54 protein-coding genes (1 of these 54 running past the window's edge) are annotated in these 57,671 nt (G+C 36.2%); 39 read left to right on the top strand and 15 right to left on the bottom strand.

What is annotated here, in order from left to right:
- The 5 genes from J3U57_RS09555 to galU form a co-directional block, all read left to right on the top strand.
- Nucleotides 1-161: the 3' end of a RidA family protein gene (locus J3U57_RS09555; RefSeq protein ID WP_065634104.1), read on the top strand. It extends 226 nt beyond the left edge of the window; the window shows 161 of its 387 coding nt (coding positions 227-387); the start codon falls outside the window, past its left edge; the stop codon is at nucleotides 159-161.
- 254 nt (nucleotides 162-415) lie between these two features.
- Complete coding sequence (locus tag J3U57_RS09550) at nucleotides 416-1,609, top strand: aromatic amino acid transaminase (RefSeq protein WP_267344542.1); 1,194 nt, start codon at nucleotides 416-418, stop codon at nucleotides 1,607-1,609.
- Nucleotides 1,610-1,636: 27 nt separating this feature from the next.
- The gene (locus J3U57_RS09545) at nucleotides 1,637-1,786 is read left to right on the top strand and encodes an entericidin A/B family lipoprotein (protein ID WP_081297505.1); all 150 of its coding nucleotides are present in this window, start codon (nucleotides 1,637-1,639) and stop codon (nucleotides 1,784-1,786) included.
- 69 nt (nucleotides 1,787-1,855) lie between these two features.
- Nucleotides 1,856-2,359: a hypothetical protein gene (locus J3U57_RS09540; protein WP_267334152.1), complete on the top strand. Its 504-nt coding sequence runs from the start codon at nucleotides 1,856-1,858 to the stop codon at nucleotides 2,357-2,359.
- A 509-nt stretch (nucleotides 2,360-2,868) separates the two neighbouring features.
- Complete coding sequence (gene galU / locus J3U57_RS09535) at nucleotides 2,869-3,783, top strand: UTP--glucose-1-phosphate uridylyltransferase GalU (protein WP_065634107.1); 915 nt, start codon at nucleotides 2,869-2,871, stop codon at nucleotides 3,781-3,783.
- Nucleotides 3,784-3,995: 212 nt separating this feature from the next.
- Here galU and J3U57_RS09530 read toward each other — a convergent pair whose 3' ends face one another.
- The 5 genes from J3U57_RS09530 to orn form a co-directional block, all read right to left on the bottom strand.
- A complete protein-coding gene (locus tag J3U57_RS09530; protein WP_267344543.1) occupies nucleotides 3,996-5,417 on the bottom strand; it encodes a cation:dicarboxylate symporter family transporter in 1,422 nt (473 codons plus the stop codon).
- Between the two features lie 189 nt (nucleotides 5,418-5,606).
- Nucleotides 5,607-6,938, bottom strand: a complete 1,332-nt coding sequence (locus J3U57_RS09525; protein ID WP_267344545.1) for a CoA-disulfide reductase — start codon at nucleotides 6,936-6,938, stop codon at nucleotides 5,607-5,609.
- A gap of 192 nt (nucleotides 6,939-7,130) precedes the next feature.
- Complete coding sequence (hemH, locus tag J3U57_RS09520) at nucleotides 7,131-8,108, bottom strand: ferrochelatase (RefSeq protein WP_267344546.1); 978 nt, start codon at nucleotides 8,106-8,108, stop codon at nucleotides 7,131-7,133.
- Nucleotides 8,109-8,122: 14 nt separating this feature from the next.
- Nucleotides 8,123-9,388: a lipid IV(A) 3-deoxy-D-manno-octulosonic acid transferase gene (waaA, locus tag J3U57_RS09515; RefSeq protein WP_267334157.1), complete on the bottom strand. Its 1,266-nt coding sequence runs from the start codon at nucleotides 9,386-9,388 to the stop codon at nucleotides 8,123-8,125.
- A gap of 22 nt (nucleotides 9,389-9,410) precedes the next feature.
- Nucleotides 9,411-9,974: an oligoribonuclease gene (gene orn / locus J3U57_RS09510; protein WP_267334158.1), complete on the bottom strand. Its 564-nt coding sequence runs from the start codon at nucleotides 9,972-9,974 to the stop codon at nucleotides 9,411-9,413.
- Between the two features lie 79 nt (nucleotides 9,975-10,053).
- On the opposite strand from orn, the gene rsgA reads away from it, so the two are divergent.
- Nucleotides 10,054-11,082 (top strand): small ribosomal subunit biogenesis GTPase RsgA, encoded by a 1,029-nt coding sequence (gene rsgA / locus J3U57_RS09505; RefSeq protein WP_267344547.1) that lies wholly within the window; start codon nucleotides 10,054-10,056, stop codon nucleotides 11,080-11,082.
- A gap of 111 nt (nucleotides 11,083-11,193) precedes the next feature.
- Here the strand turns inward: rsgA and J3U57_RS09500 are convergent, their stop codons facing one another.
- On the bottom strand, nucleotides 11,194-11,739 hold the full coding sequence (locus J3U57_RS09500) for an HdeD family acid-resistance protein (RefSeq protein ID WP_267334160.1): 546 nt from the start codon (nucleotides 11,737-11,739) through the stop codon (nucleotides 11,194-11,196).
- A gap of 184 nt (nucleotides 11,740-11,923) precedes the next feature.
- Nucleotides 11,924-13,597 carry a C4-dicarboxylic acid transporter DauA gene (dauA, locus tag J3U57_RS09495; RefSeq protein ID WP_267334161.1) on the bottom strand — a complete coding sequence of 558 codons (1,674 nt, stop codon included), beginning with the start codon at nucleotides 13,595-13,597 and terminating at the stop codon, nucleotides 11,924-11,926.
- 279 nt (nucleotides 13,598-13,876) lie between these two features.
- Here dauA and J3U57_RS09490 point away from each other — a divergent pair, with 279 nt between their 5' ends.
- Nucleotides 13,877-15,235, top strand: coding sequence for a histidine-type phosphatase (locus J3U57_RS09490; RefSeq protein WP_267344548.1), 1,359 nt, complete (start codon nucleotides 13,877-13,879; stop codon nucleotides 15,233-15,235).
- A gap of 105 nt (nucleotides 15,236-15,340) precedes the next feature.
- On the opposite strand, the gene dtd is transcribed toward J3U57_RS09490, so the two are convergent.
- From dtd to rpsT, 4 genes are all read right to left on the bottom strand, one after another.
- Nucleotides 15,341-15,775: a D-aminoacyl-tRNA deacylase gene (gene dtd / locus J3U57_RS09485; protein ID WP_267334163.1), complete on the bottom strand. Its 435-nt coding sequence runs from the start codon at nucleotides 15,773-15,775 to the stop codon at nucleotides 15,341-15,343.
- Between the two features lie 8 nt (nucleotides 15,776-15,783).
- Entirely contained in the window at nucleotides 15,784-16,626 is an 843-nt protein-coding gene (locus tag J3U57_RS09480) for a virulence factor BrkB family protein (protein ID WP_267334164.1), read from the bottom strand.
- A gap of 5 nt (nucleotides 16,627-16,631) precedes the next feature.
- Nucleotides 16,632-17,279 (bottom strand): SPOR domain-containing protein, encoded by a 648-nt coding sequence (locus tag J3U57_RS09475; protein WP_267334165.1) that lies wholly within the window; start codon nucleotides 17,277-17,279, stop codon nucleotides 16,632-16,634.
- A gap of 120 nt (nucleotides 17,280-17,399) precedes the next feature.
- Nucleotides 17,400-17,663 carry a 30S ribosomal protein S20 gene (rpsT, locus tag J3U57_RS09470; RefSeq protein WP_065634119.1) on the bottom strand — a complete coding sequence of 88 codons (264 nt, stop codon included), beginning with the start codon at nucleotides 17,661-17,663 and terminating at the stop codon, nucleotides 17,400-17,402.
- A 226-nt stretch (nucleotides 17,664-17,889) separates the two neighbouring features.
- On the opposite strand from rpsT, the gene pgk reads away from it, so the two are divergent.
- From pgk to J3U57_RS09315, 31 genes are all read left to right on the top strand, one after another.
- Nucleotides 17,890-19,053, top strand: coding sequence for a phosphoglycerate kinase (gene pgk / locus J3U57_RS09465; protein ID WP_065634120.1), 1,164 nt, complete (start codon nucleotides 17,890-17,892; stop codon nucleotides 19,051-19,053).
- Between the two features lie 77 nt (nucleotides 19,054-19,130).
- On the top strand, nucleotides 19,131-20,210 hold the full coding sequence (fbaA, locus tag J3U57_RS09460) for a class II fructose-bisphosphate aldolase (protein WP_065634121.1): 1,080 nt from the start codon (nucleotides 19,131-19,133) through the stop codon (nucleotides 20,208-20,210).
- A gap of 177 nt (nucleotides 20,211-20,387) precedes the next feature.
- Nucleotides 20,388-20,816, top strand: a complete 429-nt coding sequence (rplK, locus tag J3U57_RS09455; RefSeq protein WP_034884321.1) for a 50S ribosomal protein L11 — start codon at nucleotides 20,388-20,390, stop codon at nucleotides 20,814-20,816.
- Nucleotides 20,817-20,819: 3 nt separating this feature from the next.
- Nucleotides 20,820-21,521 (top strand): 50S ribosomal protein L1, encoded by a 702-nt coding sequence (rplA, locus tag J3U57_RS09450; protein WP_065634122.1) that lies wholly within the window; start codon nucleotides 20,820-20,822, stop codon nucleotides 21,519-21,521.
- Nucleotides 21,522-21,752: 231 nt separating this feature from the next.
- Complete coding sequence (rplJ, locus tag J3U57_RS09445; RefSeq protein ID WP_065634123.1) at nucleotides 21,753-22,250, top strand: 50S ribosomal protein L10; 498 nt, start codon at nucleotides 21,753-21,755, stop codon at nucleotides 22,248-22,250.
- 59 nt (nucleotides 22,251-22,309) lie between these two features.
- Nucleotides 22,310-22,678: a 50S ribosomal protein L7/L12 gene (gene rplL / locus J3U57_RS09440; protein ID WP_034884317.1), complete on the top strand. Its 369-nt coding sequence runs from the start codon at nucleotides 22,310-22,312 to the stop codon at nucleotides 22,676-22,678.
- 250 nt (nucleotides 22,679-22,928) lie between these two features.
- Nucleotides 22,929-26,957, top strand: a complete 4,029-nt coding sequence (gene rpoB, locus J3U57_RS09435; protein ID WP_267334166.1) for a DNA-directed RNA polymerase subunit beta — start codon at nucleotides 22,929-22,931, stop codon at nucleotides 26,955-26,957.
- Between the two features lie 91 nt (nucleotides 26,958-27,048).
- Nucleotides 27,049-31,275 carry a DNA-directed RNA polymerase subunit beta' gene (gene rpoC, locus J3U57_RS09430; RefSeq protein WP_267334167.1) on the top strand — a complete coding sequence of 1,409 codons (4,227 nt, stop codon included), beginning with the start codon at nucleotides 27,049-27,051 and terminating at the stop codon, nucleotides 31,273-31,275.
- Nucleotides 31,276-31,356: 81 nt separating this feature from the next.
- Nucleotides 31,357-31,668, top strand: coding sequence for an antibiotic biosynthesis monooxygenase family protein (locus J3U57_RS09425; protein ID WP_267334168.1), 312 nt, complete (start codon nucleotides 31,357-31,359; stop codon nucleotides 31,666-31,668).
- Between the two features lie 417 nt (nucleotides 31,669-32,085).
- Nucleotides 32,086-32,685, top strand: coding sequence for a LemA family protein (locus J3U57_RS09420; RefSeq protein ID WP_267344550.1), 600 nt, complete (start codon nucleotides 32,086-32,088; stop codon nucleotides 32,683-32,685).
- Nucleotides 32,686-32,724: 39 nt separating this feature from the next.
- On the top strand, nucleotides 32,725-33,588 hold the full coding sequence (locus tag J3U57_RS09415; protein ID WP_267344551.1) for a TPM domain-containing protein: 864 nt from the start codon (nucleotides 32,725-32,727) through the stop codon (nucleotides 33,586-33,588).
- Nucleotides 33,589-34,082: 494 nt separating this feature from the next.
- On the top strand, nucleotides 34,083-34,412 hold the full coding sequence (locus J3U57_RS09410; protein ID WP_267334171.1) for a hypothetical protein: 330 nt from the start codon (nucleotides 34,083-34,085) through the stop codon (nucleotides 34,410-34,412).
- A gap of 47 nt (nucleotides 34,413-34,459) precedes the next feature.
- Complete coding sequence (locus J3U57_RS09405; RefSeq protein WP_267334172.1) at nucleotides 34,460-34,828, top strand: SFCGS family glycine-rich protein; 369 nt, start codon at nucleotides 34,460-34,462, stop codon at nucleotides 34,826-34,828.
- A gap of 14 nt (nucleotides 34,829-34,842) precedes the next feature.
- Entirely contained in the window at nucleotides 34,843-35,139 is a 297-nt protein-coding gene (locus J3U57_RS09400) for a DUF4312 family protein (RefSeq protein WP_267334173.1), read from the top strand.
- A 20-nt stretch (nucleotides 35,140-35,159) separates the two neighbouring features.
- A complete protein-coding gene (locus tag J3U57_RS09395) occupies nucleotides 35,160-35,912 on the top strand; it encodes a DUF4311 domain-containing protein (protein WP_267344553.1) in 753 nt (250 codons plus the stop codon).
- An 18-nt stretch (nucleotides 35,913-35,930) separates the two neighbouring features.
- On the top strand, nucleotides 35,931-36,584 hold the full coding sequence (locus tag J3U57_RS09390; protein WP_267344554.1) for a DUF4310 family protein: 654 nt from the start codon (nucleotides 35,931-35,933) through the stop codon (nucleotides 36,582-36,584).
- Nucleotides 36,585-36,635: 51 nt separating this feature from the next.
- Nucleotides 36,636-37,790: an amidohydrolase/deacetylase family metallohydrolase gene (locus tag J3U57_RS09385; RefSeq protein WP_267344556.1), complete on the top strand. Its 1,155-nt coding sequence runs from the start codon at nucleotides 36,636-36,638 to the stop codon at nucleotides 37,788-37,790.
- Nucleotides 37,768-38,907, top strand: a complete 1,140-nt coding sequence (locus J3U57_RS09380) for a DgaE family pyridoxal phosphate-dependent ammonia lyase (RefSeq protein WP_267334177.1) — start codon at nucleotides 37,768-37,770, stop codon at nucleotides 38,905-38,907. The genes J3U57_RS09385 and J3U57_RS09380 overlap by 23 nt, the downstream gene beginning before the upstream one ends.
- Nucleotides 38,907-39,647, top strand: coding sequence for a 2-dehydro-3-deoxy-phosphogluconate aldolase (gene dagF / locus J3U57_RS09375; RefSeq protein ID WP_267344557.1), 741 nt, complete (start codon nucleotides 38,907-38,909; stop codon nucleotides 39,645-39,647). The genes J3U57_RS09380 and dagF overlap by 1 nt, the downstream gene beginning before the upstream one ends.
- Nucleotides 39,648-39,650: 3 nt before the next feature.
- The gene (locus tag J3U57_RS09370; protein ID WP_267344558.1) at nucleotides 39,651-41,570 is read left to right on the top strand and encodes a BglG family transcription antiterminator; all 1,920 of its coding nucleotides are present in this window, start codon (nucleotides 39,651-39,653) and stop codon (nucleotides 41,568-41,570) included.
- A gap of 230 nt (nucleotides 41,571-41,800) precedes the next feature.
- The gene (gene yceD, locus J3U57_RS09365; RefSeq protein WP_267334180.1) at nucleotides 41,801-42,310 is read left to right on the top strand and encodes a 23S rRNA accumulation protein YceD; all 510 of its coding nucleotides are present in this window, start codon (nucleotides 41,801-41,803) and stop codon (nucleotides 42,308-42,310) included.
- 4 nt (nucleotides 42,311-42,314) lie between these two features.
- Nucleotides 42,315-42,482 carry a 50S ribosomal protein L32 gene (rpmF, locus tag J3U57_RS09360; RefSeq protein ID WP_065557369.1) on the top strand — a complete coding sequence of 56 codons (168 nt, stop codon included), beginning with the start codon at nucleotides 42,315-42,317 and terminating at the stop codon, nucleotides 42,480-42,482.
- Between the two features lie 33 nt (nucleotides 42,483-42,515).
- On the top strand, nucleotides 42,516-43,562 hold the full coding sequence (gene plsX, locus J3U57_RS09355; RefSeq protein ID WP_267334181.1) for a phosphate acyltransferase PlsX: 1,047 nt from the start codon (nucleotides 42,516-42,518) through the stop codon (nucleotides 43,560-43,562).
- Between the two features lie 4 nt (nucleotides 43,563-43,566).
- Nucleotides 43,567-44,520 carry a beta-ketoacyl-ACP synthase III gene (locus J3U57_RS09350; protein WP_065634140.1) on the top strand — a complete coding sequence of 318 codons (954 nt, stop codon included), beginning with the start codon at nucleotides 43,567-43,569 and terminating at the stop codon, nucleotides 44,518-44,520.
- Nucleotides 44,521-44,554: 34 nt separating this feature from the next.
- Nucleotides 44,555-45,490 carry an ACP S-malonyltransferase gene (gene fabD, locus J3U57_RS09345; RefSeq protein ID WP_267344559.1) on the top strand — a complete coding sequence of 312 codons (936 nt, stop codon included), beginning with the start codon at nucleotides 44,555-44,557 and terminating at the stop codon, nucleotides 45,488-45,490.
- Between the two features lie 18 nt (nucleotides 45,491-45,508).
- A complete protein-coding gene (gene fabG, locus J3U57_RS09340; protein ID WP_065634142.1) occupies nucleotides 45,509-46,243 on the top strand; it encodes a 3-oxoacyl-ACP reductase FabG in 735 nt (244 codons plus the stop codon).
- 150 nt (nucleotides 46,244-46,393) lie between these two features.
- Nucleotides 46,394-46,627 carry an acyl carrier protein gene (acpP, locus tag J3U57_RS09335; protein ID WP_034948180.1) on the top strand — a complete coding sequence of 78 codons (234 nt, stop codon included), beginning with the start codon at nucleotides 46,394-46,396 and terminating at the stop codon, nucleotides 46,625-46,627.
- Between the two features lie 155 nt (nucleotides 46,628-46,782).
- Nucleotides 46,783-48,027 (top strand): beta-ketoacyl-ACP synthase II, encoded by a 1,245-nt coding sequence (gene fabF, locus J3U57_RS09330; protein WP_267334183.1) that lies wholly within the window; start codon nucleotides 46,783-46,785, stop codon nucleotides 48,025-48,027.
- Between the two features lie 190 nt (nucleotides 48,028-48,217).
- On the top strand, nucleotides 48,218-51,697 hold the full coding sequence (dnaE, locus tag J3U57_RS09325) for a DNA polymerase III subunit alpha (protein ID WP_267334184.1): 3,480 nt from the start codon (nucleotides 48,218-48,220) through the stop codon (nucleotides 51,695-51,697).
- A gap of 236 nt (nucleotides 51,698-51,933) precedes the next feature.
- Nucleotides 51,934-52,893: an acetyl-CoA carboxylase carboxyl transferase subunit alpha gene (gene accA, locus J3U57_RS09320; RefSeq protein ID WP_267344560.1), complete on the top strand. Its 960-nt coding sequence runs from the start codon at nucleotides 51,934-51,936 to the stop codon at nucleotides 52,891-52,893.
- Nucleotides 52,894-52,914: 21 nt separating this feature from the next.
- Nucleotides 52,915-53,283 (top strand): diacylglycerol kinase, encoded by a 369-nt coding sequence (locus tag J3U57_RS09315; protein WP_141671541.1) that lies wholly within the window; start codon nucleotides 52,915-52,917, stop codon nucleotides 53,281-53,283.
- Between the two features lie 75 nt (nucleotides 53,284-53,358).
- On the opposite strand, the gene J3U57_RS09310 is transcribed toward J3U57_RS09315, so the two are convergent.
- Genes J3U57_RS09310 through metK form a run of 4 tightly spaced genes read right to left on the bottom strand, consistent with a single transcriptional unit; the run spans nucleotide 53,359 to nucleotide 56,459 of the window.
- Nucleotides 53,359-54,201 (bottom strand): 23S rRNA (adenine(2030)-N(6))-methyltransferase RlmJ, encoded by an 843-nt coding sequence (locus J3U57_RS09310; protein ID WP_267344561.1) that lies wholly within the window; start codon nucleotides 54,199-54,201, stop codon nucleotides 53,359-53,361.
- Nucleotides 54,195-54,812, bottom strand: coding sequence for a hypothetical protein (locus tag J3U57_RS09305; RefSeq protein WP_065634148.1), 618 nt, complete (start codon nucleotides 54,810-54,812; stop codon nucleotides 54,195-54,197). The genes J3U57_RS09310 and J3U57_RS09305 overlap by 7 nt, the downstream gene beginning before the upstream one ends.
- A gap of 8 nt (nucleotides 54,813-54,820) precedes the next feature.
- Nucleotides 54,821-55,324: a SprT family zinc-dependent metalloprotease gene (locus tag J3U57_RS09300; RefSeq protein ID WP_267344563.1), complete on the bottom strand. Its 504-nt coding sequence runs from the start codon at nucleotides 55,322-55,324 to the stop codon at nucleotides 54,821-54,823.
- Nucleotides 55,308-56,459: a methionine adenosyltransferase gene (gene metK / locus J3U57_RS09295; protein ID WP_267334189.1), complete on the bottom strand. Its 1,152-nt coding sequence runs from the start codon at nucleotides 56,457-56,459 to the stop codon at nucleotides 55,308-55,310. The genes J3U57_RS09300 and metK overlap by 17 nt, the downstream gene beginning before the upstream one ends.
- A gap of 199 nt (nucleotides 56,460-56,658) precedes the next feature.
- Between metK and murI the strand changes: the two genes are divergently transcribed.
- Nucleotides 56,659-57,486 (top strand): glutamate racemase, encoded by an 828-nt coding sequence (gene murI / locus J3U57_RS09290; RefSeq protein ID WP_267344565.1) that lies wholly within the window; start codon nucleotides 56,659-56,661, stop codon nucleotides 57,484-57,486.
- Nucleotides 57,487-57,671: the final 185 nt, after the last annotated feature.

Here is a 57,671-nt window from a genome sequence, read left to right as displayed (position 1 = left end):
CTATATTTTTAGCAGATATGAATGATTTTGCCGCAGTGAATGCTATTTATGAGTCATTTTTTACTGAGAACAATGCGGCATTTCCGGCACGCTCTTGCGTACAAGTAGCTAAAATACCTAAAGATGCAAAAGTAGAAATTGAAGTGATTGCAGTTAAATAGGCGTGACATATTCTGTTAGCACCATAAAGTGCTAATGCTTACGATAAATAAACTATAACTAATAGATTGAGCTAATTGCGTATAGATTGGTCTATTTTTATAGTTTAAGAATGAATATTTTGCCTTTATTCACCCAGTAAATATCGCTCTAATTATTTGTTGTTAAACTTTTATTTAGTGATTGATTGACAATTAAGTTGATGTAATAATCTACAACTATTAGTCAGTGTTGATTGTGTTAGTAGGTAGTCAATATGTTTGAAAAAATCGATTCGTATGCGGGCGATCCAATTTTATCTTTGGTCGCAGAATTTAATAATGATAATAGAGAAAACAAGACCAATTTAAGTATTGGCTACTATTATGATGAAAACAGTGTCGTCCCACAATTATCATGTATTAAAGCTGCTCGCGATTATATCTATCAGCATAATCAAGGTGCGCAACTTTATTTACCGATGAGTGGATTGCCTGCTTATTGTCAAGCTATTCAAGTTTTGCTTTTTGGTGAAAATCACAGCGCTTATAAAGATAAGCGAATTGCAACTATTCAAACACTAGGTGGATCGGGTGCATTAAAAATTGGTGCCGATTTCTTATATCGCTATTTTCCAGATTCTCAGGTTTGGGTAAGTGATCCTACTTGGGAAAATCATATTGCCATTTTTAGTGGGGCAGGTTTTAAGGTCAATCAATACCCTTATTTCGATGATAAAACCTGTGGCGTAAAATTTGATGCTATGCTTCAATCTTTAGACCAATTACCGGCTAAAAGCATTGTTTTACTGCATCCTTGCTGCCATAACCCAACAGGTGCTGATTTAACGCACGATCAATGGGATAAAGTCATAGCAGTTTTAAAAAATCGAGATTTAATCCCTTTTATGGATATTGCTTATCAAGGCTTTGGTGAAAATATTGACGATGATGCATATGCGCTTCGAAAGGCCGCAGAAGTAGGATTGTGTGGACTTATCAGTAACTCTTTTTCTAAAACATTTTCCCTTTATGGTGAGCGAGTTGGTGGTTTGTCGGTTTTATGTGATAATAGCCAAGTCGCAAGTCATGTGCTTGGGCAACTTCAAGCGACCGTTCGTCGTAATTATTCAAGTCCAGCAGCTTATGGTGCACATCTTGTGTCTTATGTTTTAAATAATAATGATCTTAAAGCGTTATGGTTCAAAGAAGTGGCATCAATGCGTAATCGTATTGTGACAATGCGATCAACCTTAGTTGAATTATTAAAAAACAAATCGTTAGACCGTAATTTTGATTATTTAGTTAAACAACGTGGTATGTTTAGTTACACTGGATTTACCCAAAATCAAGTTACACAATTAAAAGATAACTTTGCTGTTTATTTGGTGGGCAGCGGAAGAATGTGTGTGGCTGGGTTAAATCACCATAACATTCATCGTGTGGCAGAAGCATTTGCTACACTAAAATAACAATGTAAATAATGAAAGGAGTATCAAATGTTGCAAAAAATGTTAATTATTGTGTTCGGTCTTGTAATGACAACATTAGTTACTGGATGTAATACAGTAAATGGTGTAGGTAAAGATGTTCAATCTGGCGGTAAAGCTATTTCAAATACTGCTGAAAAAGTTAGCGATAAAATGTAAATAAGACAAAGTAGTCTATTTGCAAGGTAAATGTGAAAACGGTTATTTTGTGAATATACTTAAGTAAAAATGAAGCGTCTTATTATTTTCGTCGTGTTTTTTTTACTTGTTGGGTGTGGTTCATTAAATTTTCGAACTGCACCCTCAGTTATGCATAATTGCCAATACTCAACTCGCGCAGGCGTTGAGTTTTCGTTAAATTTACTTCCTTCCAATAAAAAAAGTTACCAATCAATTTATATCGCGCAAAGTCGTGCTAGTAAGCATTTATCTTCAAGTTATGCAGGTATAAAAGGCAAGCTAACCGATCAGATTTTTACACGTGATTATCCTAAGGAAACTTTTTGGCGAACACAAAGTTTATTAGATAGGGCTACCTTGTATGATGATGGTTACGATGATCTTTATATTAGCCCTGCACAAAAACAAGAACGCGATCGCAAAGCAAAATTTGTTGTTAGACAAGCAGTTTTACAAAATTGCCAAATTGTTTATATTGCTATTGATTCTTTAGCCAAAGATAAAGATAACCCTTTATTAATTGAGTCTAATGAGATATCGATAAATAAATAGGCATTATATGAGAGAACAAAATTCATTGCGATATTTGTTAATCGACTGATAATAGGTTTTGCTTGGTTGACCTTATTTTATATCGTATTTGAGTAATTTTTTGTGAAATTGGGTTGCATTCTTACTTTATATTAATCATCTAATTCTCTCATTGGTTATCGTTGGATTTTTTCGCTAGCATCAAATGGTGATTTGTTCTTATTTAAGATAAACGATAATGGTGTCTATTGCTTGTTAAGCTGAAATAAGCCTTTGCTAATTTTGTTAAATATTTTTAGATTAATCTAAGATGTTTTATTGATATCTAATACCGTTCTGACTGATTTTGTATTACAATCTAAAACCAAAGTGGCTTATCTAATATCAAATTTTGTAGCAATAATTTATTTGAGTATTTCGATTGCTTGTATGCTAAAGTTTATACCAATCAAAAATACCTTTGTTAATCGCTGTTATAGTATTTATAGCTATAACAGCGTTGTCAGTTAATTTGTTTTTAAGGAAATAAAATGACACTAAATTTTGAACCATCAGTAAATGGAAAAGTAAAAAAAGCAGTTATCCCTGTTGCAGGACTTGGTACTCGCATGTTGCCTGCGACTAAAGCCATCCCTAAAGAAATGCTGCCTGTTGTGGATAGACCACTTATTCAATATGTCGTTAAAGAATGTATTTCAGCTGGAATCACAGAAATTATTTTTGTAACGCACTCATCAAAAAATTCTATCGAAAATCATTTTGATACAAGTTTTGAACTAGAAGCTATGCTAGAAGCGCGCGTTAAACGTCAATTACTCCAAGAAGTGCAAGGTATTTTGCCAAAAAATGTGACGATAACCAGTGTTCGTCAGGGTTTAGCTAAAGGGCTTGGTCATGCAGTATTATGCGCTTACCCTTTAGTTGGCGATGAGCCATTTGCGGTCGTGTTACCGGATGTAATTATTGATGAATATGATAGTGATCTTAGTACAGACAATTTAGCAGCGATGATTAATAACTATCATGAAACCAAACGTAGTCAAATCATGGTCGAACCAGTGCCAAAAGAGTTAGTCTCTTCTTATGGTATTGTCGATTGTCGTGGTGAAGCGCTATTAGCAGGCAATACTGCTCAGATGTATAGTGTAGTTGAAAAACCGACCATTGACGCTGCGCCTTCTAATCAATCAGTTGTAGGACGTTATGTATTATCTGAAAAAATCTGGCCATTACTTGCTAAAACGCCTTTAGGAGCTGGTGGTGAAATTCAATTAACCGACGCTATTGCAATGTTACTAGAAGAAGATCCGGTTGATGCTTATTGTATAAAAGGTCGTAGCCATGATTGCGGTAATAAATTAGGTTATGTTCAAACTTTTGTGCAATACGCAATGCGTCACAAAAGTTTAGGTAATGATGTAAAAGCTTGGCTTAAAACGCTTTAATGTTTTTACTGTCATTAATCGATTATAAGAAAGGTGCACTTCGCACCTTTTTTATTTTCAATTTATTCAATGAGATGTATACAATTTGTAAATTTTTAACCTAAATGATTATTTATAGTCTACTCCACTTTATCATTAGTGTGATTTGTTAAAATGTTGATTGTGTTTATCTCAGCTGACATTTAGCTTACTATTTAATAATAGCAACTTAATTAGGCATCTGTTGATTCATTTTCAAGTGTCACATTAGGATCATTATATACGTTCAAGTCCATCAAACCTACTTCACGATCAGTGGCAATCGCCGCGGTCATTGCACCAGATACATTGGCTAAAGTTCTGGCCATATCAATAATTGGATCAACAGCAAGGACCATACCAATCAACGGAAAATACTCAGCCATGCCCATTCCAGATAATACGACAGTTGCCGCAACGGTTGCGGTGCCAGGAATACCCGCAATACCGATTGAACCAATCACAACGACAATCACTAACATAATATAAAATTGAATATTAGTATCAATACCAACCATATGTGCAACCATGACTGCGAGTAATGCTGGAAAAAAGCCAGCACAGCCGTTCATCCCCATTGTACTACCAAGCGAGCAGACTAAATTAGCTGTACCGGTATTAACCCCCATTCTGACAGTTAATGTAGAAATTGTCATGGGTAATGTGCCAACAGATGACCGGCTGGTAAAGGCTAATAGCCATGTACCCAACGCTTTTTTGATAAACGTTATTGGTGATATACCATGCGTTAATACAATAGCAACATGCACAATTAGCATAATTAAGGTCGCAACATAAATGGCAACGACAAAACTGGAAACTTGAATAATAGCCGGTATACCATTAGAAATGATGGTACGGGCAAGTAAAGCTATTACCGCGTAAGGCATGTATTTTATTACTGTCATAGCAATTGACATGACAATTTTGTATAGCGCTTCGATAAATGTTTTAAATAGTTCGATTGGTTTAGGATTTTTCTTTTCCATTCGATTGGCAGCAAGTCCCATCAAAGCAGAAAAGATGACTAAACCAACAATATTTTCTTTAACCATTGAGGCGATAATGTTACTGGGTATTAGGTTGATAAACGTATCAATTATATTGGTATATTGTTTTGCTTGAGCTTGAAGTTCTGATGCTTTGCTCATTTCACCGAGGGAAAATAGGTTGGCAAGTATAATACCCACCAAACAAGCGATAGCCGTAGTAAAGAGTAACCAAAAGATACCTCTAAAAGCAATCTGAGGGAGATTGTCTTTTCCGGAGAAATCAATGATGACTTTAACGATGGATACAAAGATGAGTGGAATAACTAGCATACGAATAAAGGCAATAAATGCACGCCCAAAAAGACCATACCATGTTGCTGTTTCTTGCATCCAAACACTTGATGTATCAGGAAATCCAGCAGCAGCTTGGATGCCTAAACCAAGTACTGCGCCAAGTATTAATCCGACTAACATACGAATCGAAAAATTGACTTTTCGGTTTTGTAATGGCCTCATTACAGCAAAAAAGCAGACAAGTAAAAGTCCAATTCCAATTAAGGTTTGGTAATGAGTTATGGATAAGAACTTTTCAAAAAAAGTTCCTTGAAAAATGGCATCTGACATAGTTGAACCTCGCCTTTGCTGATAAATTTAATTATCAAATAAAAAATGTAAATATATCGGTTATAAAATAAATTTCTGATTTAATTAATCTATCAATGGGTATATTTCAGTATTGTGTTAACTTTAATTGAATATTAATCGCTAATTTGCAATATAGTTGTTCGATAACCCTGATTGATTATGTATTCGCTATTTTGCGATGGATCCTGCGATATTTAAAACATCCCATGGCCTAGAAAAAGGAGGAGCATATAAAAAATCCAACATAGTTAATTCATCAATGGTCATTTTTGCCCATATTGCTGTTGCTAACACATTGACTCTTAACGCTGCTCCAACCCCCCCGGCAATTTGTCCACCTAAAATAATACGAGTTTCGGCATGATAAATTAGTTTAGCGGTTATGCTGGTTTGCCCAGCAACGTAGTTGCTATGGTTTTTATCTTTTACTACAACGGTTTTATAGGCAATGGCTGCTTTTTTAGCATCATTTTCTGTAATACCTGTTCGACCAGCTTCAATATCAAACACTTTTAATGCTGATGTACCTAAGGTTCCAGGAAATTGACAGTGTCCGCCGGCTAAATTTTCACCTACAACTTTGCCAAGTTTATTTGCTCCGGTCGCTAATGGAATATAGACCATATCATGGCTAACCTTGTGATAAAGTGCGGCACAATCGCCTGCTGCATAGATGTCACAAATATTGGTTTGGCCTAACGCATCAGTAATAATCGCACCATTTTTTAAGGTACTAATCCCTAAATTGTTATAAATGCTGCTATTGGGTTTTACACCTGTTGCAATAATAACCATATCGGCTGGGTACTGGTTTTTGTCGGTTATCACGTGGGTGACTTTATCTTGTCCACCAAAACCAAGTACTTTTTCTTGCAAATGTAAATCGCAATATTGCTTGATATTTTCAGCTATGATATCGGTAATTTGCGCATCGAATGCATCAACTAATACTCTATCATCCAATTGAATCAACTTAACTTTTTTGTTTAATGCAACAAGTGATTCGACCAATTCTAGTCCAATATAACCAGCCCCAACCACAATAATATTATTAACTTGATCATCACTTAGCGTTTTTTTAATTGCTTGACCATCATAGAGATCACGAAGTGTAAAAATATTTTTGAGTTTATCATTTGAAAATGGTGGAATGATTGGACATGCGCCCACCGCTAAAAGTAATTTGTCGTAAGTGTCTTCAAAACAGTGTCCATTAGTCAGATCTTTTATCTTCAATTTTTTAGATAGAGTATCTATTGCAACAACTTCATGAAGAATTTTTATGTCAATACCGTCTTTTTCGAACTGTTGGGGTGTTCGTGATATCATTTCGTTGGCATCACTAAAGTGATCACCAATAAAGTAGGGTAAACCACAAGCACCAAACGATACGATATCAGATTTTTCATAAATACGGATAGTTGCCTCGGGATTGATTCTTTTCGCTTTTGCTGCGGCACTTGCTCCAGCTGCTTGAGCACCGATAATAATTATTTTCATCTATTTTTCCTTACTGCTAATAATATTGATATTTATTATCCTACCACACGTTAAATCAAATATTGTTGGCCGCTCATTATTTCGCATTAATTGTAATCAATTTCGAATTTATAATTGAAGCATATATGCGTTTTAAGTGATTAGCCTTTTGATTAGTGGTTATGATTAATGTTTAACATTATGTCGACTAATTTAGGTTAAAGGATAGGTTTTATCACAATTAACCAAACTTTTTATTAATTCAATATGTAAACGAGAATCATTCAGTGCTGGAATATAATAGAATTGTTTACCACCAGATTGTAGAAATATTTGCCGATTTTCATCATCGATTTCGTATAGGGTTTCAATACAATCAGCGGAAAAGCCAGGGCACATGACTTGTACATGTTTGATACCAGTATTCGCTAGATTTTGTAGGATATCACTGGTGTTAGGTTCGACCCATTTTCCTTTACCAAATTTCGATTGATAAGCCATCTGAATTGATAAATCAAGACCACTTTGATGACATTTTTTTATCAATAATTCGGTAGTGAGTTGACAACGCTCAATATAATCTTCTTGACGTCTTTTGCGGTAACGTTCAGGAATACCATGATAAGAAAGTAGTAATACTTCCGGCTTTCCATTTTTTAAAATTGCCTGTTCAATTTGTGTATAAAGCGCGTGAATATAACATGGATTGTCAGCATAATCGCGAATATAGTTAATATTATTAAAATGACTATCACGTTTAATCATCTGTTTTAATTTATCCAATACTGCAAGCGTTGTCGTGGTAGAGTATTGTGGGAACAAGGGTAATACAGTAATTTTATTGCATGATTTAAGATTATTGAGTGCCGACTGCATATCGGGTTGAGCATAAGTCATTGCCAGCTCGCAGTGAGTTTCTGGTAGCTCATGTTGTAACTTGTCACATAATAATTGACTGTAGTGGAGTAAAGGCGAGCAGTTATTGACCCATATTTTTTTATAGTGATTTATAATATAGGGAACACGTTTGGGTAATATTAGATATTTTAAAATGGGATACCATAACAAATAAGGCAAATCGACCACATGCTTGTCCAATAAAAACTCTGTTAAATATTGTTTTATTGCATCTGGTGTTAATTTGCTAGGTGTGCCTAGATTCACTAATAATAAGCCTTGTTTTTTATCCACAAATCACCCTTCGATTAACAAAGATAATGGTTAATAATAGCAAGTAACTTAGCTAAAGCACCTTGATTTTGTTTTAACACATAGTGTGCTTTTTCGCCAATTTGCTTGCAGTGAGTTGGGTTAGTTAATAAATTATCAACGAATAAAGCCAATTTATTGGCTGAACTATCACTAATAATCATTGCATTATCAGCAATGAGCTGTTCACAAATAACGTTGAAATTAAAATAGTGCTCTCCGCTGATAATAGGAATATGGTGTAAAGCGGGTTCTAATGGATTATGTCCACCGTGTTTGACGAAACTACCTCCAACTACGGCAATATCGGCAATACCATAAAGCACCATTAACTCTCCCATTGTATCGCCTAAAATTATTTGTGTTTGGGGCGTTGGTATTTGTTGATTACTGCGTTTGATGTAATTAAAACCTTCATCATTAATTAACTTTTCAACAGTATTAAAACGTTCAGGATGACGGGGTACTAAAATTAATAAAAGATTAGCGTGTTTTTGCAGTAATAGTTTAAAAGCAGATAAGATAATTTCATCTTCACCAGTATGTGTACTTGCTGCAATTAATACCGGTCGATTTAATTGCCATTGTTGTTTTAATGCGATTATTTGTTGTTGCTGTTGATTTGTTAAGTTGATATCAAACTTGATACTGCCGGTGATGGACAAATGTTCTTTTGGCAAGCCTAGCGATATAAAACGCTCGCCATCTTGGTGATTTTGTACCGCGACAGTACTAATTTTAGCCAATAAGTGGCTAATCGTTTTTCCTAACTTAGCATACCTTTTAGCCGATCGCTCTGACAACCTAGCATTGGCAATAATCACTGGGATATGGCGTTTATAGCACTGGGATATCAAATTGGGCCAAAGTTCTGTTTCCATAATAATCACCAATTTAGGTGATACGATTTTAAGAAATCGATGTAATGCACAAGGTAGATCGTAAGGCAAATAGACATGGCTGACACTATCTTTTAATAATGATTTTACTTGTTCTGAACCCGTTGGCGTCATTGTAGTAACAGTAATAGGTAAATCGGGATATCGCTGCTGTAACGCTTTTACTAGCGGAATGGCGGCAATGGTTTCACCAACAGATACGGCATGAACTAAAATGCCATTTGGTTTGACTTTGTGTTTACAAAAACCATAGCGTTCTAACCAACGTTTGCGATAAGCTGGTGCTTTACGGCTACGCCACAGTAATTTTATCCATATTAATGGTTGGATAATATATAACAGGACATTATATAGAATTTGCATAACAATTATCCAACATGTCTAATTATTGGGTTACATTAAAAAAATACTTACGATAATAAGTAAGTTCAGCAATTGAGTCGCGTATATCATCAAGCGCTTGGTGTGTACTTTGTTTACTTATTCCTTTTAATATCTCAGGTTTCCAACGTTTGGCTAACTCTTTAATAGTGCTGACATCTAAATAACGATAATGAAAGTAACGTTCTAAATTAGGCATGTAATTAAATAAAAAACGACGATCTTGTGCAATAGTGTTGCCACAAATGGGGGAGCAGTTTTCTGGTACCCATTGTTTTAAAAATTCGATGGTTTGTTGTTCTGCTTGCTGTTCATTGATTTGACTTTGACGAACGCGTTCAATTAAACCTGATTTTCCATGGGTATTTTTGTTCCAATCGTCCATCAGCGCCAGTTGTTCATCGGATTGATGTACGGCAATAACAGGACCTTCAGCAACAATGTTGAGATCTGAATCAGTCACAATTGTGGCGATTTCGATGATGCGATCAACAGTGGGATTCAGACCTGTCATTTCAAGGTCAATCCAGATAAGATTATTACTGTTAACTTGTGATGATGTAGTCATAATATGTCATAGAAATTTTCTTTTTAATGCTGACTAGTGTAGCATAACTGTCAAACTGTTTTAGTAAAAATTATTGACTGTGGCAAAAAATCAATTATCTCAAAATCAAAAAAGACGCATGGCTGCGAAACATCAACAACGTTTAGCCATAAAGTCAGATGAAAACTTAGCCAACTTCACGTCACCAAGTGATGGTGTGGTTGTTAGCCGTTTTGGTAAGTCTGCGGATGTGGAGGATAGTTTAGGCAAAATTTGTCGATGTAGTATTCGTCGAACTTTACCTTCATTAGTGACTGGCGATAAAGTGGTTTGGCGTGAAAGTTTAGAGCCAAATACCAATGGTATTATCGAGGCCGTTTACCCTCGCCATTCAGAGTTGGTTCGTCCTGATTTTTATGATGGTGTTAAGCCGGTCGCTGCGAATGTCGATCAAATCGTCATTATCTCAGCTGTTTTGCCTGAATTATCGCTTAATATCATTGATCGCTATTTAGTTGCTTGTGAGGCAACAGACATCACGCCAATTATTGTGTTAAACAAGATTGATTTGCTTACTGATTCACAACGTAAAGACGTTGAAAGTCAATTAGCCATATATCGCCAAATTGGTTATCAGGTGCTTTTTGTTTCTTGTCAAGATCAGCAGGGCATTATAGCGTTACAACAGACCTTACAAAATAAGGTATCTATTTTAGTTGGGCAGTCAGGGGTGGGAAAATCAAGTATTATTAACTTATTATTACCTCATCAATCGCAATTTGCACTCACAGGCGATGTTTCAGAAATATCTGGGCTTGGTCAACATACCACCACGTCAACGAGGTTATATCATCTGCCTAATGGTGGCGACATTATTGATTCTCCAGGTATTCGTGAGTTTGGTTTGTGGCATTTAGAGCCTGAGCAGGTTATAAATGGTTTTAAAGAATTTGCGGATTATTTAGGGGGATGCCAATTTCGTGATTGTGATCATTTAACAACACCAGGTTGTTTATTGCAACAAGCAGTTATTGATAAAAAAATAGCCCCTTCAAGGCTTGATAACTATCATCGAATTTTACAATCCATGAAAGAAGTCAAAGCAAAAACGAATAAAAATTACAAATAGTTATTTGGTTGTATTTGCCAAACATCAATTATAGAGTATGACATCATTGTAGTGAAAGTTGTTGCTCACATAATTTATACACTAAGTTAGTGAGCAACTTTTGAGTTTAGACTATCGATTTTTAAGTGCAAAACCAATTGCTACATATGCCCAACCTTGGAATATAAGATCAATACCTAAAAACATGCCTAATACCCAAAGGCTGTTATATGGCCAACCTGCAAGTATCATAAATCCTAAAATTAATGTGATGATTCCTGAGGTTAAAACCCATCCCCAGCGTGGTAAATAGCGGTTGTTCATTGCCGCAAAGATTTGAGTAAAGCCACTCATAATCAGTAGAATAGAAACCACTAATGTTAACGCTGATGATACAGCGATAGGTTGGAAAAATGACATTAAACCAATAAAAATATATAAAACGCCCATTACAGCCCATAACGCTGATTGTCCAAAACCTTTAATATTAAAAGAGTGTACTGCTTGAGCAATACCTGCAATTAAAATTAATGTTCCAATAAAATACACTGAAAAGACAGTTGCGACGAATTGATAGCCTAGTGCTAAACATCCTAACACGATTAAAATTATACCAACTAAAATAAACCAGTTTGATTTTTGTTTGAGATTATTAATATTGTTTAAATCAGTTATCATATGCATTTCCTATATTGTCATGATTAATTTATGTTGTTGGGTATATGCCTATCAATAATTTTGCCAATAACGATTGACGAAAAAAGATAAGCTATTACAGTTTAATACAATATACACAACAATGATTAGGGTTGAGTTTTGTTGTGTTTTTTATAGCGTTAATATAATAAAACTAAATATAAAATTATTCTTTATCTTTCAGTGCTTCATCAAGTGTTGAGAAAAACATCAATTTATTCGGAACAGGTACAATTTTAGCTCTCGCTATTGTTTTTAGCGGCTGAAATTGTAATTCACAAATTGATAAATCAACCTGTTTTGGTAATTCATCAATAAAATGAATTAATGCATTTAATCCACCAGCATCAAGAATAGGCACCGCATCCCATTGTAATACAATATGCTCATAGCCATTTATTTTCTGGTAAATTTCCGAAAAGGTGCGCTCAGCAGCGGCAAAAAATAGTGGTCCATTAATGCGGAGAACTAATGTTTTTTCATTGGTTCGATTGATTTCAACCAAACGTGTCATATGTGCAATGCGACGCATAAATAGAATTGAAGCTAAGACTATGCCAAGTGTTATAGCAATCACCATATCAAATAATACGGTTAAAGACATACAAATAAGCATAATCAAAATATCATCTTTAGGTGCGCGTTTAATGATATAAATTACGCGTTGTACTGCGCTCATATTCCACGCCACGATTAATAATAATGCTGCCATGGCTGAAAGCGGGATATAAGATAAAAGTGGAGCAAAGCAGATAAGCGCTAATAAAACAATGATTGAATGTAGCATTGCAGCAACAGGGGATGTCGCACCCGCTTTGACATTGGCGGCAGAACGTGCGATAGCTGCTGTTGCTGAAATTCCACCAAAAAATGGCGCAATGATATTTCCCAATCCTTGACCGATCAATTCACTATTGGAATGATGTTTGGTATGAGTCATTTCATCTAATACTACAGCGCAAAGCAGTGATTCAATAGCACATAACATCGCCATAGTGAGTGAAATGGGGAGCAGCGCGGAGAGCGTAGACCAGTCTAAATTAAAATCCGTATATTGCCATGGCAAAATGAATTCAGGTAACACCGATGGAATGCCATGACCAATACTATTGTCGGCTAACGTATAAGTGAATCGAGAACCGATGGTTTCAATTTGATAACCAAATTGTTTAAAAATAAACATAACGGCAATACCAGCAATTAAGGCAGGTAAATGACCTGATATTTTTACTCGAAATTTTGGCCAGACAATTAAGACAATTAATGTCACGATTCCAACTAGGGTATCGGCTATGTTGATAGTGGGTAGTGTTTTTGCTAATTCAATGACCTTTGTAATGTAATTTTCGGGCATGTGTTCGAGTGTTAAGCCAAAAAAATCTTTGATCTGCATGGTGGCAATAGTAATTGCAATACCAGATGTAAAACCTAAAACCACGGGTAGAGGAATATATTCAATTAATCGACCTAATCTTACAACGCCCATTAAAATTAGAAAAAAACCGGATAATAGTGTCGCTACTAATAATCCAGCTAATCCATATTGTAACGAAACTGGATATAAAATAACAACGAAAGCAGCAGTTGGACCCGAAACGCTATAACGCGATCCGCCTGTTAATGCAATGACTAATCCTGCAATAATTGCCGTATAAAGTCCATGTTGAGGCGGTACACCACTGGCAATAGCTAGTGCCATTGCTAGCGGAATTGCAATAATACCAACTGTAATGCCTGCAATAAGGTCTTTAAAAAAGCGAGTGAGGTTATAAGGGGTTGTTATACATGCCGAAATGAAAGCACAACAAATTTTAGTACCAGTAAATCCATATAATTTCATTAGTTTTTTTATCAATTAAGCAAAGGTTATTTTTAATGGGTAATAAGATAATCCTTTTTACAAAAATTAAAAAGAGATGACTTAAAATAATAATCTGTTTTTTGACCTTGCCATTTATAATAGGTAGAATAAAAATTAAATGATTTAATTCGACTGATCACAATACTATCTGAAACATTCAATTTGGCTACATTATAATTAAACGTTTATTGTGTTATATAAGTTAATTTTTTACTGAGAAGTTTGGTAAATAGATATTTAATTGTCAGGAGTATTTTTATGGATTATGCCAAAAAAATTTGTGCTCTGTGTTTATTTGCCTTTTCTTGTATGGGATTTGCCGAACAGCAAATAGCGGCAGGATCTAAAACTGCATATCATTTTGATTCGAAATACACATACACACCAGCGCCTGATGGTTACGATGCTTTTTATATTGATCATGTTGGGCGGCATGGATCGCGTTATATTAGCAAATCAAAATATGAAGATATTGCCTACCAAACTTTATTAATCGCTGAAAATAAGGGTCAGTTGACGCATCTTGGTAAAGATTTGCTTGACCAAATTAGCCGTATTACACAATTGAATAAAGGCCATTATGGCGCTCTAACCGATCTGGGACGACAAAATATTCGTTTAATCAGTCAGCGGATGTTGAATAATTATCCTTCTGTTTTTAAAGGTCAGAAAATTGAGGTTATCTCTTCAAGTTCACCCAGAGCCAAAGAGACAGCAAACATTTTTGTTGAAGCTTTTCATTCAAAATATCCTCAAATCAACGTCACGCAACAGCAAGAAGATCAACAAACATTATTGCGTTTTTTCGAGTATTCCCCCGCTTATGAGGAATTTAAACAAAGTAAAAAAGTGAAAAATGCAATAAAATTGATTGAAAATATGCCAGATTCATGGGAGATGGGGTACCATTTTTTACACCGAATTTTTAGTGATGAGTTTATCCAAAAATATTTAGATAAAGGTCTTGAAATTAATGAAAATTCATCCATAAAATCAATGGATTTTGTTATTGCAGTTTATCAGTTGTATCAAGAATTACTCGCTTTTTCTCCACAATTATTAGCAGAAAATCATGTGGATCTTAATTCATTTTTTCATGAAGATGAAAAAACACAATTTAATAATATCGTTACTGTAAAAAATTATCTACAAATAGGTCCAGCCTTTGATGCAAATGGTATTCAGATTAAAATAGCTGCACCTTTACTATGGGATATGTTAAATACAGCAGATTTTGCTATAAAGAATAATAATATTGACGCTAATTTGCGTTTTGCCCATGCCGAAACCGTATCGCCTTTGGCGACTTTACTTGAAATAGAAGGGACTGCAACAGTTGCAAATCCGATAGTACAATATCCTTTGGTTTGGCAGGCAGATAAAATTATTCCTATGATGGCAAATATTCAATGGATTTTTTATAAAAGTAAAAAAGTAGATCAACCGATACTGATAAAGATTCTGTTAAATGAGCAGGAAGTGCATCTTCCTGTCAAAACTGAACATTATCCTTACTACTATTGGGAAGATGTAAAACAATATTATCTTACTAAGCTAAATAAATTAGGTTTATCCCCTCAAGCATCAGCAATAGATATGTTAAAAAATTTAAGATGATTATAAAGGTGATAAATAATAATTTTACTGAAATTGTTTATTCGTCTTTTACGGTAAAATAATTCACTTTTTAGTTAATCTATTTGTTGAGGCATGAATAATATTTTAAGTCTGTAACCAAAAAGTAACCGGACCATCATTAATCAATGATACTTGCATATTGGCAGCAAATTGCCCAGTTTGGGTATTAATTTGTTTTTTACATTGCTCGACAAAAAATTGATAGAGTTTATTGGCTTCGTCGGGTTTTGCTCCCTTAGTAAAACTAGGTCGCATTCCCTTTTGGGTATCAGCAGCAAGTGTAAATTGAGAAACAACTAATACCTCACCTTTAGCTTGCTGAACATTCAAATTCATTTTTCCCTCACTATCGCTGAAAATACGATAGCCTAGAACTTTTTCACATAATCGAGTGGCTTTTTGTTGATCATCACCTTGCTCAACACCTAATAAAATAAGTAGGCCATGGTTGATTTGTCCAATAATTTGTTTATCAACAGTAACACTGGCTTGCGTAACGCGTTGTATTAAGGCAATCATAGATTTTATTATTCCACTTGAGACTGATTTTCAATAGATTGTTTTTGTTGGCGGTTATAGTCAGTCAATGTCGCGGCAAACTCTGCACCAAATAGCACAATACACCATGAACAGTAAATCCAAACCAACATAATAGGTATCGAAGATACCACACCATAAATCAATTGATAGGTAGGAAAAGAGCTAACATAAAGTGAAAATGCTCGCTTTCCTATTTCAAATAAGACTGCAGCGACGATTGCGCCAATAAATGACTCTTTAAAAGGGACAGATTCGGTAGGAATAATACTATAAAGTAACCAAAAACCAATAACAGAAATAAGAAATGGTAAAATGCTAATTAGTAGGTTACTGGTTATCGCTGTAGAAATCCATTTTAACGAAAAAATATATGAACTTATCGCTACGCTACTGCCAGCCAAAATAGGGCCTAAGGTTAATATTGTCCAATAAATGGTTATATTATAAATTAATGAGCGTTTGCGTTTTGTTTTCCAAATATGATTGAGAGCTGTGTTAATTGAATTGATCAATAATAACGATGTGACAATTAGTCCGATTATCCCAACCACAGTCATTTTCTTTGTATTGGCAATAAACTGTTCCAGATAGTTTTGGATAGTGTCACTGGCTGTTGGTACTAAATTACTATAAATTAACTGCTTCAATGATCGACTCACTTCACTAAACATTGGAAAAGCAGACAGTAAAGAAAAGATTACCGTAATCAATGGTACTAGTGCAAGTATCGTGGTATAAGCTAACCCTGCAGATGATGTCGTTAAACGGTCATGGTTGATCCGCCACCATAACATTTTTGAGAACAGTTGTATGTGCTTAAATGTTTTCATCGTTTTTATTTGTTAGAAACAACACAATTGTTAATACCATTACTGAGTAACGAGCTCATTGTTTTATCAGCCTCATTTTTGTTGGTAAAAGGTCCGACAGTCACACGATACAGTTGACCTGCAGAAATATTACCACTTATTCCTGTCATAGCAAGTTTGGCTCTTAGTGTATCAGCATTAGCTTTATCTTTAAAAGCTCCACATTGTAGTGACCATTTATTTGAGGTATTCACTATTTGACTTGTTTGTGATGGGGCTGAAGTCGTTGTTATTTGTGTGTTAGCATTATTCGTGTTATTGGTATTTTGTGTAGTTGTAACAGGACGTGAATTATTGACAAAACTATCGAGAATTTGTTGTCGTTCACTTGCAACAGAATTTGTTTGAGCGTTAGAGCTAGCATTTGGCGTTTCTAACTCTTTTAAATATGTCCATCTTTCTTGGGGTTGTTCTGGTAACGTGATTGCCGGAGGTTGAGTTTTCGCTTTGGGCTGTTCAGTAATTTGCGTAGGTTTATTATTTGAAACAAAGTAGAGAATAGCAGAGAACAGAATAATAATGATAATAGCTAATAATATCATTAAATTAGGCATATTTCGTGACTTATTTTTTTTAGATTGGCTCTTTTTTCTCACATAATCACGCTGAACCACAATAAACTCTCTTTGTTTTTATTTGTTATTGATGAATGATTAGCACATAAATAAAAAAAGTGGTTTTCACCACTTTTTGCTAGGTTCTTAATTAACTATAGTAACTAACAGAATAAAGTATTAAGCTAATGCTTTTATCTGTTTGATTAAATTCGCTTTATGACGTGCTGCTTTGTTTTTGTGGATTAGACCACGAGCCGCTTGACGGTCAATAACTGCTTGCATGTCTTTAAATGCTACTTCAGCTGTTTGTTTATCACCAGCTGCAACAGCTGCGTAAACTTTTTTAATATAAGTACGCATCATTGAACGGTTACTAGCATTATGTTTACGGCGTTTTTCGGATTGAACCGCACGTTTCTTAGCTGATTTGATATTAGCCAAAGTCAACTCCCAAATTTAGAAAAATTAGATATTAATAAGGCGGCAAAATATGCCTGATTTTCTTTCTTTTGTCAATGCTGTTAGATAAAAAAATTTTGTGGCTTTTCGATTAAGTATTTAACGTAAATGTTTACTATTTAAGCGTTAATGAAAGTAACCTAATCTTATTTTTTATGTTAGAATAATGTAAAATTTATTTTATTTATATTTCATAAGAGGATGTCTCATGTCTATTATTAGAATGCAAGATCTTGATCTAAAAGGAAAACGTCTATTTATTCGTTCAGATCTTAATGTGCCAGTTAAAAATGGTAAAGTAACCTCTGATGCACGTATTAAAGCATCATTGCCAACAATTGAAGAGGCAATTAAAAAAGGTGCTAAAGTAATGGTAACCTCGCATATTGGGCGTCCAACCGAGGGAGAATATAATCCAGAATTTTCACTGCAACCTGTTGTTGATTATTTAAAAGAACATGTTTCATTTCCTGTCCGCCTAGTTAAAGATTATCTTAACGGTGTTGACGTTAAAGAAGGTGAACTTGTTGTGCTTGAAAACGTACGTTTTAATGTCGGCGAAGGTAAAGATGATGAAGCTTTATCAAAAAAATATGCCGCACTTTGCGATATCTATGTTATGGATGCTTTTGGTACAGCACATCGCGCTCAAGCGTCTACTCATGGTGTTGGTAAATTTGCGCCAGTTGCTTGTGCAGGTCCATTATTAGCTGCTGAATTAGATGCTTTAGGTAAAGCGCTTGATAACCCAGCTCGTCCAATGGTTGCGATTGTTGCTGGTTCTAAAGTATCAACAAAATTGACTGTTCTTGATTCTTTATCAAAAATCGCTGACCAAATTATTGTTGGTGGTGGTATCGCAAATACATTCATCGCAGCTGAAGGCTATAATGTTGGTAAATCACTTTACGAAGCAGATTTAATTCCTGAGGCAAAAAAATTAATGGCAAATTGCCATATTCCTGTTCCTACTGATGTTCGCGTAGCAACAGAATTTAGTGAAACTGCAACTGCAACTGAAAAATCAGTAAAAGATGTTAAAGAAAATGAACAAATTCTTGATTTAGGTGATAAATCAGCAGAAGCATTAGCTGATATCATCAAAAAAGCCAAAACTATTTTATGGAATGGCCCTGTTGGTGTGTTTGAATTCCCGAATTTCCGTCGAGGTACTGAAATTGTAGCGAAAGCTATTGCTGATAGTGCAGGTTTTTCAATCGCGGGTGGTGGTGATACATTAGCTGCAATTGATTTATTCGGAATTGAAGATAAAATCTCTTATATCTCAACTGGTGGTGGAGCTTTCCTTGAATTTGTGGAAGGTAAAAAATTACCGGCTGTTGCAATGCTAGAAGCGAGAGCTAAAGCGTAATTAAGACATTTAATAAAAAAGGATGAGCCAATCACTCATCCTTTACTTTTTATATAAATAAATTTATAGGTAATAAAATGGCTACAAAGATTTCTGATGTTGTTAAACCTGGTGTGGTAACTGGTGATGATGTGCAAAAAGTATTTCAAATTGCACGAGAAAATAATTTTGCATTACCAGCTGTAAACTGTGTTGACACTAATACAATCAATGCGGTTATTGAAACAGCAGCTAAAGTTGGTTCGCCTGTTATTGTGCAATTTTCTAATGGCGGTGCACAATTTATTGCGGGTAAAGGTTTAAAACTTGAAGGTCAAGAATGTGCAGTGTTAGGTGCTGTATCTGGTGCTAAACATGTGCATTTAATGGCTGAAAAATATGGTGTACCAGTGATTGTTCATACCGATCACTGTGCAAAAAAATTACTGCCTTGGGTTGATGGGTTACTTGATGCTGGCGAAACGCATTTTGCTAAAACTGGCAAACCACTATTTTCTTCTCACATGATCGATCTATCAGAAGAAACTTTAAAAGACAATATTGATATTTGTTGCCAATACCTTGCTCGTATGTCAGCAATGAAAATGACATTAGAGTTAGAGCTTGGTTGTACTGGTGGTGAAGAAGATGGTGTTGATAATAGCCATATGGATAGTTCAGCACTTTATACTCAACCTGAAGATGTCGCTTATGCTTATGAGCGTCTAAGTGCAATTAGTCCACGTTTTACTATCGCAGCATCATTTGGTAATGTTCATGGTGTGTATAAACCAGGAAATGTTAAGTTAACACCAAAAATTCTCGATAATTCACAAAAATATGTTTCTGAAAAATTTAGCTTACCCGAAAAATCATTGAATTTTGTATTCCATGGTGGTTCAGGCTCTACTCCTGAAGAAATTGCTGAAGCAGTTAGTTACGGTGTTGTTAAAATGAATATCGATACTGATACGCAATGGGCAAACTGGGCTGGTATTTTAGATTATTACAAAGCCAACGAAGCATATTTACAAGGTCAATTAGGCAACCCAGAAGGACCTGATGCTCCAAATAAAAAATATTACGATCCACGTGTATGGTTACGTAAAGGACAAGAATCATTAGTTGCACGTTTAGAACTTGCATTTAAAGAACTTAATGCAATTAATGTACTTTAATTCTTGAATAACATTGTTATTAAATAAAAGCAGGCGGTAAATATTGCCTGCTTTTATGTGTAATAAATAAATCTTGCATTTATTAATCGATTGTAGGATAATTCTGCCCTCATTTAACTTAGGGGAGCTGTCTATTTATTAATAGAGGCGTTTGCACCCGAGAAAAGGAAACTAAAAATGGCAAAAAAAGTACAAGCTTACATCAAGTTGCAAGTTGCAGCTGGTGCAGCAAATCCTAGTCCACCAGTTGGTCCAGCACTTGGTCAACACGGTGTTAATATTATGGAATTCTGTAAAGCATTTAATGCAAAAACAGAAAGCATGGAAAAAGGTCTACCTATTCCTGTTGTTATTACAGTCTATTCTGATCGTTCATTTACTTTTGTTACTAAAACTCCACCTGCGGCAGTATTATTAAAGAAAGCTGCTAAAATCAAGTCTGGTTCTGGCGAACCTAACAAGAAAAAAGTAGGTAAAGTAACGAGTGCGCAAATTCGCGAAATCGCTGAATTAAAAGCTGCAGATATGAATGGTGCTACCATTGAAACGATGATGCGTTCTATTGAAGGGACTGCACGTTCAATGGGCTTGGAAGTGGAGGGTTAATTCATGGCTAAACTATCTAAAAAAGCTAAACTTATCCGCGAAAAAGTGAATGCGACTAAACAATATGATATCAACGAAGCAATTGCTTTATTAAAAGAACTTGCCACTGCTAAATTTACAGAAAGTGTTGATGTTGCAGTTAATTTAGGTATTGATTCACGTAAATCAGACCAAAATGTGCGTGGTGCAATTGTACTTCCACACGGAACCGGTCGTAGTATTCGTGTTGCAGTCTTTACTCAAGGTGCAAACGCTGATGCCGCTAAAGAAGCTGGCGCTGAATTAGTGGGTATGGACGATTTAGCGGATCAAATCAAAAAAGGCGAAATGAATTTTGACGTGGTTATCGCATCACCAGATGCTATGCGTGTTGTTGGTCAATTAGGTCAAATTTTAGGGCCTCGTGGTTTAATGCCAAACCCTAAAGTGGGTACTGTAACGCCTAACGTTGCTGAAGCAGTGAAAAACGCTAAAGCTGGTCAAATCCGTTACCGTAATGATAAAAATGGTATTATCCATACCACTATCGGTAAAGCTGATTTTGATGCAGATAAACTTAAAGAAAATTTAGAAGCATTACTTGTTGCGTTAAAACGAGCAAAACCTGCATCTGCTAAAGGTGTATTTGTGAAGAAAGTTAGCCTATCTACTACAATGGGCGCAGGTGTTGCTATCGATCAAGCGACATTAAATGCAACAGTTTAATTATTTCGATAATTAAACAAAAAAATCGGTTGGTGTCTGGCCTTAACCAGACCCCGTCCAAGACCGTAGGTGTAATTGATATTTAATTACTTAATCTTCCTACGTAGACGGTGACAGAACCTGATAAGATATAATAGAGGGATTCTGCTCATCGTGGTTGTGCTAGCTACGTGTGTAGTTAGTTAAAATAAGTCTAGGCTTTGCCTAGTATATAATCCAGGAGCAATACCAATGGCACTAAATCTTCAAAATAAACAAGAAATTGTTGCTGAAGTTAATGAAATCGCCAAAGGTGCGCTATCTGCAGTTGTTGCTGATTCTCGTGGCGTAACTGTAGAAAAGATGACTGCATTACGTAAATCTGCTCGTGAAGCGGGTGTTTATATGCGTGTTGTTCGTAACACCTTATTACGCCGCGTTGTTGAGGGAACTCAATACGAGTGCTTAAAAGATGCGTTTGTTGGTCCAACTCTTATTGCATTTTCAAATGAGCACCCAGGTGCTGCTGCGCGTATTTTTAAAGCGTTTGCAAAAGAAAATGAAAAATTTGAGATTAAAGCCGCAGCCTTTGAAGGTGAGTTGATTACTGCAGCGAACATTGATCGCTTAGCAACATTACCTACTTATGAAGAAGCATTAGCTCGCTTGATGTCAACCATGAAAGAAGCCGCAGCTGGCAAATTGGTTCGTACTCTTGCAGCAGTTCGCGATCAAAAACAAGCTGCTTAATTGGCAGTGTGATTGTGAATATTATTAATTAAAAAATTGTAAATTTGGGAAACTATATTATGTCTATCACTAAAGAACAAATTTTAGATGCAGTTGCTGAAATGTCTGTAATGGATGTTGTTGAACTTGTATCAATGATGGAAGAAAAATTTGGCGTTTCTGCAGCGGCAGCTGTAGCAGTTGCAGCAGCTGGTCCAGCTGAAGCAGCAGAAGAAAAAACTGAATTTGATGTAATCTTAAAAGATGTTGGCGCTAACAAAGTCGCTGTTATCAAAGCGGTTCGTGGTGCAACAGGTTTAGGCTTAAAAGAAGCGAAAGATCTTGTTGAATCAGCTCCAGCAACAGTTAAAGAGGGCGTTAGCAAAGCTGATGCAGATGAACTTAAAAAGGCACTTGAAGAATCTGGTGCAGTTGTCGAACTTAAATAAGTTTATCAATTGTAAGCTAAGTGGCTGGGGGTTTTTACCTCCAGCCTTTTTGCGCTGTAAAAAGTCAAAGAATTTTATTTGAAGACTATCAATAAAAAGTAATAAAGAAATAGTATATTTATTAAGCCTAATCAATTGATATTTATAGATATTTTCGATGAGGTGTCAGGCGTTCTTATTTGATAGATAGTAATACCCCTGATGAATATTTAATCATGCTAAAATAGCAGATAAGCAAGTTGAGGAACTAATGGTTTACTCTTATACCGAGAAAAAACGAATTCGTAAGAATTTTGGTAAACGTCCACAAGTCTTGGATATACCGTATCTTCTTTCTATTCAACTTGATTCGTTCCAGAAATTTATTGAGCAAGATCCAGAAGGTCAGTACGGCTTAGAAGCCGCTTTTCGTTCAATATTTCCGATAAAAAGTTATAGTGGTAACGCTGAGTTACAATACGTGAGCTTTAAAATGGGCGAACCTGTGTTTGATGTTAAAGAATGTCAAATTAGAGGGATCACTTACTCAGCACCGTTGCGCGTTAAATTACGTTTAGTTATTTATGATAAAGATGCGCCAGAAGGAACAGTTAAAGATATTAAAGAGCAAGACGTCTATATGGGCGAAATTCCTTTAATGACGGATAATGGTACATTTGTGATTAACGGCACTGAACGTGTTATCGTTTCACAATTACATCGTAGTCCGGGTGTGTTCTTTGATAGTGATAAAGGTAAAACGCACTCTTCTGGTAAAGTTTTATATAATGCGCGGATTATTCCTTATCGTGGCTCTTGGCTTGATTTCGAATTTGATCCAAAAGACAATCTTTTTGCTCGTATTGACCGTCGTCGTAAACTTCCAGCGACAATTATTTTACGAGCGCTTGGTTATGAAACAGAAGAAATTTTAGATATCTTCTTTGAAAAAACTATTTTTGAAGTTGGCAAATCAAAATTAAAAATGGATCTGGTTCCTGAGCGTTTACGTGGTGAAACGGCTCTGTTTGATATTGAATCAAAAGGTAAAGTTTATGCTGAAAAAGGCCGTCGTATAACCGCACGCCACATTCGTGAACTAGAAAAAGATAAAGTAACTAAGATTGATGTACCAGTTGAATATATCGTTAATAAAGTATTAGCAAAAAATTATGTTAATGAAGAGACTGGTGAAGTTATTGCTTTTGCTAACACGCCAATTTCGTTAGAGCTATTGCTTGAATTAACCAATGCTGGTCATAAAAAAATTGAAACATTATTTACCAATGATTTAGATCATGGTGCATTCATTTCTGAAACATTAAATGTTGATTCAACTCGTGACCGTTTAGGTGCATTAGTTGAAATTTATCGTATGATGCGCCCTGGTGAGCCACCAACAAAAGAAGCAGCTGAAGCACTATTTGATAATCTATTCTTCTCTGACGAACGTTATGACTTATCAGCAGTAGGTCGTATGAAGTTTAATCGTTCTTTAGGGCGTGAAGATATCGAAGGCGAAAGCGTGTTAACCAAAGGCGATATCGTTGATGTCATGAAGAAACTTATCGCTATCCGTAATGGTCATGGTGAAGTGGATGATATCGACCATTTAGGTAATCGTCGTATTCGTAGTGTTGGTGAAATGGCAGAAAACCAATTCCGTATTGGTTTAGTTCGTGTTGAGCGAGCTGTAAAAGAGCGTCTATCTTTAGGCGATCTTGATTCATTAATGCCACAAGATATGATTAATGCTAAACCAATTTCAGCGGCAATTCGCGAATTCTTTGGTTCGAGTCAGTTATCGCAGTTCATGGATCAAAACAATCCATTATCTGAAATTACGCATAAACGTCGTATTTCTGCCTTAGGTCCGGGTGGTTTAACGCGTGAACGTGCTGGCTTTGAGGTGCGTGACGTACATCCAACTCATTATGGTCGCGTATGTCCGATTGAAACACCTGAAGGTCCAAACATTGGTTTGATTAACTCATTGGCGGTGTATGCTCGTACTAATGAGTATGGATTCTTAGAAACCCCATATCGCCGAGTCATTGATGGCGTTGTAACTGATGAGATTAACTATTTATCAGCAATCGATGAAAGTGAATTTGTTATTGCACAGGCAAACTCAAATTTAGATGATGATGGTCGTTTTAAAGAAGATTTAGTGACTTGTCGTTTAAATGGTGAATCTGGTTTATATAGCCCGGAACAAGTTCATTATATGGACGTATCAACACAACAAATCGTTTCTGTTGGTGCTTCATTAATCCCATTCCTTGAGCACGATGATGCGAACCGTGCCTTGATGGGTGCAAACATGCAACGTCAAGCAGTACCGACATTAAAAGCGGAAAAACCATTTGTTGGTACAGGTATGGAACGTGCAGTTGCGGTTGACTCAGGTGTAACTGCTGTTGCTCGTCGAGGTGGTACTGTTCAATATGTTGATGCATCACGTATCGTAATCAATGTCAATGCTGACGAAATGTATGCTGGTGAAACAGGGATTGATATTTATAACTTAACCAAATACACCCGTTCTAACCAAAATACTTGTATTAACCAAATTCCATGTGTGGAGTTAGGTGAAAAAGTTGAGCGTGGCGATGTGCTTGCAGATGGTCCATCAACGGATTTAGGCGAGTTAGCACTTGGTCAAAATATGCGCGTGGCATTTATGCCATGGAATGGTTATAACTTTGAGGATTCGATTTTAGTCTCTGAAAAAGTGGTACAAGATGACCGTTTCACCTCGATTCATATTCAAGAGTTATCTTGTGTATCTCGTGATACTAAATTAGGTGCTGAAGAGATTACTGCTGATATTCCAAATGTGGGTGAAGCAGCACTTTCTAAACTCGATGAGTCTGGTATTGTTTATATCGGCGCTGAAGTAAAAGGTGGTGATATTCTGGTTGGTAAAGTGACGCCTAAAGGTGAAACACAATTAACACCAGAAGAGAAATTACTACGTGCTATTTTCGGTGAAAAAGCATCTGATGTTAAAGATACTTCATTACGTGTACCAAATGGTGTTTCTGGTACAGTTATTGATGTTCAAGTCTTTACGCGTGATGGTGTACAAAAAGATAAACGTGCACTTGAAATCGAAGAGATGCAGCTTAAACAAGCACGAAAAGATTTGACTGAAGAACTTAAGATCTTAGAAGCAGCATTGTTTGCACGTATTCGTGATGTGTTAATTTCTGGTGGTATCAAAGCAGATAAATTAGATGCTCTGCCACGTGAAAAATGGTTAACTATTGGGATTGCTAATGAAGATAAGCAAGCACAATTAGAGCAACTTGCCGAGCAGCACGAAGAAATTAAAGTTGAGTTTAACAAAAAACTTGAAGCTAAACGCATGAAGATTACTCAAGGTGATGATTTACAACCTGGAGTGCTCAAAATTGTTAAAGTTTATTTAGCGGTTAAACGTCAAATTCAGCCTGGTGATAAGATGGCGGGTCGCCATGGTAACAAAGGGGTTATCTCAAAAATCAACCCAATTGAAGATATGCCATATGATGACAAAGGACGTCCAGTTGATATCGTGTTAAACCCACTAGGGGTTCCATCACGTATGAATATTGGACAGATTCTCGAAACCCACTTAGGTATGGCGGCTAAAGGTATTGGTCAAAAAATTGATACAATGCTTAAAGAACAGCAAGAACTTGCTAAATTACGTGAGTTTATCCAAAAAGCATACGATCTTGGTTTAGGTGCTGCACAAAAAGTTAATGTTGCAGAATTTACCGATCAAGAAGTGATGACATTGGCACAAAATTTACGTAATGGTATGCCACTTGCTACACCAGTATTTGATGGTGCAAAAGAGCAAGAAATCAAGTCATTACTAGAATTGGGTGATTTACCGACTTCAGGTCAAATTACATTATATGATGGCCGTACGGGTGAACAGTTTGAACGTCCGGTAACGGTAGGTTATATGTACATGCTTAAATTAAATCACTTAGTTGATGATAAGATGCATGCACGTTCTACAGGTTCATATAGTCTGGTTACTCAACAGCCATTGGGTGGTAAAGCTCAATTTGGTGGTCAGCGTTTCGGTGAGATGGAAGTATGGGCACTTGAAGCTTATGGTGCTGCTTACACACTACAAGAAATGCTAACGGTCAAATCAGATGACGTAAACGGCCGTACTAAGATGTATAAAAATATTGTAGATGGTGATCATCGTATGGAACCTGCGATTCCAGAATCATTTAATGTATTGTTAAAAGAGATTCGTTCGCTAGGTATTAATATCGAGTTAGATGAAGAGTAATCTTCACTAACTAAAAATGATTTCTATTTATAGGGATAACTTATCAGCAATGATAAGTTATCTAATTGGTTTAACTCCATAGGAGCCAATTGTGAAAGACTTACTAAAGTTTCTAAAAGCACAAACAAAAACAGAAGACTTTGATGCTATCAAGATAGGCCTTGCTTCTCCTGATATGATTCGTTCATGGTCTTTTGGTGAAGTTAAAAAACCTGAAACAATTAACTATCGTACGTTCAAACCTGAACGTGATGGATTATTTTGTGCGCGTATTTTTGGACCCGTTAAAGATTATGAATGTTTATGTGGAAAATATAAACGTTTAAAACATCGTGGTGTAATTTGTGAAAAATGTGGCGTTGAAGTCACACAAGCTAAAGTGCGTCGTGAACGTATGGGGCATATTGAGCTTGCATCACCAACTGCACATATCTGGTTCTTAAAATCATTACCATCACGTATTGGTCTATTATTAGATATGCCACTTCGTGACATTGAACGTGTGCTTTATTTTGAATCATTTATGGTTCTTGACGGCGGAATGACAAACTTAGAACGTGGTCAAATCTTAACAGAAGAACAATATTTAGATGCGTTAGAAGAGTTTGGCGATGAATTTGATGCTCGTATGGGCGCGGAAGCTATTCAAGAATTATTACGTAATATTGATGTGCAAGCGGAATGTGAAGCACTACGTGACGAACTTTCAACGACAAACTCTGAAACAAAACGGAAAAAAATCACTAAACGGATTAAGATTATCGAAGCATTCATTCAATCAGAAAATAAACCTGAATGGATGATCTTAAACGTATTACCTGTGTTGCCACCTGATTTACGTCCATTAGTACCACTTGATGGCGGACGTTTTGCAACATCAGATTTAAATGATCTTTATCGTCGAGTGATCAACCGTAATAACCGTTTAAAACGTTTATTAGACTTAGCTGCGCCAGATATTATTGTACGTAATGAAAAACGTATGTTACAAGAATCTGTCGACGCATTATTAGATAATGGTCGCCGTGGTCGTGCTATTACTGGTTCAAACAAACGTCCATTAAAATCACTTGCCGATATGATTAAAGGTAAGCAAGGTCGTTTCCGTCAAAACTTATTAGGTAAACGTGTCGATTACTCGGGTCGTTCTGTAATTACTGTAGGTCCATATTTACGATTACATCAATGTGGTTTACCGAAGAAAATGGCACTTGAACTATTCAAACCATTTATTTACGGTAAATTAGAGCGTCGTGGTTATGCAACTACCATTAAAGCAGCCAAGAAAATGGTTGAGCGTGAAGATGCAATTGTTTGGGATATCTTAGATGAAGTTATTCGTGAACATCCAGTATTACTAAACCGTGCGCCGACACTACATAGATTAGGTATTCAGGCATTTGAACCTATTCTAATTGAAGGTAAAGCGATTCAATTACACCCATTAGTTTGTGCGGCATTCAATGCTGACTTCGATGGTGACCAAATGGCGGTGCACGTTCCATTGACGTTAGAAGCGCAATTAGAAGCGCGTGCGTTGATGATGTCAACCAATAATATCCTTTCACCTGCGAGCGGTGAGCCTATTATTGTTCCTTCTCAGGACGTGGTATTAGGTCTTTACTACATGACGCGTGACAAAATCAATGCGAAAGGTGAAGGCATGGTTTTAACTGGTCCTAAAGAAGCAGAAAAACTGTATCGTTTAGGTTTAGTTGAGTTACATGCGAAAGTTAAAGTACGTATAACAGAAAGCCAACGTAACAGTGTTGGTGAGTGGGAAGAAACAACCTCTGTGGTAGATACTACAGTTGGTCGTGCTATCTTATGGTTAATTATGCCGAAAGGTATGAGCTTCTCTGTGATTAACCAACCACTAGGTAAAAAAGCGATTTCTCGTATCTTGAATATCTGTTATCGTCAATTAGGTATGAAAGAAACCGTCATTTTGGCTGACCAAATAATGTACACTGGATTTGCTTATGCTGCTCGTTCAGGTGTATCAGTTGGTATTGATGATATGGAAATTCCAGCGAAAAAATCGCAAATCATCAATGAAGCTGAAATTGAAGTTGCTGAAATTCAAGAACAGTTCCAATCAGGTTTAGTTACCGCTGGTGAACGTTATAATAAAGTTATCGATATTTGGGCAGCAGCGAATGAACGTGTTGCAAAAGCGATGATGGATAACTTATCAACTGAAAAAGTGACTAACCGTGAAGGCAAAGAAGAAGTACAATCTTCTTTTAACAGCATCTATATGATGGCCGACTCAGGTGCTCGTGGTTCTGCCGCTCAGATTCGTCAGTTAGCAGGTATGCGTGGTTTGATGGCAAAACCGGATGGTTCTATCATCGAAACCCCAATTACGGCAAACTTCCGTGAAGGGTTGAACGTTCTTCAGTACTTTATCTCGACCCATGGTGCGCGTAAAGGTCTTGCCGATACCGCATTAAAAACAGCGAACTCAGGTTACTTAACTCGCCGTTTAGTTGATGTGGCGCAAGATCTCGTTGTTATTGAAGATGACTGTGGCACGTTAGAAGGTGTAGTAATGACACCCGTTATCGAAGGTGGAGATGTTAAAGAGCCACTTCGTGAACGTGTATTAGGTCGTGTAACAGCAGAAGATGTATTAAAACCAGGTAGTGCGGATATTTTAATTCCTCGTAATACACTACTTGATGAAAGTTATTGTGATTTACTCGAAGCTGAATCAGTTGATAGTGTGAAAGTCCGTTCTGTGGTTTCGTGTGATACTGATTTTGGGGTTTGTGCGAAGTGTTATGGTCGTGACCTTGCCCGTGGTCACTTGGTGAATAAAGGTGAAGCAATCGGTGTTATTGCGGCACAATCAATCGGTGAGCCAGGTACACAGTTAACCATGCGTACGTTCCATATTGGTGGTGCGGCATCGCGAGCGGCAGCAGAATCGAGTGTTCAAGTGAAAAACAAAGGTAGCATTAAATTAACCAATGCTAAATTTGTAACTAACCCAGATAAGAAATTGGTTATTACATCACGTAATGCTGAGTTAACCATTATTGATGAATTGGGTCGAATGAAAGAGACTTACAAAGTTCCTTATGGTTCGATTTTAACCAAAGGTAATGGTGCAACAGTTGATGCTGGTGAAACAATCGCTAACTGGGATCCACATACCATGCCAGTTATCTCTGAAGCGAAAGGCTTTGTCAAATTTGTAGATATGGTTGATGGTCAAACTATTACTCGTCAAACCGACGAATTGACAGGTTTATCATCAATTGCAATTTTAGATGTGGCTGAACGTACTGGGGTAGGTAAAGATTTACGTCCGGCAATTAAGATTGTGGATGCAAAAGGTAATGATATTTATGTTGCTGGCACTGAAATGCTCGCGCAATACTTCTTACCTGGTAAAGCATTAGTCCAATTAGAAGATGGTGCTGAAATCAATGTGGGTGATACCCTTGCACGTATTCCACAGGCATCGGTTGGTACCAAAGATATTACCGGTGGTTTACCACGCGTTGCTGACTTATTTGAAGCACGTAAACCGAAAGAGCCAGCAATTCTTGCTGAAATCGATGGTATTATCTCGTTTGGTAAAGAGACCAAAGGTAAACGTCGCTTAATTATCACTCCACTTGATGGTAGTGATCCATATGAAGAGATGATTCCAAAATGGCGTCAACTTAACGTATTTGAAGGTGAACAAGTTGGACGTGGTGATGTGATTTCTGACGGTCCAGAATCTGCACATGACATTTTACGTTTACGTGGTGTTAATGCAGTGACACGTTACATCGTTAACGAAGTTCAAGAAGTTTATCGCTTACAAGGTGTAAAAATCAATGATAAACACATTGAAGTTATTGTTCGTCAGATGTTACGTAAAGCGACAGTTATTCATCCGGGTGGTTCTCGTCTACTTGACGGTGAACAACTTGAAGTATCACGCTTGAAAATTATTAATCGTGAACTTGAAGCACAAGGTAAAGAACCAATTGTTTACTTGCATGATCTGCTTGGTATTACTAAAGCATCACTTACTACTGAATCATTTATTTCTGCGGCATCGTTCCAAGAAACGACTCGCGTATTAACTGAAGCAGCAGTTGCGGGTAAAAACGACGAATTACGTGGCTTGAAAGAAAACGTTATTGTTGGTCGATTAATTCCGGCTGGTACGGGTTATGCTTACCATAAAGAGCGTTTACGTAAACGTGCAATGCCATCAACTGATGACATTCAAACAACTGTTTCTGCTGAAGAAGCAACAGCAAACTTAGCTGAATTACTTAACTCTGCAGCGGAAGAAAACAACAATCAATAATTGGTTGATTTAATTTTTAAAATAGCACGTGTAAACGTGCTATTTTTTTATCGGACATAAGTAAATTAAAAGGAGATATTTATGTATATAGTCATGAATCGTTTTAAAATTAAACGTGGTAGCGAAGATACTTTTATTGATATATGGCGAAATCGTGATAGCCATTTGAAAGAGATGAAAGGATTTAATCGTTTTTATTTCTTACAAGGAAAAACTGAAGAAAACTATACACTATTTTCATCTTTTGCAGAGTGGGAAACTAAAGCGGATTTTGACGCTTGGGTAAACTCTGAACACTTTAAACATACTCATCGAAATACCAATAATCGGTCAAATAATCATGATATCTATTTTGCGCCAGCAGAGCTTGAATGCTTTGAAGTGATTTTATAGCCAATAATCTGATTATAATTATCGGTAAAAATTAAAAGATTGTTATACTTATAATAAATGGCTTTGTGAGCAACCATTAATAAAGCAATGAAGTGTTTTGCATAAATTCCTTCGATTATACTTCGCAAGTTTGCGAAAACTCGATATAATATTTAACAGTTAATTTAAACTATGTGGTATGCAACTGAAATATAGTTAATGATAACAATCAGTTAGCGACATAAAATTTTGTCTTTATCTCTAATAATCTCATCTTTATCGATTAAGTTGTCTATTGTTGTTTTTACGCCATTTGCTTTTGTGCATTATGGTTATTTAAAGCAGTAACTGGATGTCAGAATAAGTTATTTTTCATCGTTGCTTAATTACTTAGTATTCACATTTAACCAAAGTTAAGTACTTTATAAGAGGTTTATAATGAAATCAAAATCTTTGTTAGTTATTCTTGTACTCATTATTATTGGTGGATTTATCTTTTTTAAAGATTATAACAGTATTCAAACTCAAGATGAGGCGGTTGTAGCTTCTTGGTCAGAAGTTATTAACCAATATAAAAGACGTGCTGATTTAGTGCCTAATTTGGTTAATACGGTAAAAGGTTATGCAACTCATGAAAAAGAAGTATTAACACAAGTCACTGATGCACGAGCTAAAGTTGGATCGATTCAAATTAATGCTGATCAGTTAACGGATCCTGCTTTATTTTCGAAATTCCAACAAGCACAATCCGATTTAAGTTCAGCATTAAGCAGGCTTATTGCTGTAAGTGAGAATTATCCCGATCTTAAAGCTAATACACTTTACCAAGATTTGATGAGCCAACTTGAAGGTACAGAAAATCGTATTACAGTAGCAAGAGGACGCTACATTGAAACGGTTAAAAATTTTAACAGTTATATTCGTACGCTACCAACTAAATGGGTTGCAGATATTTTAGGTCAACAACCTAAGCAACAATTTACGGTTGATAATGAAAAACAGATCTCTGATGCACCTGCTGTCAATTTTGGACAGTAAATATAAATGAAAAGGTTATTTGTATTCAGCGTGCTATTGATGATCAGTTGGCTGAGTTATGGGTTAACTGAGATCCCCGTATTTAGCCAACGTGTTATTGATATCACGCATACCCTGACATCGTCACAAATCGATAAGCTAGAATCAAGTTTAATTGCGTTTGAAAAACCACGTACTGATGGTGCACAAATTGCGGTATTGATGATAGCGAAGCTTGATAATGAAACGATTGAGCAATATGCCGATAGGGTTTTTATTGACTGGAAAATTGGTAAAAAAGGTCGTGATAATGGCATATTGTTACTGATCGTTAAAGATGATAAACGCATGCGTATCGAAGTCGGCTATGGTCTTGAAGGCACCATTACCGACTTGATTGCTAGCCACATTATTCGTGACCAACTTGCACCTCAGTTTAAACAACATAACTATTATCAAGGCATATACGACGCTTTAACCGTATTAAGTCAAAAAATCGATAATTCAGACACTACAACCGATGATGACTCACAACAGAATCTGAATTCATTGCTAGCAAGTGACTTTGGCGCAACTGTTTTTAATTATGGATTAGTCTCATTTTTTATCTGTTTTGTCATTGCTAACTTCATCTTATCTAACTCAGGCAAAATCAGTGCAAAACGAAGTTTAAGCACAGGATTACTCAATGGACTCTCTGTTGGCGGATTTACATTATGGCATGGCTATCCACTATATTTTGCATTACCACTATTATTTTTAGCTTTTGTAGCAAGTACCATTTTAAGTGGTATTTTAATGGCTAAAGGAAGTGGAGGGGGCATTAACCGACGCGGTGGTGGCGGAGGTTTTGGTGGTTCTGGCGGATTCGGTGGTGGAGGCGGCGGACGCAGTGGCGGTGGTGGTGCTTCTGGTAGTTGGTAAAGATTTTAAGGGCGCTATACATGAAGGTATAGTATTTTTTTAATTTCTTAAAAGAGATTTTTTGTATGGTAGGATTTCGGACGTTTGCACCGAAATGAAAAAACCACAAAATTACTCACGTCCGAGATCCTAAAGAACAAAAATCAAAAAACGTTGTCAAGAATTTTAAGGAAATAAGTACGTTTCAGTATAGCATCCTACCCTGAATTTAAGCAAAACCACAAAAATTCCAAAACTTTTGCGTATAAAATCCCAAAAATAAAAAATCTTCACTTCTCTCTCTATGTATCATTTTTATGATCAAACTCACAAATTTAACAATCTGTTTATTCTGGCTTAATTTAATTTTTCCCTCTATAAACGCAGATGACGCCATTTATTGCGATAAATGATAATTAATTTCCTGTTGTTGACGGAAAAAGTCTCTATCCACGTTAATTGTGGTTTCATTTACGCTTAATCCATGCTTAAAAAAGAAGAGAATTATGTGTGTTATGTCATCAATAAAGTTTCGCATGATCGAGGATAATCTTGAACCAGAATTAGTTACATCACAAATTATTAAAATTATAAATGGCTGGTTGATTGAACAGCAAATTACGCAAAATGATGTGCAAAAGGCTATGTTACTTTCGCACGTTAAAGCTATGGTGCAACGGGCAAAAACACTTGAAAAATTACCAGAAATTGATCCAAGCTTATTTGATGAACTTTCACAGGAATCTTTAGCGCTAGCTCGCAGAACAGTAGAATTATTTGATAATTTGCCAATGGAAGAAGCCTATTTATTGGCTGTGCATTATGAGGTAGCTAAGGCAAATTGAAAAGATTACTAGACAATTAAAAAACAATAATTAATAGGAGAAATAGTATGACTGAAGTAGTCATTGTTATTGGCGATAGGATGGGAAAAGGGCAAAAGATTGCCGAAGGAATTAACTCTGTAGAAGGTTGTAGGGCAATTGTTATTCCTGGTATGGCAGCTGATATGAAGTTAGGTGATGTCATGAATGAGAAGCATGCTGATTTGGGCTTATCGTTTTGCGGTAGCGGCGGCGCAGGTGCGATTACTGCACAAAATAAATATGGCTATTCACAACGCCATGGTATGCGATCAATAGAGGAAGGTGAGACCGCAATTAATGATGGTTGTAAAGTTCTTGGTTTTGGTTTTATGGATACACAAGAGCTTGGCAAGCGTATTGCACAAGCATTTTTGAAAAAAAATCCACGTCCATAAGTGCGAAGATAAAAATGAAAAAAACACAACAGTTGTCTGTCAGGGTAAATGGTAAAGGTGAATCTAAACAACGGGCATTTGCAATAGCATTAAGCCAGGTTCAAAAAGAGGTATTTAACCATATCGGCGATATTGTATTACGTATTGAACCACAAGATATTCAAGTTGTATCAGCAAAACAAATGATAACAACTGAGCGCTTTTTGTTTGTTTTTCTGCCAAGGAAAAGAACCCTTTACGACATCACTCTTGATGTCTCTGTTAATGTAAGTTTCGTTAATCTTGCGGATATTGAATTTAAATCTGAATAACATAACGTATAAGGGAAATGATGGAAATTCTAATTATTGCATTAAAGTCTATTATTATTGGTGGACTTTGTGGTTTTGGCGTTGGTGCCGGGGCTGCTCGAATGTTTCATGCGCCAACCTATCAAGGTATGGGGGCTTTTCGAACACTTGGCGAACTTAATTCTTGTGAAGGTGATCCTGCGGCGCATTTCTCATTTGGTCTTGGTTTCTTTTTTAATGCATGGGCATCATCAGTGGCTGCGGGCTCTTTTACCCAAGATGTCGATCACCGAATTATTCCCAACTGGGGAGCATCGTTACTGATGATAAAAAATCGTAATCTTGCCGAAACGCTACATGATCCTAAAAAAATGGCATTAGCTTGTGCATTTGTCGGCGTCATTGTGGTGTTATTTTTAAATACCACCACTTCTGTTATTCCTGATTCCCTAAAAATTACCGCGACGAAAGTATTAGTCCCTGCGGCAAATCTGCTTGTGGCAACAGTAATGCCTGTTATCTTTTGGTTGGCAGCGTTAGATGCTGGTCGTCGTAGTGGTTTTTGGGGGACATTGTTTGGCGGACTTGCTCAATTGATTATGGGTAATGCTGTACCGGGCTTAGTTTTAGGCATCCTAATTGGTAAAGGCGTAGATGATAGTGGCTGGAATCGTGTTATGAAGATTATGTTAGTTGCGATCATTGTTCTATTTGTGATGAGTGGATATTTTCGCGGTTTTGATATGAAGATGATAAATTCATTTCGAGATGGTCTGTCTTATTGGTTTAAATAATATAGGGAATAACACATTATGAATACTCAAACAACCATTAATAAAAGTTTTTGGTATGCCGATTGGTCATTCCCGATTATTTGTGGACTTTTATCAGCAGGTATTTTTGCTGGAACGCATACTTTTTATGTATATGGTATAGGTGCATTTAATGAGATTGCGTTTGTTGCAATGCTCAAATCAGGAATGACAACCGGTGATTATGGTGCAGTTGCAGCATTTGGCGCTAGTTTTTTGTTTGCCCGCGTTATTGAAGGTTCATTAGTTGGCATATTGGATATTGGTGGCGCTTTACAAACAGGTATTGGATTAGGTGTACCAGCATTATTGTTAGCGGGTGGTTATACCTTTCCTGTTGAAAACTTTTTAGCTGCATTAGCGACAGGATTAGTGTTAGGTGCAATGATTGGCGCCATTATTATTCTTATCCGAAAGTTTACTGTTAATAGTGGCAGTGGATCGACTTTTGGTGCTGATGTGATGATGGGTGCCGGTAATGCTTCTGGACGATTCTTAGGACCAATGATTATTTTATCAGCTATGGTAGCTTCAATTCCTATTGGTATTGGCTCTTTACTTGGTGCATTACTTTTTTATGTATGGAAAAAGCCAATTACAGGTGGTGCAATTTTAGGTGCGATGATTTTTGGTGGAATATTTCCAATTGTCTAATGTTAACTCTCCGCTGTAGTTGGTTAAATTACAGCGGATTTGGAACAACTTATGTATGATTTAATTATAAGAAACGCCATATTAATTGATGACTCGATAACCGACATTGCTATTTATCAAGGAAAAATTGTCAAAATAGACAGTGCCATTTCAGATCCAACTATTCGCATTTTAGACCTAAAACAGAAATATTATGTCAGTGCCGGATGGATCGACTCTCATACTCATTGCTTTGCGCGTTCACCCATCTATCATGATGAGCCTGATTTAATTGGGGTTAAAGCGGGCGTAACTTCTGTTGTGGATGCAGGTAGTGTTGGTGCACTTGATGTTGATGAATTCTATCAATTAGCTCAGCAAGTGCAGACTCATGTTTATTCATTTTTGAATATTTCAAAAATTGGCTTAATTAGACAAAATGAACTTGCCGATATGCAAGATGTTGATGTCGCGTTATTTGACAAAACTTTAGCTAAATATCCTCATTTTATTATTGGAATAAAAGTTAGGATGAGCCGTAGTGTGGTGGGTGAAAATGGTATTTTACCATTAATCAAAGCGAAAAAGATGCAGAAAAAGACCGGTTTACCACTGATGATTCATGTCGGGAATAATCCGCCAGAACTAGATGAAATTGCCGATTTATTAACTAAAGGCGATATTATTACTCACTGTTTTAATGGTAAGCCAAATCAAATATTTGATAAACAAAACAATTTGCGAGATTCAATCAAACGCGCTATTGAACGTGGCGTAATTTTAGATATTGGCCATGGTGGAGAAAGCTTTAGCTTTGCTGTTGCCGAGCGTGCTAAGTGCTTAGATATTTATCCTAATACAATTAGTTCCGACATTTATTCTAAAAATCGTTTACAAGGTCCCGTATTTAGTTTAGCAAATGTGATGACCAAGTTTATTTGTCTTGGTTATAGCCGAAAAAAAATTATTGATAGTGTTACTCAAAATGCGGCACAAGTTTTGCGTCTTAAAAATAAGGGCAAGTTAACAGTTGGTTATGATGCTGATTTGACTGTTTTTGATATTAAACAACAAGCTATTGAGTTAGCTGATTCAGAAGGTGAAGTCAGACGATGTCATGAACAATTCGTGCCTTTAGCATCGATTGTTGCTGATTCGACAAAACATTCGTTATACATAGAAATAACAGAAGAAGGTAGTAAAAATGCGCTCACAATCTCAAACTGAAAAAGACGTTTATAGTCAATATCATTTAAAAAAGGTCATTAATGCGTCAGGGCGTATGACTATTTTAGGCGTTTCAACACCAAGACCTGAAGTGGTGGATGCGGTATCTCATGGTTTAAGCGAATATTTTGAAATCAAAGACTTAGTTGATAAAACTGGGCAATATATTGCCAAATTACTCAATGTCGAAAGTGCAGTCGTGGTTTCATGTGCGTCAGCAGGTATAGCACAAGCTGTTGCAGGGTTAATTATTAAGGATGATCGCGATCTATTATTTAATCTACATTCGTCTGATAAATATGTACCTCGTGAAATTATTGTTCCTAAAGGGCATAACGTTAATTTTGGTGCACCAATTGGGACAATGGTGTCTTTAGGTGGCGGGATTGTCGTTGAGGCAGGTTACGCGAACGAATGTAAACCCGAACATATCGAATCATTAATTAATGCTGATACAGCAGCCATTTTATATGTTAAGTCACACCATTGCGTGCAAAAAAGTATGTTAACAGTTGCACAAGCAGCTACCATTGCCAAAAAACATAATATACCACTGATTGTTGACGCTGCCGCAGAAGAGGATTTATATATCTATTATCAGCAAGGAGCTGATTTAGTTATTTATAGTGGTGCAAAAGCAATTGAAGGACCGACAAGTGGTTTAGTGATTGGTCGTCATCAAGCAATTGAATGGTTAAAACTTCAATCTCAAGGCATTGGACGCCCAATGAAGGTGGGGAAAGAAGGTATTTTAGGTTTAACTAAAGCCATTGAACTTTATGTAAACGATCCTAAGCAAGAAACTGGTCAGCAAATGGTGAGTAAAATGACCCCATTTATTGATAATCTTAATTCTTTACCTGGCGTATTAGCCAACGTGGTTTGGGATAGTGCAGGGCGAGATATTGCTCGTACAGAAATCGCATTTGATAGCACTGTAATAGGTAAAAGTGCTATCGAAATAGTTGAATTAATGAAGCAAGGTGAAATTGCTGTTTATTTTCGCGAATATAAAGCTAACGAAGGTAAAGTTGATGTTGATGTACGTAGTGTAACTTCTGCTCAACTTGACATTATTTATAATAAAATTAAACGTATTATACTAGGAGTAAAATAATGCAGTTGACACCTAATTATTATAATGATCGTGTCTGTTTAAATGTTCTGGCTAACTCAATTGATAATGCTAAAGCCGTTTATGAAGCAGCACAAACTCATGTTGTAGTTGGTATTTTATCGAAAAACTATTGTGATAATCAATCAGCAATAACCGATATGAAAAAATATGCGCAAGCAATTGATAATGCTATTTCAATAGGGTTGGGCGCTGGCGATCCGAATCAGTCAGATATGGTATCTGAAATATCAGCAGTACTTCAACCACAACATGTCAATCAAGTCTTTACTGGTGTGGGAGCTAGCCGTGCTTTGTTAGGTCAAAAAGAGACTGTGATTAATGGCTTAGTATCACCAACGGGTAGAATTGGATTGGTCAATATTGCTACTGGCCCGTTGAGTAGTAAAACTACCAAGAGCGAGGTACCGATTGAAACAGCAATTGCATTACTCAAAGATATGGGCGGAAGTTCAATCAAATTTTTTCCAATGGGTGGATTAAAACATCGAGTCGAATTTGAATATGTGGCAAAGTGTTGTGCTGAACAAGATTTTTATCTGGAACCCACAGGGGGAATCGATTTAGACAACTATGAAGTCATTTTGAAGATAGCTTTAGATGCTGGTGTGAAAAGGATTATCCCACATATTTATAGTTCTATTATTAATCAAGCGACAGGAGAAACGCGCACTGCTGATGTTGAAAAACTTTTGGCAATTACACAAAAATTGGTAGGATAAATAATGTCATCTAAAGTGCTGTTTTCTTATCAGCGATTAGCGTATTTATTTGATACCATAAAAAACGAAACGCTGCCTCAACAGGAACTCGCTAACCGTTTTTCGGTATCTACTCGTACTATTCGTACTGACATTTCAGCACTTAATGATATTTTACGTCATTATGGCGCGCAAATTGATTATACTAAAAATATTGGTTATCAACTGCTAATATCTGATGCTAAACGTTATGCAGCTTTAACTAATTCACATTCAATAGAAAATATTCCACGAACAAGCAAAGAGAGGATAGTTGCTTTAATAATCGCTTTTCTAACACAATCTAATTCTGTCAAATTAGATGATATTGCTGATAAATGGTTTTTAAGTCGTAGTACGTTGCAAAATGATGTGATTGAAGTTAAACAATATTTAGATAAGTATAATTTGCAATTAGAAAACCGTCCCTATTATGGTATGCGTTTAATTGGTGAAGAGTCTTCCATTCGAGCATGTTTAACTGATATTTTATGGCAACGATATATGGCGGAAGATACCTTAACAATTGGTAGACTTCAAAAGCATATATTGAATGATATTGAGTTGGATTATTTAGAAAAGGTATTGCAAGATCAAATTGAGCGTTTTGAGTTAAAATTAAATGCTGAAGGAAAAAGTTATTTACTCTATAGTTGTGCTGTTTCAATTAGCCGAATTACGCAAGGTTATGAGTTAATTGATTATCAAATAGATCAGATTAATAGTACTGTTATTGGCGCAGCTCAAGAGATTTCGGAAGAGTTTTCTTATTTTCTAGGTAGTGTACTTTCTCAAGCTGAGTTGAATTATTTATGCGTTCAAATCATGTCTCGCACCATTATTGATTCGCCAAATCAAGCAAAAAGTTTAGCGCTTGTAAAACATATTTTATCTTATATTAATCATACTTATCACTATAATTTATTGAAGGATGAAAAATTATTCGAAGATATGTCAATCCACGTTTCATCGATGCTATCGCGCGTGAAATATCAAATTCGTACAACAAATCCTTTATTGCAAGAAATAAAACAATATTATCCGTTTGCTTATGATATTACCTTATCAGCACTAGCAAATATGGAAAAATATACCGAATCAAAAATGACCGAAGATGAGATCAGTTACTTGGCTGTGCACATTGGTGTCGCATTAGAACGTAATTATAGTGCTGGTCATGAAAGATATGCTCAAATACTGCTAGTGAGCGATCTTGGTAATGCAACCTTACGTATGATTGAATCGAAGATTAAGCGTGATTTTCCACATATTCAAATTAGTCGTATACTTTCATATCGAGAATATGAGCAGTTAACAAATATTGAGGAAGATTTTATTGTCTCAACCGTACGCTTAACTGAAAAAGATAAGCAAATTGTTAAAATAGCGCCATTTCCAACTGCCTATCAACTCGAGCAATTAGGGCGATTGGCTATGATAGACAGAACAATGCCCTATATGATCGAGCGTTTTTTCGACAAAAAATTTTTTCTTATCATGGATAAACCAATAACACAATCAGAACTTTTTAAAGTGGTTTGTCATCGTTTAGAAAAGCAAGGATATGTCGATGCATCTTTTTATCATTCTGTCATTGAACGTGAAGCGATTGTTTCAACATTATTAGGTGAAAATATTGCTATTCCTCACTCAGTAGGTCTGTTGGCCAAAAAGACGGTTGTGACAACCATATTAGCGCCACAAGGAATTTTATGGGATAAAAATGAAGTCGCACACGTCATTTTTTTATTAGCAATTAGTAAGGATGAATATGAAGATGCGATGCGAATTTATAATTTGTTTGTCAATTTAGTGAAGGAGCGTTCAACCAAACGTTTATTAAATAGTAAAACCTTTGAAGATTTCCAAGCTATCGTCAAAGATAGCTTTGGACGATTGTCTTAAACTGTCATTGGTATTGTTAATAGTCGAAATTGCATTTTTTTATATTAAACTTTTTACGAAATTAAAATAAATATATTTGATAAAATATTAAGGGAATAATCAATAACTAATACAAATAATATTAGTTGCGCCCATTGACGAAATGGTCATTTAAAGGTAAGATGCGCGCCTTACGGCATTGTGTAGTTTTTAACTGCATAAAATAATTTTCAAGGTAGCAAGCTTATCTTATGCAAAATAAATTGCCATTAACAATTGACCCTGTCAAAGCGGCACAAAAACGACTTGATTATGTTGGATACTATCCAGCGCAAAGTGCAACAAGGGTTGAAAGTCTGAAAAGCGATATTGAGTGTAGTTTGTCTTTTTATTATGATGAGCAGAAACTTTGTGTTATCGCAATTGATGCAAAAATAACGTTGGAGCTTATTTGTCAACGTTGTTTCAAACCTTTTATCACTGAAGTTCATGTGATGAATAAATTTAGTCCTGTTAAGAGCGATGCTCAGGCAGAGGCGTTACCGGAACATTATGAACCCGTTTTTATGAACGAGTTTGGCGAGGTCGATATATTAGCGTTACTTGAGGACGAAATTATTCTCTCGTTACCAATTGCGCCGGTACATGATAGTAAACACTGCGAAGTGTCAGAGGCAGATATGGTATTTGGTGAAATTCCTGTTGAGAATGAAAAGCCGAATCCATTTGCAATTTTAGTTAGTTTAAAGAATAAGGGGTAAATCCATGGCTGTTCAACAGAATCGTAAAACTCGTGCAAAACGTGGTATGCGTCGTTCTCATGATGCATTAACTGCTGCTAATATCTCAGTTGATGAATCAGGCAAAACACATTTACGTCATCACGTAACCGCTGATGGTTATTATCGTGGTCGTAAAGTGATTTCTAAATAATTATTTAGTCATTAGAAATCTTCAGGTGACATTTTGGATAATCTAACCATTGCGTTAGATGCTATGAGCGGGGACTTTGGTCCTCGTGTGATTGTTCCTGCTGCAATACAAGCACTAAATTGTTATCCAAATCTCTCTATTTTTCTGGTGGGTGATCCAGCAGAAATTAGTCTTTTTTTATCTAAAGAAAATGCAAAGTTTGTCAAGCAATATCAACAAGACCATCGACTAATGTTGATCGAATCAACATCTGTTATTGCTAATGATATGAAACCTGCTTATGCCATCCGGCATAGCCATGGCTCATCAATGAGAATAGCGCTAGAATTGGTTAAAAATAACCAAGCTCAAGCTTGCGTTAGCGCTGGTAATACTGGTGCATTAATGGGACTGTCTAAGCTATTATTACATGCACTAGTTGGTATTGACCGTCCTGCATTAGTTGCCATCATTCCTGCATTAAATAATCAAAATACAGTAGTATTGGATTTAGGTGCTAATGCTCAGTGTGATAGTGATATGTTAGTGCAATTTGCCATAATGGGGCAAATCTTAGCCAAAACAGTGCTTAAAATTGATCATCCCAGAGTTGCTTTACTTAATATTGGTGAAGAAGATACAAAAGGTTTGGATAAAATACGTGCTGCAGCAGCGATTTTAAAATCGAATGATAATATTAATTATATCGGCTATTTAGAAGGTAACGAGCTTTTAACTGGTAAAACCGATGTACTAGTCTGTGATGGCTTTGTGGGTAATGTGACATTAAAAACAGTAGAAGGTTTACTTAAAATTTTCATGTCTTCATTTAAGCTATCTATTGGCCATAATTCATTATTAATGAAACTATTAAGTAAGTGGTTACAAAGAAAGGTGTCTAAAAATTTTGGTTATTTAGATCCCGGACGATATAATGGCGCATGTTTGCTTGGGCTTCAAAGCATTGTGATTAAAAGTCATGGTAGCGCTAATCAAAAATCATTCTTTGCAGCAATAGAACAAGCTATTTTGGCTATCCAAACCAATATACCTGAGAAGATTGCAAGCAGCCTTTCTTCCGTACTACCTAAGAGCGAATAATTAGATGTATACAAAGATATTAGGAACAGGGAGTTATCTTCCAAAACAGATAAGAACCAATGCCGATCTTGAAAAAATGGTCGATACCAGTGATGAATGGATCACAACACGAACAGGAATAAAAGAACGACGCATTGCAGCACCAGACGAAACAGTAACTTCTATGGCTTATGAAGCGTCTTTAAATGCTATTGAAATGGCAAAGATTGATAAAAATGAGATAGGTATGATTATAGTTGCCACCGCAACTTCAGTGAATGCTTTTCCTAGCTCAGCCACCGAACTGCAAGCAAAGTTAGCTATCGGAGATGTCATTGCTTTTGATGTTTCTGCTGCATGTTCAGGGTTCGTCTATGCACTTGATATTGCCGATAAATATATAAAAAGTGGTGCAATTAAATATGCATTAGTGGTTGGTTCGGACATGCTAACTCGTGGTGTCGATCCAACAGATCGTGGAACAATTATCATTTTTGGCGATGGTGCCGGTGCTGTTGTGGTTGGTGCTTCTCAAGAACCAGGGATTATTGCTTCACATCTTCATGCTGATGGTCGTTACGGCGAGTTATTAAAATATCCTTATGTTGATCGCCGTGATATGAATGATCCCGTTTATATGACTATGCAAGGCAATGATGTATTTAAAATTGCTGTCAAAGAGCTTTCAAATTTAGTCGATGAATTACTAACAGAAAATTCCTTTAATAAATCCGATTTAGATTGGTTAGTACCACATCAAGCAAATTTAAGAATTATTTCAGCCACAGCAAAACGTTTAGATATGGATTTAAGTAAAGTTATTGTTACTTTAGATAAACAAGGCAACACTTCAGCCGCATCGGTCCCTTGTGCATTAGATACAGGTGTGCGAGATGGCCGTATTAAGCGAGGCCAACTAATCTTATTAGAAGCTTTTGGTGGCGGTTTTGTTTGGGGCTCTGCGCTCGTTAGATTTTAAACAAAAATTATTTTGAGTATTCAAGGATTTAAAAATGACCAAATTTGCAATGGTTTTTCCAGGACAAGGTTCACAAGCCGTCGGTATGTTAAAAGATCTTGCTGACAATTATCCAATTGTAAAATCTACTTTTGACGAAGCGTCACAAGTATTAGGTTACGATTTATGGGCATTGGTACAACAAGGTCCAGTTGAGGAACTGAACAAAACATGGCAAACACAACCAGCTTTATTAGCTGCTTCAGTTGCTACGTTTAGAGTTTGGCAAAGTGTTAATGGTGCACAACCTGAATTTATGGCAGGACATAGTTTAGGTGAATATTCGGCATTGGTATGTGCTGGCGTGATTGATTTTAAAGATGCAATTAAATTAGTTGAATTACGTGGCAAACTTATGCAAGAGGCTGTACCAACAGGAACTGGTGCGATGTATGCCATTATCGGTTTAGATAATGAGTCAATAAGTAAAGCGTGTGAACAAGCATCGCAAGGCCAAGTTGTTGCGCCTGTCAATTTTAATTCACCAGGACAAGTTGTTATTGCCGGTAATAAAGAAGCTGTAGAGCGCGCTGGCGTACTTTGCAAAGAAGCAGGTGCTAAACGTGCTTTACCATTAGCTGTTAGTGTTCCTTCCCATTGTGAGTTAATGAAACCCGCGGCCGAAAAATTAGCTATTGCCTTGAATGAAATTACTTTCAACACGCCAAAATTTGCGGTTATTAATAACGTTGATGTTAAGATTGAATCCTCAGCAGAAAAAATTAAAGCCGCATTAATTGCGCAGCTTTATAGCCCTGTTCGCTGGACAGAAACTGTTGAGCAAATGGCGAAACAAGGTGTAACACTGTTAGTTGAAATAGGACCAGGTAAAGTACTAACTGGATTGGCTAAACGTATTGTTGATTCGTTATCAGCATGTGCTGTCAATGATAAAGCGTCATTAGATGTTGCAATAGAAAATACTAAATAGAAGATAAAAGGGGTAGTTATGAACCTATCAGGAAAAATTGCTTTAGTTACTGGTGCAAGTCGCGGGATAGGTAAAGCGATTGCTGAAAAGTTAGTTGCTTGTGGTGCAACTGTTATTGGCACTGCAACAACAGAAAAAGGTGCTGAAGCAATCAGTCAATATTTAGGTACACATGGCAAAGGTTTTGCTTTAAATGTGACTGACGAAGCATCGATTGAATCTGTCATTAATGCTATTAAAACTGAATTTGGTGATATTGATATTTTAGTGAATAATGCTGGTATCACTCGTGATAATTTATTAATGCGAATGAAAGAAGAAGAGTGGCAATCTATTTTAGATACCAATTTAACTTCGGTGTTCCGCCTATCTAAGGCTTTAATGCGATCTATGATGAAAAAACGTTATGGACGAATTATTACAATCGGTTCTGTTGTTGGTACAATGGGTAATGCAGGGCAAGCTAACTATGCGGCAGCTAAAGCAGGATTAATTGGTTTTAGTAAATCATTAGCTCGTGAAGTTGCATCTCGAGGTATTACGGTTAATGTGGTAGCGCCTGGATTTATTGCAACAGATATGACTGAAGCATTAACCGATGAGCAAAAAGCCGTGACGTTAGCACAAGTGCCAGCTGGACGATTAGGAGAGCCATCAGAAATAGCCAATGCTGTTGCATTCTTGGCTTCCGATGAAGCATCTTATATTACTGGTGAAACTTTACATGTCAATGGTGGCATGTATATGGTGTAATTGATCAGAATAGTGTAGAATAAGCCAATATTTTGACTTTTTGAGCAAAAAATAAGCAATTGGGTTGAAAAATGATTTGCATCTTTTTCAACATTTTATAAACTTACATTCACCGCCGCTTTTGGCGATATTTATAGGAAAAAAAAGAGTATGAGCACTATTGAAGAGCGAGTTAAGAAAATTATTGTTGAGCAACTTGGTGTGAAAGAGGAAGAAGTTAAGAATGAATCTTCTTTTGTTGAAGATCTTGGCGCTGACTCTCTTGATACAGTTGAATTAGTTATGGCTTTAGAAGAAGAATTCGATACTGAAATTCCTGATGAAGAAGCTGAAAAGATTACAACTGTACAATCAGCAATTGATTATATTACTGCGAATCAATAAGGTTAGCAGAGTTTTCATAATAGGCGGTCAAATGATCGCCTAGTTTGTATTTATATCTTTAATTTTTATATAAAAATTAATATTCATGTATTGAAAACTCAACATAAAATTTTCAATGATTCAAATTTCATTTCAATCCTTTTCTGGAGGACAATGTGTCTAAACGCAGAGTTGTTGTCACCGGAATGGGCATGATATCTCCGGTAGGTAATACAGTTGAATCCACTTGGCAAGCACTTTTAGCTGGACAAAGTGGTGTTGAACTAATAGAACACTTTGATACTGCCCCTTTCGCAACGCGCTTCGCCGCTATGGTTAAAAATTTTAATGGCGAAGATTATAATATTTCACGTAAAGATGCTCGTAAAATGGACTATTTTATCCAATATGGCATTGCTGCTGGTATACAAGCAATGCAAGATGCGGGTATTGAAATTTCGGAAGAAAATGCAGAACGTATTGGTTGTGCTATTGGTTCAGGCATTGGTGGACTTGGATTAATTGAAGAAAATCATAGTGCTTTAATTAATGGTGGCCCGCGTAAAATTAGTCCGTTTTTTGTTCCTTCTACCATAGTGAATATGATAGCTGGTCATTTATCGATTATTTATGGATTAAAAGGACCAAGTATTACAATTGCAACAGCTTGTTCTTCAGGCGTACACAATATTGGTCATGCAGCACGTATGATAGCCTATGGTGATGCTGATGGTATGCTTGCTGGTGGCGGTGAAAAAGCGAGTACACCGCTTGGTATTGGCGGTTTTGGTGCAGCGCGTGCATTATCAACTAATAATGATAATCCTAAAGCGGCAAGTCGACCATGGGATAAAGATCGTGATGGTTTTGTACTGGGTGATGGTGCTGGCATTATGTTTTTAGAAGAGTATGAGCATGCTAAAAAACGCGGTGCAAAAATTTATGCAGAAGTTGTCGGCTTTGGTATGAGTGCTGATGCTTATCATATGACTTCACCACCAGAAGATGGTAGTGGGGCAGCATTAGCCATGAAATGTGCTATTCGAGATGCAGGAATAACACCTGAGCAAGTGGGCTATATTAATGCTCATGGTACATCAACGCCAGCTGGTGATAAAGCAGAAACACAAGCAGTTAAAAGCATTTTTAAAGAAAATGCCAACAAAGTAATGGTAAGTTCAACTAAATCAATGATTGGTCATTTACTAGGCGCTGCGGGTGCTGTTGAGTCTATTTTTACGGTATTGGCATTACGCGATCAGGCTGTGCCTCCAACAATTAATTTAGATAATCCTGATGATGGATGTGATCTAGATTATGTACCGCATACCGCTCGTCAAGTTAAAAACTTAGAATATGCACTTTGTAATTCATTTGGTTTTGGCGGAACTAATGGTTCAGTGTTATTTAAGAAAATTTAATTGATCTCTACCCACCGATAAATTAGATTATCGGTGGTATAAGTTTAATCATTTTCATCGATCAACGTTATTCAAAAGATTCCTTCTTTTTTCAATTCAAACAAAACATGTTGATAAACAGAATAAGAATATTGCTATTGCTTGTGATATAATCGCTAACAATTTTTTAGCATAATTATTTCTGATAAATATGACAGAGCCTAAGTTTATTCATCTTCATCTACATAGTGACTTTTCAATGGTTGATGGTATCGCTAAAGTGGGGACACTGGTTAATGAGGTTAGCCAGTTGCATATGCCTGCTTTTGCTATTACCGACTTTACCAATCTTTGTGGTTTGGTTAAGTTTTATGGATCTGCGATGGCAAAAGGAATTAAGCCGATTATTGGTGCTGATTTAGCAATCAGAAGCTCACAATTACCGGATGATATTTATCGATTAACGCTACTCGCTGCTAATAATGAAGGTTACAAAAATCTGACATTACTTATATCTAAAGCTTATGAAAGGGGATATATCGGTGATATGCCAGTTGTTGATCAGCAGTGGTTAGCTCAATATCGTACCGGACTTATAATTTTGGCTGGGCGGGAAAGTGATATTGGTATAGGTATTATTCGTAATAATGAGTCTATAATCGATAACGCTATCAATTTTTATAAAGAAAATTTTCATGATCACTTTTATTTTGAGTTAGTTCGTACTAAACGTAACAACGAAGAGTTGTTTATTCATAGCGCAGTAAAACTTGCTGAACAATATATGTTGCCGGTTGTTGCGACCAATGATGTTCGTTTTTTACAACCTTCTGATTTTGAGGCCCATGAAATTCGCGTAGCGATACATGATGGCAACACTCTTGAAGATCCTAATCGTCCTAAGAACTATTCACCAGAACAGTACCTGCGTAATGAGCAGGAAATGTGTGAGTTGTTTTCAGATATTCCTGAGGCTTTAGAAAATAGTGTAGAAATAGCTAAGCGTTGCAATGTGACTATACGTTTGGGTGAATATTTTTTACCTAAATTTCCAACAGGGGATATGTCTACTGAAGATTTTCTAGTCTATAAATCACGTGAAGGCCTTGAAGAACGACTAAAGTTTCTTTTTCCTGATCCAGATATTAGAGCACAAAAACGAGCAGAATATGATGAGCGTTTAGAAACTGAACTTAATGTTATTAATCAAATGGGTTTTCCCGGTTATTTTTTGATCGTGATGGAGTTTATTCAATGGTCAAAAGATAATGATATTCCAGTTGGCCCAGGTCGAGGTTCGGGAGCGGGTTCATTAGTGGCTTATGCATTAAAAATAACAGATTTAGATCCGTTAGCCTTTGACTTACTTTTTGAACGTTTTTTAAATCCTGAACGTGTATCGATGCCTGACTTTGATGTCGATTTTTGCATGGAAAAACGTGATTTGGTTATTGATCACGTTGCTGATATGTATGGTCGTGATGCGGTTTCACAGATTATTACTTTTGGTACAATGGCAGCTAAAGCTGTAATTCGAGATGTTGGGCGAGTGCTTGGCCATCCTTATGGGTTTGTCGATCGTATTTCTAAATTGATTCCTTTAGATCCAGGTATGACACTGGCTAAAGCATTCGAAATTGAGCCACAATTACAAGAATTATATGATAATAACGAGGAAATTAAGTCGCTAATTGATATTGCTCGTCAATTAGAAGGCGTAACTCGCAATGCAGGTAAACATGCGGGTGGTGTTGTGATTTCACCAACAAAAATTACCGATTTTTCACCTATTTATTGTGATCCCGAAGGGCATCATCCTGTTACTCAATTTGATAAAAATGATGTTGAATATGCTGGCTTAGTTAAGTTTGATTTCTTAGGATTGCGCACATTAACCATTATTGATTGGGCGATCAAAATGATTAATGAACGTCAGATTAGAGAAGGGAAAGAACTTGTTGATATTACGCGCATTCCTCTGGATGATAAAGACTCTTTCGATTTATTGCTGAAAGCTGAAACAACCGCAGTATTTCAGCTAGAATCGCGTGGCATGAAAGATTTAATTCGGCGCTTAAAACCAGACTGTTTTGAGGATATGATTGCTTTAGTAGCATTATTTCGCCCGGGACCTTTACAGTCAGGAATGGTAGACAATTTTATCGATCGTAAACATGGGCGAGAAGATGTTTCTTATCCCGATATAAAATATCAACATGAGTCATTAAAACCTATTTTAGAGCCAACTTATGGGATTATTTTATATCAAGAACAGGTCATGCAAATAGCACAAACTTTGTCCGGTTATACCTTAGGCGGTGCTGATCTACTGCGCCGTGCTATGGGTAAAAAGAAACCAGAAGAGATGGCTAAACAACGTTCTGTTTTTAAAGAAGGCGCTGAGAAACAAGGTGTGGATGGTGAACTTTCAATGCATATTTTTGATTTGGTTGAAAAGTTTGCAGGTTATGGTTTTAATAAATCACACTCTGCCGCCTATGCACTGGTGTCTTACCAAACTTTATGGCTGAAAACCCATTATCCAGCTGAATTCATGGCAGCTGTTATGACAGCAGATATGGATAATACCGATAAAATTGTGGGCTTGGTTGATGAATGCTTACGAATGGGACTAAAAGTTAATCCTCCAGATATTAACAGCGGTTTGTACCATTTTCATGTGAATGACAAAGGCGAAATTGTTTATGGCATTGGTGCAATAAAAGGCGTTGGTGAAGGGCCAATTGAAGCAATTGTTGAAGCTCGTAATAGTGGGGGCTATTTTAAAAATATTTTTGAACTGTGCGCGCGCACAGATATGAAAAAAATCAATCGACGTGTATTAGAAAAGCTAACTATGGCCGGTGCTTTTGATAAATTAGGACCGCATCGGGCAGCAATTTTACATAGTATTAGTGATGCAATGCAGGCAGCTGAGCAATATACCAAAGCGCAAAATATTGGCCAAGAAGATATGTTTGGCGTATTAGCTGAAGAGCCTGAACAAGTTGAACATGCTTATGCAGCAGTACCAGAATTACCCGCTCAAGTATTACTTGATGGCGAAAGAGATGCTTTAGGACTTTATCTAACCGGCCATCCGGTTACGCAATATTTAAAAGAACTCAATCGTTATGCCGGTGGCGTACGCATTAGTGAAGCTGCGCCAACTGGTTGGGGAAAGACAGCAACCTTCGCAGGAATAGTTGCTGATGCAAGAGTTAGAATTACCAAAAAAGGCAATAAAATTGGTCTATTTACTTTAGATGATCGTTCTGGTCGAATCGATGGTATGTTATTTTCCGATTCTTTAGAAAAGTTTGGGCATCTTTTAGTTAAAGATAAAATTCTGATAGTGTCAGGACAAGTTAGCCCCGATGATTTTAATGGTGGACTAAAGATGTCTGTTCGCGATATTGTTGATTTGAAAGATGCTCGAGCTAAATATGTTAAGGGCTTGGCTATTACATTAACTGAAGCTGAAGCTAATCGTTCGATATTACAGCGTTTACAACAGATTTTAGAACCTTATCGACATGGAAGTGTACCGGTTAATCTTTATTATCATCGAGATGATTCGGTCGTTCGGATCCAATTTGGAACAACTTGGCGTATAGTTCCTGAAGATGCTTTAATCGTAGAGTTGAAAACATTACTTGGAAATGAGCGTATTGAATTTGAGTTCGAATAGCCCATATATATCAGTGATGCATTTTCATCAACTACTCAGAATAAAATTTATATCAATAGAATTAGGTAAAATGATTTTAATATATCTTAAAGCTTACTGAAATAAATATTGGTGACTTTAATGCGTATTACATAGTAGAATTGGCTTAATTTTATCTTAAGAAATAGTCAGTATACTATATTTAGTAGTGTATTTTTTAGGAAATACAAATAACACAAGAGGCAATCATAATCGTTATGAGCAATTTTTTGGAATTTGAAAAGCCGATAGCGGAATTAGAAGCAAAAATTAATTCCTTAAAGAATATTGATTCACAACAAGTGGAATTAGATATCAATTTAGATAAAGAAATTAAACAGTTAAATCAAAAAAGTCGTGAATTAACTAAAAAAATATTTGCAAACTTGTCCCCTTGGGATGTTGCACAACTAGCTCGGCATCCAAACCGACCGTATACATTAGATTATATTAAAGAGATTTTCACTGATTTTGATGAATTAGCTGGTGATCGTGCTTATGCTGATGATAAAGCTATTGTAGGTGGAATTGCACGTATTGATGATCGTGCTGTTATGGTTATTGGCCATCAAAAAGGTCGTGAGACCAAACAAAAAATATATCGTAATTTTGGTATGCCTGCTCCGGAAGGATATCGTAAAGCATTAAGGCTGATGCAATTGGCTGAACGCTTTAAATTACCTATTATTACTTTTATCGATACACCCGGTGCTTATCCTGGGATTGGTGCAGAAGAACGAGGTCAAGCTGAAGCCATAGCGCGTAACCTACGTGAAATGTCACGTTTAAAAGTGCCAACAATTTGTACTGTAATTGGTGAAGGTGGATCTGGCGGCGCACTGGCTATTGGTGTTGCAGATAAAGTGAATATGCTACAGTACAGTACCTATTCTGTGATTTCTCCTGAAGGCTGTGCTTCTATATTATGGAAAAGCGCAGATAAGGCATCAGTTGCTGCTGAAGCCATGAATATGACAGCTGATAAATTACTCAAATTAAATCTTATTGATTCTATTGTGCCTGAACCTCTTGGCGGTGCGCATCGTGATTATAGTACAGTAGCTACCTCATTGAAAAAGCAGCTACTAAGTGATCTTGACGAGCTTGAAAATATGGATGAGTCGGTTTTATTGGAGAGAAGATTTCAAAGGCTAATGAATTACGGATATGTTAGATAATTTTTAATTTGGAATGTTATGATGGAAAAATCGACAGGTTTACAACGCATTTTTAATGCAACCAAATATTCTTTAAAAGGCTTTAAATCGGCTATTAGGTATGAAGCTGCATTTCGTCAAGAATTAATTCTATTAATAGTAGCTTATATTATTGTGATGCTAATCGATTTTTCTATTTATGAACGTATTTTATTACTTGGTTCGATTGGTGTAGTCATGATTGTTGAACTGATTAATAGTGCAATTGAGTGCGTTGTTGATCGTATAGGTAAGGAAAGACATGAGTTATCAGGTCGAGCTAAAGATTATGGTTCAGCAGCGGTATTTTTATCTTTATTATTAACTATTATTTTATGGATCTATTTATTTGCATGCCATTTTTTTCCATAATTTCAGTTTTAACGTTTTCTTTATAATTATTTAAAATGCGAGAAAACCTCGCATTTTGTTTATTAACCTGACAATTTATTCTGTCACTAATTTTTTAATCAGTATATTGCCAGTCTTATCTGTATCAAGAATATTGGATAACCACGGTAAGATTGTTTGCATTTGCTCATGCAATTTCCAAGGTGGATTGATGACAATCATGCCCGATGCGGTCATTCCTTTATGATTATTATCCGGCCTTAATGCTAGTTCAAATTGTGATATTCGTTTAATTCCTAAATTTACAATTCCATCTATCATTTTTTGGCTTTGTGTTCTTGACACAACCGGATACCAAATCAAGTAAACTCCAGTTGCAAAACGTTTATAAGCTTCATAAATTGCTGCTGGAATTTTTTGATAGTCTTCTTTTATTTCGTAAGATGGATCGATCAAAATAATGCCGCGACGTGATTGTGGTGGTAATTTAGATTTTAATTGCAAAAAACCGTCTTCACGTAACACGTTAGCGCGCTTATCCTTTGCAAATTCTTGCTTTAATAAAGGATAGTCACTTGGGTGTAATTCAGTTAAATTCAATTTATCTTGTTCTCTTAATAGTTGTTTAGCAATTAAAGGAGAACCTGGATAATATTTCAAAGTATCAAAAGGATTATATCGTTTTAACACTGAAATATACGGAGTAAGAGCTTCTGGTATAGCTGTTTGTTGCCAAACTAAATTTATTCCTGATAAATATTCACCCGTTTTTTCAGCATGCTCGCTTTGTAATAAATAACGGCCAGCACCAGAGTGCGTATCTAAATATAAAATCGATTTTTCTTTTTCTTTTAACGATTCAAGACACAAGGTTAAAACAATATGTTTTAACACATCTGCATGATTACCAGCATGATAGCTATGACGATAACTTAACATGATTTACTCAACCTTTTTTGTTCATTTGTTTGCATATAGAAAGTTGTTAATGCTATACAGAGCAGGCAAGGAATTTCCATTAATTCTTCAATCAAATCTTTACGTTCTCGAGTTAATACTAAAAATTCGTGTCCCATACGATGGTGCTCTGCGATATCTGCAATTCCCAAAAAAAGAAATGCGAAAAAGATATGCCAAAAAGGAATACTTTCAAATTTATAACGCCGTGCTATTTCTTTGCGGATTGTTGGTAAGAAAGTCGTCAGTAATGGTATACCCATTACAATAGCTGCAATGATTTTATAATAAAAACGTGGAACGTCAGGATAAAAATCACGCCCCCAACTTATTCCTCGTCCAAAAAGCATAATCCACCAAAAGATTGTCCAAATCCAGAATTTATATAAGGTAGCATGATGTTGTACGCGTTTTGCATAATAAAACGTATAACCACACATAAATAATAAAAAGAGAGATTGTAGGTGTTCAATAAGTGTAACTGTTAACCCATTATATAGAGGAATATAAAAATTACCGAAAATATAAAGAAACACACCTAAGAGAAGAATAAAAAATGAACTTTTATAAAAATGAAAATCGAGTTTACACATGTAATGGTCTAAATTGGAATAACTTGTTTAAGTATACTACCGCATTTTTGGCATAAATAACTAGTTTTATTGTTTTGGATTTTATTATGTCTGATTTTAGTTAAATGGTGGATTTGGCAATTACAACGGTACATATAGCTATTGCGCTTTATTGTAAAGTTATGGGTTACTTTTGGTAATTTACCTAATACTTCAGACATCATATATTGCCACTCTTTGCCATGAGGTTTAACTTTACCAAATGTTTTAAACACCAGTAGATGAGCAAGTTCATGAGGAACGACTTCATCAATAAATGTATCACCATTGTCAGTTAACATTATTGAATTAAGCTGTATTTCCCAGCGTGTTAACAGTGCGCTACCGGCAATACTTCCTTTAACTTTATAAATTACTTTAGGTTCAGGAAATACGGTGTGTAAAATAAGGCTGGCTTGTCTTAGGTTTTCCCTTAAACAAGCCATGACTTTATTATGTAATAAAATGGGTATTCGTCTATAATCCTGCGGCATCGCGAAGTAATGTAGCTTTATCTGTTTTTTCCCATGGGAAAATATCACGACCAAAATGGCCATAACTAGCAGTTTGTTGATAAATTGGCTGAATCAAATCAAGCATTTGAATCAATCCATAAGGTCTTAAATCAAAAAATTCTTTGATTAAATTCACTATTTTATCATGATCAATCTTTTCTGTGCCAAAAGTATTGACATAAATCGATGTTGGATTTGCAACGCCTATTGCGTACGATATTTGTAATTCACATTTATCGGCAAGCCCTGCTGCAACAATATTTTTAGCAACATACCGAGCAGCATATGCAGCTGAACGATCAACTTTAGATGGATCTTTTCCTGAAAATGCGCCTCCGCCATGACGTGCAGCTCCACCATAAGTATCGACAATAATCTTACGACCTGTTAATCCACAATCCCCCATTGGACCACCGATAACAAATCGACCCGTAGGATTAATAAAGTATTTGGTTCTTGATGTTAACCATTTGGCAGGCAATGTTGGTTTAATGATTTCTTCCATTACTGCTTCTTGTATTGCTTTTTGTTCAATACCTTCTGAATGCTGGGTTGATAAAACTACTGTATCAACGCCTTTTATCTGACCATTTTGATAGATTAATGTGACTTGACTTTTAGCATCAGGGCGTAGCCAAGGGAGCGTTCCATTTTTTCTGACTTCTGCCTGACGACGCATTAAATCATGTGCATAACTAATTGCTGCAGGCATTAAATTTGGCATTTCATTGGTAGCATAACCGAACATAATGCCTTGATCACCTGCACCTTGTTCAAGAGGATCTTTGCGATCTACACCTTGGTTTATATCTGGTGATTGTTTACCAATAGCATTGAGTACCGCACATGAATTGGCATCAAACCCCATTTCTGAGCTAGTATATCCGATGTCATGAATAGTTTTGCGAGTCAACTCTTCAATATCTACCCAAGCAGATGTCGTTATCTCTCCACCGACTAAAGCCATACCAGTTTTAACATAAGTTTCACAAGCTACTCTTGCTTTTGGATCTTGCTTTAAAATAGCATCAAGCACTGCATCAGATATTTGATCGGCGATTTTATCTGGATGACCTTCTGAAACAGATTCTGAAGTAAATAAAAATTCTGACATGATATACCTTCTTTTAACTTATTAAATGCAATACTTGATATGCGATGAGATGTATTCTATTTTAGCAGTTTTACCATCTAGACGTCTATTTTAATAATTTATGAGTAAAAAAGCCAGTATTACCTTAAACAAAATTACTTGCATAAATTTTTATTCAATTTAGGATAATGTCGATTTAATTTCCTAATCTTTATTTAATATGAGCATAGCGAGACAATCTCCAACAATATTAATATTTGATTCGGGTATCGGTGGGTTATCTGTCTATAATGAAATCTACAAAAAGATGCCTAATCTACACTATATCTATGCATTTGATAATGAAATGTTCCCTTACGGAGATAAATCAGAACAGTTTCTTATTGATAGAGTAATTAATGTTATTGATAACATTAGCAAATTATATACTATTGATTTAGCGGTTATTGCTTGTAATACAGCAAGTACCATATGTTTACCTAGTTTACGTGCTAAATTTTCTTTTCCGATTGTTGGCGTCGTGCCAGCTATTAAACCAGCTAGTCAAATGACTAAAAATAAATGTATAGGGCTATTAGCAACCAAAGCAACAGTTCAAAGAGCCTATACAAACAATTTGATTAAACAGTTTGCACCTGATTGTAAAGTTGAATTACTTGGGCTATCTGAACTAGCACAGATTGCAGAGAATAAACTGCAAGGTATGGCAGTTAATATGCCGCAACTTAAACAGTTATTACAGCCTTGGCTAAGTTTATCGGTTTGCCCTGATACTATTGTATTGGGATGTACACATTATCCTTTTATCAAAGAAGAGTTGCAGGTAATTTTTCCTCACGCTACTTTTATTGACTCTGGTAATGCAATTGCGATGCGTGTTTATGAATTACTTCATGAAAAAGGCAAATTGATTGATAGTAATTTACCACTAAATAAAGAGAATATTATTGTTAGCACAGCGCTTAACCAATATGTTGAAAAATTAACTAGCAAATTAGCTCAATATAATCTTCAACGATATCAATACATTAATGTTTTGAGTGTTTAAAGCTTATTCGAACAATTAAAAGATCATGTTTTTTTGCTTGATAAAAAAAATGAAGTGCCTATAATGCGCATCCACTGACACGGCGTTAGTGAAAAACAAGCGAAGAACGTGTTAGAGAGCAAGATCAAAAATATTGAAAAAAGATCTTGACGAATAAAAAGGTGTAGCGTAGTATACGCAGCCCT

This window comes from Gilliamella sp. B3464 (assembly GCF_026536145.1).
Classification (GTDB): Bacteria; Pseudomonadota; Gammaproteobacteria; order Enterobacterales; family Orbaceae; genus Gilliamella.
Note: the sequence above shows the minus strand (reverse complement) of the source record. Positions and strands in the feature narration are given on the sequence as shown.

Coding starts and splice junctions, on each gene's coding strand:
- J3U57_RS09550 (WP_267344542.1), top strand. CDS start 416: ATGTTTGAAAAAATCGATTCGTATGCGGGCGATCCAATTTTATCTTTG.
- J3U57_RS09545 (WP_081297505.1), top strand. CDS start 1,637: ATGTTGCAAAAAATGTTAATTATTGTGTTCGGTCTTGTAATGACAACA.
- J3U57_RS09540 (WP_267334152.1), top strand. CDS start 1,856: ATGAAGCGTCTTATTATTTTCGTCGTGTTTTTTTTACTTGTTGGGTGT.
- galU (WP_065634107.1), top strand. CDS start 2,869: ATGACACTAAATTTTGAACCATCAGTAAATGGAAAAGTAAAAAAAGCA.
- J3U57_RS09530 (WP_267344543.1), bottom strand. CDS start 5,417: ATGTCAGATGCCATTTTTCAAGGAACTTTTTTTGAAAAGTTCTTATCC.
- J3U57_RS09525 (WP_267344545.1), bottom strand. CDS start 6,938: ATGAAAATAATTATTATCGGTGCTCAAGCAGCTGGAGCAAGTGCCGCA.
- waaA (WP_267334157.1), bottom strand. CDS start 9,388: ATGCAAATTCTATATAATGTCCTGTTATATATTATCCAACCATTAATA.
- orn (WP_267334158.1), bottom strand. CDS start 9,974: ATGACTACATCATCACAAGTTAACAGTAATAATCTTATCTGGATTGAC.
- J3U57_RS09500 (WP_267334160.1), bottom strand. CDS start 11,739: ATGATAACTGATTTAAACAATATTAATAATCTCAAACAAAAATCAAAC.
- dauA (WP_267334161.1), bottom strand. CDS start 13,597: ATGAAATTATATGGATTTACTGGTACTAAAATTTGTTGTGCTTTCATT.
- J3U57_RS09490 (WP_267344548.1), top strand. CDS start 13,877: ATGGATTATGCCAAAAAAATTTGTGCTCTGTGTTTATTTGCCTTTTCT.
- dtd (WP_267334163.1), bottom strand. CDS start 15,775: ATGATTGCCTTAATACAACGCGTTACGCAAGCCAGTGTTACTGTTGAT.
- J3U57_RS09480 (WP_267334164.1), bottom strand. CDS start 16,626: ATGAAAACATTTAAGCACATACAACTGTTCTCAAAAATGTTATGGTGG.
- pgk (WP_065634120.1), top strand. CDS start 17,890: ATGTCTATTATTAGAATGCAAGATCTTGATCTAAAAGGAAAACGTCTA.
- fbaA (WP_065634121.1), top strand. CDS start 19,131: ATGGCTACAAAGATTTCTGATGTTGTTAAACCTGGTGTGGTAACTGGT.
- rplK (WP_034884321.1), top strand. CDS start 20,388: ATGGCAAAAAAAGTACAAGCTTACATCAAGTTGCAAGTTGCAGCTGGT.
- rplA (WP_065634122.1), top strand. CDS start 20,820: ATGGCTAAACTATCTAAAAAAGCTAAACTTATCCGCGAAAAAGTGAAT.
- rplJ (WP_065634123.1), top strand. CDS start 21,753: ATGGCACTAAATCTTCAAAATAAACAAGAAATTGTTGCTGAAGTTAAT.
- rplL (WP_034884317.1), top strand. CDS start 22,310: ATGTCTATCACTAAAGAACAAATTTTAGATGCAGTTGCTGAAATGTCT.
- rpoB (WP_267334166.1), top strand. CDS start 22,929: ATGGTTTACTCTTATACCGAGAAAAAACGAATTCGTAAGAATTTTGGT.
- J3U57_RS09425 (WP_267334168.1), top strand. CDS start 31,357: ATGTATATAGTCATGAATCGTTTTAAAATTAAACGTGGTAGCGAAGAT.
- J3U57_RS09420 (WP_267344550.1), top strand. CDS start 32,086: ATGAAATCAAAATCTTTGTTAGTTATTCTTGTACTCATTATTATTGGT.
- J3U57_RS09415 (WP_267344551.1), top strand. CDS start 32,725: ATGATCAGTTGGCTGAGTTATGGGTTAACTGAGATCCCCGTATTTAGC.
- J3U57_RS09410 (WP_267334171.1), top strand. CDS start 34,083: ATGTCATCAATAAAGTTTCGCATGATCGAGGATAATCTTGAACCAGAA.
- J3U57_RS09405 (WP_267334172.1), top strand. CDS start 34,460: ATGACTGAAGTAGTCATTGTTATTGGCGATAGGATGGGAAAAGGGCAA.
- J3U57_RS09400 (WP_267334173.1), top strand. CDS start 34,843: ATGAAAAAAACACAACAGTTGTCTGTCAGGGTAAATGGTAAAGGTGAA.
- J3U57_RS09395 (WP_267344553.1), top strand. CDS start 35,160: ATGGAAATTCTAATTATTGCATTAAAGTCTATTATTATTGGTGGACTT.
- J3U57_RS09390 (WP_267344554.1), top strand. CDS start 35,931: ATGAATACTCAAACAACCATTAATAAAAGTTTTTGGTATGCCGATTGG.
- J3U57_RS09385 (WP_267344556.1), top strand. CDS start 36,636: ATGTATGATTTAATTATAAGAAACGCCATATTAATTGATGACTCGATA.
- J3U57_RS09380 (WP_267334177.1), top strand. CDS start 37,768: ATGCGCTCACAATCTCAAACTGAAAAAGACGTTTATAGTCAATATCAT.
- dagF (WP_267344557.1), top strand. CDS start 38,907: ATGCAGTTGACACCTAATTATTATAATGATCGTGTCTGTTTAAATGTT.
- J3U57_RS09370 (WP_267344558.1), top strand. CDS start 39,651: ATGTCATCTAAAGTGCTGTTTTCTTATCAGCGATTAGCGTATTTATTT.
- yceD (WP_267334180.1), top strand. CDS start 41,801: ATGCAAAATAAATTGCCATTAACAATTGACCCTGTCAAAGCGGCACAA.
- rpmF (WP_065557369.1), top strand. CDS start 42,315: ATGGCTGTTCAACAGAATCGTAAAACTCGTGCAAAACGTGGTATGCGT.
- J3U57_RS09350 (WP_065634140.1), top strand. CDS start 43,567: ATGTATACAAAGATATTAGGAACAGGGAGTTATCTTCCAAAACAGATA.
- fabD (WP_267344559.1), top strand. CDS start 44,555: ATGACCAAATTTGCAATGGTTTTTCCAGGACAAGGTTCACAAGCCGTC.
- fabG (WP_065634142.1), top strand. CDS start 45,509: ATGAACCTATCAGGAAAAATTGCTTTAGTTACTGGTGCAAGTCGCGGG.
- acpP (WP_034948180.1), top strand. CDS start 46,394: ATGAGCACTATTGAAGAGCGAGTTAAGAAAATTATTGTTGAGCAACTT.
- dnaE (WP_267334184.1), top strand. CDS start 48,218: ATGACAGAGCCTAAGTTTATTCATCTTCATCTACATAGTGACTTTTCA.
- accA (WP_267344560.1), top strand. CDS start 51,934: ATGAGCAATTTTTTGGAATTTGAAAAGCCGATAGCGGAATTAGAAGCA.
- J3U57_RS09315 (WP_141671541.1), top strand. CDS start 52,915: ATGGAAAAATCGACAGGTTTACAACGCATTTTTAATGCAACCAAATAT.
- J3U57_RS09310 (WP_267344561.1), bottom strand. CDS start 54,201: ATGTTAAGTTATCGTCATAGCTATCATGCTGGTAATCATGCAGATGTG.
- J3U57_RS09305 (WP_065634148.1), bottom strand. CDS start 54,812: ATGTGTAAACTCGATTTTCATTTTTATAAAAGTTCATTTTTTATTCTT.
- J3U57_RS09300 (WP_267344563.1), bottom strand. CDS start 55,324: ATGCCGCAGGATTATAGACGAATACCCATTTTATTACATAATAAAGTC.
- metK (WP_267334189.1), bottom strand. CDS start 56,459: ATGTCAGAATTTTTATTTACTTCAGAATCTGTTTCAGAAGGTCATCCA.
- murI (WP_267344565.1), top strand. CDS start 56,659: ATGAGCATAGCGAGACAATCTCCAACAATATTAATATTTGATTCGGGT.